This is a genomic window from Amorphus orientalis, assembly GCF_030814015.1.
Taxonomy (GTDB): domain Bacteria; phylum Pseudomonadota; class Alphaproteobacteria; order Rhizobiales; family Amorphaceae; genus Amorphus; species Amorphus orientalis.
Genome location: NZ_JAUSUL010000002.1, coordinates 689,395 through 744,225, shown reverse-complemented (window position 1 = coordinate 744,225; position 54,831 = coordinate 689,395). Strand labels below are relative to the sequence as shown.

The 54,831-nt window shown below is 66.9% G+C and carries 61 protein-coding genes (2 of these 61 cut by a window edge); 31 read left to right on the top strand and 30 right to left on the bottom strand.

The genetic code is table 11. The features are described from left to right. The 6 genes from J2S73_RS11230 to J2S73_RS11205 all read left to right on the top strand — a co-directional run. A protein-coding gene (locus J2S73_RS11230) for a CaiB/BaiF CoA transferase family protein (RefSeq protein WP_306885624.1) crosses the window boundary here: on the top strand, window positions 1–61 show its end. It extends 1,160 nt beyond the left edge of the window; the window shows 61 of its 1,221 coding nt (coding positions 1,161–1,221); its start codon lies off the left edge, out of view; the stop codon is at window positions 59–61. Between the two features lie 87 nt (window positions 62–148). Beyond that, a complete protein-coding gene (locus J2S73_RS11225; protein WP_306885623.1) occupies window positions 149–1,312 on the top strand; it encodes an acyl-CoA dehydrogenase family protein in 1,164 nt (387 codons plus the stop codon). 14 nt (window positions 1,313–1,326) lie between these two features. Next, window positions 1,327–2,343, top strand: coding sequence for an acyl-CoA dehydrogenase family protein (locus tag J2S73_RS11220; protein WP_306885622.1), 1,017 nt, complete (start codon window positions 1,327–1,329; stop codon window positions 2,341–2,343). A gap of 22 nt (window positions 2,344–2,365) precedes the next feature. Next, the gene (locus tag J2S73_RS11215; protein WP_306885621.1) at window positions 2,366–3,118 is read left to right on the top strand and encodes a carboxymuconolactone decarboxylase family protein; all 753 of its coding nucleotides are present in this window, start codon (window positions 2,366–2,368) and stop codon (window positions 3,116–3,118) included. Window positions 3,119–3,125: 7 nt separating this feature from the next. Then, window positions 3,126–3,929, top strand: coding sequence for an alpha/beta fold hydrolase (locus J2S73_RS11210; RefSeq protein ID WP_306885620.1), 804 nt, complete (start codon window positions 3,126–3,128; stop codon window positions 3,927–3,929). After that, on the top strand, window positions 3,926–5,548 hold the full coding sequence (locus J2S73_RS11205) for a GMC family oxidoreductase (protein ID WP_306885619.1): 1,623 nt from the start codon (window positions 3,926–3,928) through the stop codon (window positions 5,546–5,548). The genes J2S73_RS11210 and J2S73_RS11205 overlap by 4 nt, the downstream gene beginning before the upstream one ends. 63 nt (window positions 5,549–5,611) lie before the next feature. On the opposite strand, the gene J2S73_RS11200 is transcribed toward J2S73_RS11205, so the two are convergent. From J2S73_RS11200 to J2S73_RS11180, 5 genes are all read right to left on the bottom strand, one after another. Then, the gene (locus J2S73_RS11200; protein ID WP_306885618.1) at window positions 5,612–5,800 is read right to left on the bottom strand and encodes a hypothetical protein; all 189 of its coding nucleotides are present in this window, start codon (window positions 5,798–5,800) and stop codon (window positions 5,612–5,614) included. Continuing rightward, on the bottom strand, window positions 5,800–6,726 hold the full coding sequence (locus J2S73_RS11195) for an NAD(P)-dependent oxidoreductase (RefSeq protein WP_306885617.1): 927 nt from the start codon (window positions 6,724–6,726) through the stop codon (window positions 5,800–5,802). Before J2S73_RS11195 ends, J2S73_RS11200 begins: the two co-directional genes overlap by 1 nt. Window positions 6,727–6,750: 24 nt before the next feature. Continuing rightward, on the bottom strand, window positions 6,751–8,061 hold the full coding sequence (locus J2S73_RS11190; protein ID WP_306885616.1) for a TRAP transporter large permease: 1,311 nt from the start codon (window positions 8,059–8,061) through the stop codon (window positions 6,751–6,753). Then, on the bottom strand, window positions 8,054–8,572 hold the full coding sequence (locus tag J2S73_RS11185) for a TRAP transporter small permease subunit (protein ID WP_306885615.1): 519 nt from the start codon (window positions 8,570–8,572) through the stop codon (window positions 8,054–8,056). The genes J2S73_RS11190 and J2S73_RS11185 overlap by 8 nt, the downstream gene beginning before the upstream one ends. A gap of 177 nt (window positions 8,573–8,749) precedes the next feature. Beyond that, window positions 8,750–9,763 carry a TRAP transporter substrate-binding protein gene (locus J2S73_RS11180; protein WP_306885614.1) on the bottom strand — a complete coding sequence of 338 codons (1,014 nt, stop codon included), beginning with the start codon at window positions 9,761–9,763 and terminating at the stop codon, window positions 8,750–8,752. Between the two features lie 135 nt (window positions 9,764–9,898). Here J2S73_RS11180 and J2S73_RS11175 point away from each other — a divergent pair, with 135 nt between their 5' ends. The 4 genes from J2S73_RS11175 to J2S73_RS11160 all read left to right on the top strand — a co-directional run bounded on the left by J2S73_RS11175 (window position 9,899) and on the right by J2S73_RS11160 (window position 13,550). Further along, on the top strand, window positions 9,899–10,702 hold the full coding sequence (locus J2S73_RS11175) for an N-acyl homoserine lactonase family protein (protein WP_306885613.1): 804 nt from the start codon (window positions 9,899–9,901) through the stop codon (window positions 10,700–10,702). Between the two features lie 74 nt (window positions 10,703–10,776). Then, complete coding sequence (locus J2S73_RS11170; protein WP_306885612.1) at window positions 10,777–11,961, top strand: serine hydrolase domain-containing protein; 1,185 nt, start codon at window positions 10,777–10,779, stop codon at window positions 11,959–11,961. Then, complete coding sequence (locus tag J2S73_RS11165; protein WP_306885611.1) at window positions 11,961–12,752, top strand: SDR family NAD(P)-dependent oxidoreductase; 792 nt, start codon at window positions 11,961–11,963, stop codon at window positions 12,750–12,752. Before J2S73_RS11170 ends, J2S73_RS11165 begins: the two co-directional genes overlap by 1 nt. Window positions 12,753–12,794: 42 nt before the next feature. After that, a complete protein-coding gene (locus J2S73_RS11160; RefSeq protein WP_306885610.1) occupies window positions 12,795–13,550 on the top strand; it encodes an SDR family NAD(P)-dependent oxidoreductase in 756 nt (251 codons plus the stop codon). Between the two features lie 34 nt (window positions 13,551–13,584). Here the strand turns inward: J2S73_RS11160 and J2S73_RS11155 are convergent, their stop codons facing one another. Beyond that, entirely contained in the window at window positions 13,585–14,268 is a 684-nt protein-coding gene (locus tag J2S73_RS11155; RefSeq protein ID WP_306885609.1) for a GntR family transcriptional regulator, read from the bottom strand. 119 nt (window positions 14,269–14,387) lie between these two features. Between J2S73_RS11155 and J2S73_RS11150 the strand changes: the two genes are divergently transcribed. From J2S73_RS11150 to J2S73_RS11140, 3 genes are all read left to right on the top strand, one after another. After that, a complete protein-coding gene (locus tag J2S73_RS11150; RefSeq protein ID WP_306885608.1) occupies window positions 14,388–14,795 on the top strand; it encodes a carboxymuconolactone decarboxylase family protein in 408 nt (135 codons plus the stop codon). A 660-nt stretch (window positions 14,796–15,455) separates the two neighbouring features. After that, window positions 15,456–16,259 (top strand): CbbQ/NirQ/NorQ/GpvN family protein, encoded by an 804-nt coding sequence (locus J2S73_RS11145; RefSeq protein WP_306885607.1) that lies wholly within the window; start codon window positions 15,456–15,458, stop codon window positions 16,257–16,259. Next, window positions 16,259–18,562, top strand: coding sequence for a nitric oxide reductase activation protein NorD (locus J2S73_RS11140; protein ID WP_306885606.1), 2,304 nt, complete (start codon window positions 16,259–16,261; stop codon window positions 18,560–18,562). Before J2S73_RS11145 ends, J2S73_RS11140 begins: the two co-directional genes overlap by 1 nt. A gap of 11 nt (window positions 18,563–18,573) precedes the next feature. Here the strand turns inward: J2S73_RS11140 and J2S73_RS11135 are convergent, their stop codons facing one another. From J2S73_RS11135 to J2S73_RS11065, 15 genes are all read right to left on the bottom strand, one after another. Further along, entirely contained in the window at window positions 18,574–19,428 is an 855-nt protein-coding gene (locus J2S73_RS11135; protein WP_306885605.1) for an urease accessory protein UreD, read from the bottom strand. Beyond that, window positions 19,425–20,081 (bottom strand): urease accessory protein UreG, encoded by a 657-nt coding sequence (gene ureG / locus J2S73_RS11130; protein ID WP_306885604.1) that lies wholly within the window; start codon window positions 20,079–20,081, stop codon window positions 19,425–19,427. The genes J2S73_RS11135 and ureG overlap by 4 nt, the downstream gene beginning before the upstream one ends. A gap of 16 nt (window positions 20,082–20,097) precedes the next feature. Next, a complete protein-coding gene (gene ureC / locus J2S73_RS11125) occupies window positions 20,098–21,810 on the bottom strand; it encodes an urease subunit alpha (RefSeq protein WP_306885603.1) in 1,713 nt (570 codons plus the stop codon). A gap of 10 nt (window positions 21,811–21,820) precedes the next feature. Further along, window positions 21,821–22,510 carry an urease subunit gamma gene (locus tag J2S73_RS11120; protein WP_306885602.1) on the bottom strand — a complete coding sequence of 230 codons (690 nt, stop codon included), beginning with the start codon at window positions 22,508–22,510 and terminating at the stop codon, window positions 21,821–21,823. An 18-nt stretch (window positions 22,511–22,528) separates the two neighbouring features. Beyond that, window positions 22,529–23,113 carry an urease accessory protein UreF gene (locus tag J2S73_RS21645; RefSeq protein ID WP_370874437.1) on the bottom strand — a complete coding sequence of 195 codons (585 nt, stop codon included), beginning with the start codon at window positions 23,111–23,113 and terminating at the stop codon, window positions 22,529–22,531. An 80-nt stretch (window positions 23,114–23,193) separates the two neighbouring features. Continuing rightward, window positions 23,194–23,739: an urease accessory protein UreE gene (ureE, locus tag J2S73_RS11110; protein WP_306885599.1), complete on the bottom strand. Its 546-nt coding sequence runs from the start codon at window positions 23,737–23,739 to the stop codon at window positions 23,194–23,196. A gap of 77 nt (window positions 23,740–23,816) precedes the next feature. Then, window positions 23,817–24,854 (bottom strand): aliphatic amidase, encoded by a 1,038-nt coding sequence (locus J2S73_RS11105; protein ID WP_306885597.1) that lies wholly within the window; start codon window positions 24,852–24,854, stop codon window positions 23,817–23,819. Between the two features lie 190 nt (window positions 24,855–25,044). Continuing rightward, window positions 25,045–25,740 carry an urea ABC transporter ATP-binding subunit UrtE gene (urtE, locus tag J2S73_RS11100; protein ID WP_306885596.1) on the bottom strand — a complete coding sequence of 232 codons (696 nt, stop codon included), beginning with the start codon at window positions 25,738–25,740 and terminating at the stop codon, window positions 25,045–25,047. After that, a complete protein-coding gene (urtD, locus tag J2S73_RS11095; protein WP_306885595.1) occupies window positions 25,740–26,492 on the bottom strand; it encodes an urea ABC transporter ATP-binding protein UrtD in 753 nt (250 codons plus the stop codon). Before urtD ends, urtE begins: the two co-directional genes overlap by 1 nt. 9 nt (window positions 26,493–26,501) lie before the next feature. Next, entirely contained in the window at window positions 26,502–27,659 is a 1,158-nt protein-coding gene (gene urtC / locus J2S73_RS11090; RefSeq protein ID WP_306885594.1) for an urea ABC transporter permease subunit UrtC, read from the bottom strand. 4 nt (window positions 27,660–27,663) lie between these two features. Continuing rightward, window positions 27,664–28,557, bottom strand: a complete 894-nt coding sequence (urtB, locus tag J2S73_RS11085; RefSeq protein WP_306885593.1) for an urea ABC transporter permease subunit UrtB — start codon at window positions 28,555–28,557, stop codon at window positions 27,664–27,666. A 116-nt stretch (window positions 28,558–28,673) separates the two neighbouring features. Next, complete coding sequence (locus J2S73_RS11080; RefSeq protein WP_306885592.1) at window positions 28,674–29,927, bottom strand: transporter substrate-binding domain-containing protein; 1,254 nt, start codon at window positions 29,925–29,927, stop codon at window positions 28,674–28,676. A gap of 278 nt (window positions 29,928–30,205) precedes the next feature. Then, window positions 30,206–30,865 (bottom strand): ANTAR domain-containing response regulator, encoded by a 660-nt coding sequence (locus tag J2S73_RS11075; RefSeq protein ID WP_306885591.1) that lies wholly within the window; start codon window positions 30,863–30,865, stop codon window positions 30,206–30,208. Window positions 30,866–30,886: 21 nt separating this feature from the next. Next, window positions 30,887–32,053, bottom strand: coding sequence for a transporter substrate-binding domain-containing protein (locus J2S73_RS11070; protein ID WP_306885590.1), 1,167 nt, complete (start codon window positions 32,051–32,053; stop codon window positions 30,887–30,889). Between the two features lie 302 nt (window positions 32,054–32,355). Continuing rightward, window positions 32,356–32,970: a TetR/AcrR family transcriptional regulator gene (locus J2S73_RS11065; RefSeq protein ID WP_306885588.1), complete on the bottom strand. Its 615-nt coding sequence runs from the start codon at window positions 32,968–32,970 to the stop codon at window positions 32,356–32,358. A gap of 375 nt (window positions 32,971–33,345) precedes the next feature. On the opposite strand from J2S73_RS11065, the gene J2S73_RS11060 reads away from it, so the two are divergent. From J2S73_RS11060 to J2S73_RS11015, 10 genes are all read left to right on the top strand, one after another. Then, window positions 33,346–34,212 carry an ABC transporter ATP-binding protein gene (locus J2S73_RS11060; protein WP_306885586.1) on the top strand — a complete coding sequence of 289 codons (867 nt, stop codon included), beginning with the start codon at window positions 33,346–33,348 and terminating at the stop codon, window positions 34,210–34,212. 27 nt (window positions 34,213–34,239) lie between these two features. Continuing rightward, window positions 34,240–35,505 carry an ABC transporter substrate-binding protein gene (locus J2S73_RS11055; protein ID WP_306885585.1) on the top strand — a complete coding sequence of 422 codons (1,266 nt, stop codon included), beginning with the start codon at window positions 34,240–34,242 and terminating at the stop codon, window positions 35,503–35,505. Beyond that, window positions 35,502–36,359 carry an ABC transporter permease gene (locus J2S73_RS11050; protein WP_306885584.1) on the top strand — a complete coding sequence of 286 codons (858 nt, stop codon included), beginning with the start codon at window positions 35,502–35,504 and terminating at the stop codon, window positions 36,357–36,359. The genes J2S73_RS11055 and J2S73_RS11050 overlap by 4 nt, the downstream gene beginning before the upstream one ends. A gap of 38 nt (window positions 36,360–36,397) precedes the next feature. Beyond that, window positions 36,398–36,934, top strand: coding sequence for an OsmC family protein (locus J2S73_RS11045; RefSeq protein WP_306885583.1), 537 nt, complete (start codon window positions 36,398–36,400; stop codon window positions 36,932–36,934). Window positions 36,935–37,008: 74 nt separating this feature from the next. Next, complete coding sequence (locus J2S73_RS11040; RefSeq protein ID WP_306885582.1) at window positions 37,009–38,151, top strand: acyl-CoA dehydrogenase family protein; 1,143 nt, start codon at window positions 37,009–37,011, stop codon at window positions 38,149–38,151. A gap of 128 nt (window positions 38,152–38,279) precedes the next feature. Continuing rightward, window positions 38,280–39,155: a sulfurtransferase gene (locus J2S73_RS11035; RefSeq protein ID WP_306885581.1), complete on the top strand. Its 876-nt coding sequence runs from the start codon at window positions 38,280–38,282 to the stop codon at window positions 39,153–39,155. A gap of 10 nt (window positions 39,156–39,165) precedes the next feature. Then, window positions 39,166–39,777, top strand: a complete 612-nt coding sequence (locus J2S73_RS11030; RefSeq protein ID WP_306885580.1) for a 2-hydroxychromene-2-carboxylate isomerase — start codon at window positions 39,166–39,168, stop codon at window positions 39,775–39,777. Between the two features lie 5 nt (window positions 39,778–39,782). Next, window positions 39,783–40,976, top strand: a complete 1,194-nt coding sequence (locus J2S73_RS11025; protein ID WP_306885579.1) for an NAD(P)/FAD-dependent oxidoreductase — start codon at window positions 39,783–39,785, stop codon at window positions 40,974–40,976. 40 nt (window positions 40,977–41,016) lie between these two features. Then, window positions 41,017–41,505 (top strand): cyanase, encoded by a 489-nt coding sequence (gene cynS, locus J2S73_RS11020; protein ID WP_306885578.1) that lies wholly within the window; start codon window positions 41,017–41,019, stop codon window positions 41,503–41,505. A 352-nt stretch (window positions 41,506–41,857) separates the two neighbouring features. After that, a complete protein-coding gene (locus tag J2S73_RS11015) occupies window positions 41,858–42,700 on the top strand; it encodes a class I SAM-dependent methyltransferase (protein ID WP_306885577.1) in 843 nt (280 codons plus the stop codon). Window positions 42,701–42,722: 22 nt separating this feature from the next. Here the strand turns inward: J2S73_RS11015 and yidD are convergent, their stop codons facing one another. Then, complete coding sequence (gene yidD / locus J2S73_RS11010) at window positions 42,723–43,130, bottom strand: membrane protein insertion efficiency factor YidD (RefSeq protein WP_370874416.1); 408 nt, start codon at window positions 43,128–43,130, stop codon at window positions 42,723–42,725. Beyond that, window positions 43,127–43,576 (bottom strand): iron-sulfur cluster assembly scaffold protein, encoded by a 450-nt coding sequence (locus tag J2S73_RS11005; protein WP_306885576.1) that lies wholly within the window; start codon window positions 43,574–43,576, stop codon window positions 43,127–43,129. The genes yidD and J2S73_RS11005 overlap by 4 nt, the downstream gene beginning before the upstream one ends. Window positions 43,577–43,840: 264 nt before the next feature. Between J2S73_RS11005 and folE the strand changes: the two genes are divergently transcribed. Together folE and hisI are read left to right on the top strand one after the other, a co-directional pair. Beyond that, entirely contained in the window at window positions 43,841–44,449 is a 609-nt protein-coding gene (gene folE / locus J2S73_RS11000) for a GTP cyclohydrolase I FolE (RefSeq protein WP_306885575.1), read from the top strand. A gap of 1 nt (window position 44,450) precedes the next feature. Continuing rightward, window positions 44,451–44,891 carry a phosphoribosyl-AMP cyclohydrolase gene (gene hisI, locus J2S73_RS10995; RefSeq protein ID WP_306885574.1) on the top strand — a complete coding sequence of 147 codons (441 nt, stop codon included), beginning with the start codon at window positions 44,451–44,453 and terminating at the stop codon, window positions 44,889–44,891. A gap of 8 nt (window positions 44,892–44,899) precedes the next feature. Here the strand turns inward: hisI and J2S73_RS10990 are convergent, their stop codons facing one another. Both J2S73_RS10990 and J2S73_RS10985 read right to left on the bottom strand, forming a co-directional pair. Next, window positions 44,900–45,331, bottom strand: a complete 432-nt coding sequence (locus tag J2S73_RS10990; protein ID WP_306885573.1) for a CBS domain-containing protein — start codon at window positions 45,329–45,331, stop codon at window positions 44,900–44,902. A 167-nt stretch (window positions 45,332–45,498) separates the two neighbouring features. Next, a complete protein-coding gene (locus tag J2S73_RS10985) occupies window positions 45,499–46,323 on the bottom strand; it encodes a rhomboid family intramembrane serine protease (RefSeq protein WP_306885571.1) in 825 nt (274 codons plus the stop codon). Between the two features lie 381 nt (window positions 46,324–46,704). Here J2S73_RS10985 and J2S73_RS10980 point away from each other — a divergent pair, with 381 nt between their 5' ends. Continuing rightward, window positions 46,705–47,364, top strand: coding sequence for a transglutaminase-like cysteine peptidase (locus tag J2S73_RS10980; RefSeq protein ID WP_306885569.1), 660 nt, complete (start codon window positions 46,705–46,707; stop codon window positions 47,362–47,364). On the opposite strand, the gene J2S73_RS10975 is transcribed toward J2S73_RS10980, so the two are convergent. The 4 genes from J2S73_RS10975 to J2S73_RS10960 all read right to left on the bottom strand — a co-directional run bounded on the left by J2S73_RS10975 (window position 47,361) and on the right by J2S73_RS10960 (window position 50,048). After that, a complete protein-coding gene (locus J2S73_RS10975; protein WP_306885567.1) occupies window positions 47,361–47,888 on the bottom strand; it encodes a gamma carbonic anhydrase family protein in 528 nt (175 codons plus the stop codon). The two genes, J2S73_RS10980 and J2S73_RS10975, sit on opposite strands and share 4 nt — an antisense overlap. A gap of 6 nt (window positions 47,889–47,894) precedes the next feature. After that, the gene (locus tag J2S73_RS10970; protein ID WP_306885566.1) at window positions 47,895–48,107 is read right to left on the bottom strand and encodes a DUF3126 family protein; all 213 of its coding nucleotides are present in this window, start codon (window positions 48,105–48,107) and stop codon (window positions 47,895–47,897) included. Between the two features lie 83 nt (window positions 48,108–48,190). Next, window positions 48,191–49,024 (bottom strand): serine O-acetyltransferase, encoded by an 834-nt coding sequence (gene cysE / locus J2S73_RS10965; RefSeq protein ID WP_306885565.1) that lies wholly within the window; start codon window positions 49,022–49,024, stop codon window positions 48,191–48,193. A 253-nt stretch (window positions 49,025–49,277) separates the two neighbouring features. Beyond that, window positions 49,278–50,048 carry an alpha/beta fold hydrolase gene (locus tag J2S73_RS10960; protein ID WP_306885563.1) on the bottom strand — a complete coding sequence of 257 codons (771 nt, stop codon included), beginning with the start codon at window positions 50,046–50,048 and terminating at the stop codon, window positions 49,278–49,280. A 159-nt stretch (window positions 50,049–50,207) separates the two neighbouring features. Between J2S73_RS10960 and J2S73_RS10955 the strand changes: the two genes are divergently transcribed. The 5 genes from J2S73_RS10955 (at window position 50,208) to J2S73_RS10935 (ending at window position 53,837) form a co-directional block, all read left to right on the top strand. After that, the gene (locus J2S73_RS10955) at window positions 50,208–50,453 is read left to right on the top strand and encodes a zinc-finger domain-containing protein (RefSeq protein WP_306885562.1); all 246 of its coding nucleotides are present in this window, start codon (window positions 50,208–50,210) and stop codon (window positions 50,451–50,453) included. Window positions 50,454–50,464: 11 nt separating this feature from the next. After that, window positions 50,465–51,634 (top strand): FAD-dependent monooxygenase, encoded by a 1,170-nt coding sequence (locus J2S73_RS10950; protein ID WP_306885561.1) that lies wholly within the window; start codon window positions 50,465–50,467, stop codon window positions 51,632–51,634. A 55-nt stretch (window positions 51,635–51,689) separates the two neighbouring features. Continuing rightward, window positions 51,690–52,445: a competence/damage-inducible protein A gene (locus J2S73_RS10945; RefSeq protein WP_306885560.1), complete on the top strand. Its 756-nt coding sequence runs from the start codon at window positions 51,690–51,692 to the stop codon at window positions 52,443–52,445. 16 nt (window positions 52,446–52,461) lie between these two features. Continuing rightward, window positions 52,462–52,965 (top strand): xanthine phosphoribosyltransferase, encoded by a 504-nt coding sequence (gpt, locus tag J2S73_RS10940; protein WP_306885559.1) that lies wholly within the window; start codon window positions 52,462–52,464, stop codon window positions 52,963–52,965. 221 nt (window positions 52,966–53,186) lie between these two features. Further along, window positions 53,187–53,837, top strand: coding sequence for a hypothetical protein (locus tag J2S73_RS10935; RefSeq protein WP_306885558.1), 651 nt, complete (start codon window positions 53,187–53,189; stop codon window positions 53,835–53,837). A gap of 28 nt (window positions 53,838–53,865) precedes the next feature. Here the strand turns inward: J2S73_RS10935 and J2S73_RS10930 are convergent, their stop codons facing one another. Next, window positions 53,866–54,831 carry the 3' portion of an adenylate/guanylate cyclase domain-containing protein gene (locus J2S73_RS10930; RefSeq protein ID WP_306885557.1) on the bottom strand. It continues 267 nt past the right edge of the window, so the window shows 966 of its 1,233 coding nt (coding positions 268–1,233); its start codon lies off the right edge, out of view; it ends in the stop codon at window positions 53,866–53,868.

Sequence of the window (54,831 nt, the reverse complement as noted above, 5' to 3'; positions counted from 1 at the left end):
CGAGGTGGCTGATCTGCGTGCGCGCGGTGCGTTCGGCAAGGCCGACGCGCAACCGCGCTAGGCGCGCACGCACCAGCGCGCAGACCCTCAGGCCCGGCGCCGAGCAACCAGAGCCACCACCCGGACCGACCGGGGAGAGGACACGGCCATGGACGTTTCCTTCACCGCCGAACAGGAGGCCTTCCGACGGGATCTGCGCGCCTGGATCGCGAAGACGCTGCCGGCCGACTGGGCCGGACCGCGATTCACCGGCCCCGCCGACGAGGACGAGAACGCGCGCTTCCAGACGTGGTGGGAGCGCACGCTCTACGACGCCGGTTATCAGGGCATCCACTGGCCGACCGCCTATGGCGGCCAAGGACTCGGAATCGTCGAGCAGCTGATCGCCGCCGAGGAATTCGGGCGCGCCTCGGCGCCGGAGGGCATCAATACCATCGGCAAGGAACTGGTCGGCCCGATCGTGCTGGCGGTGGGATCGGAGGAGCAGAAGCGCGAGCTGATCCCCCGCCTGCTGCGCCTCGACGACATCTGGTGCCAGGGCTTTTCCGAACCCGAGGCGGGATCCGACCTGGCCGGGCTGCGCACCCGCGCCGTGCGCGAAGGCGACCACTGGGTGGTCAACGGCCAGAAGCTCTGGACCAGCTTCGCGCGCCACGCCAACAAGTGCATCCTCCTGGCCCGCACCGACCCCGACGCGCCGAAACACAAGGGGCTGACCCTCTTCGTCCTCGACATGCGGACTCCCGGCATCACGGTCCGGCCGGTGCGCCAGATGACGGACCGCCGGGAGTTCAACGAGGTCTTCCTGGACAACGTCCGCATTCCAGCCGGCATGCATCTCGGCGGGATCAACGAGGGCTGGCATGCCGCCGTCGGCGTACTCGGCTTCGAGCGCGCCACGGCCCGGCTCTACCGCCAGGCCCGCTTCCAGGCGGAGTTCTCCGAACTCCTGCGGCTGCTCGCGGCCCGCCCGGAGAAGGCCGGCGACGGCTGGTTCCGCCAGACGGTCGGCACGCTCGCCGCGGAACTCCGGATGTTGCGGCTCCTCAACCTGAAGACGGCAAGCCGCATCGCGACCGGCAAGGGCATCGGTTCCGAGGCGAGCATCGTGAAGCTGTTCTGGAGCGAGCTGCACCAGCGGATCACCACGTTCGCCCTGGAGGTGCTGGGCGAGGACTTCGCCGCCGGCACGCCGGGGGTGGCGCGGTTCCGCTATCTCTATCTGCAGGCGCGCGCGGAAACGCTCTACGCCGGCACCTCGGAGATCCAGCGCAGCATCATCGCCGAGCGGATGCTCGGCCTGCCCCGCTGACGGAGGGCGATCCGGTGGATTTCGACTTCTCCTTCGAGCAGCGCCTTCTGGGCGAGAGCGTCGGCCGGATGCTCGCCGGCTTTCCCGCCGCCACGGACCACCCGTTCCCCTATCCGGCGTCGGACGTCACGCGGGCGGCCGCGGACCTTGGCCTGTTCGCCAGCGACGACGGCGTCCCGATACTCGGCGCCGTCGACGCCGTGGCGGCGGCGCTGGAGATCGGCCGCGCGCTCCCCGCCGCGCCGCTCACCGAGATGCTGGCGGCGAGCCTCGCGCTGGCGGGCTCGCCTGCGATCGCCGACGTGCTCTGCGCCGGCGAGCCGGTCGGCGTGGCGGTCACCGGCGCGGTGGCACCGGATGGCGGACGCGCCCTCGTCCCCTTCGCCCACGAGGCCAGGCTCTTCGTCCTTCCGGTCGCGGCCGGTGGGCACCGCACCTGGCACGTGGTGAACCGGTCCGAGGTGACGCTCGACGCCGCCGACCTCTTCGACGTCGCCAGCTCGGCGGCCTGGGTCAGCCTGTCCGCGAAGCCCGCCGACCACAGCGCCGCATCCGTCGCCGGCCGCCTCGACGACCTGCTCGCGCTGCTCGTTCTAGCTGAAATGACCGGCGCCGCAGCGTATGCGCTCGACCTCACGGTCGGCTACGCGAAGGAGCGCCGGCAGTTCGGCCGGCCGATCGGCCAGAACCAGGCGATCAAGCACATGGCGGCTGATGCGGCCGTTGCGGTGGAGACGATGAAGGCGGCCGTGGAATACGCCGCCTGGTGCATCGACACCGCACCGGAGGAGCTGGACGAGCCGGCCGGCGAGGCGCGCCTCGCGCTGCTGTCGACCCGCTCCCATGTCGGCGGCCACGCCCGGCGCGTGGCGGAAGCCTGCGTACAGATGCACGGCGGCATCGCCTTCACCTGGGACTACGGCCTCCATCGCACTCTGAAACGCATCGTCACTCGCCAGACCACGCTCGCCGCGCCCCGCGCCAGCCGGGAGGCGCTGGCCGACGTGCTGATGGCGGCGGCGGACGCATGAGGCCTGCAGGGAGGCATCCGACATGACCGACGACGAGAAGGCGGAGCTGAAGGCCGAGATCCTGCGCACGCGGGGCTACTGGTCGCGCTTCCACGAGGTGCTGCTGGACCGTTCGCCGGCTTTCCTGAAGGCCTATCTGGCATTCCAGTCGGCACCGGCCCAGTCGGGCGAGCTGCCGCAGAAGCTCTGCGAGTTCGTCTACATCGCCATCGATATCTCGGTGAACCACATGTACGACCGCGGCGGCCGGCGGCACATGGAGTACGCGCTGAAGGCCGGTGCCACCCCTGAGGAGGTGCTGCAGGTGATCCTGCTGACGACGGCGGTCGCCGCCCAGCAGCCGCTGGCCATGGGGATGCGGATCCTCTCCGAGGAACTTGGAGAAGCGGCGGACCGCTCGCCCCTCCCGCCGGAGCTGAGCGAGGCGATCGAGGACTACCGCAAGCTCACCGGCGCCTGGCCGGAAGCCGGCGATTTCATGGCCGGCACCGCCCCGGAGATCGCCATGGCCTACATGGACTATGGCCGGGCGGCCTGGGAGGCCGGACCGCTGTCGCGCAGGCACAAGGAGCTGATCGCGCTGGCGATCTCCGCCGCGCCGACCTGCCTGTTCGAGGAGGGGGTGCGCCGCCACGTCCGCGGTGCCCGCGCCGCCGGCGCGACGCCGCGGGAGATCGCCATGGTGATCCAGCTCTCCGCGGCGCTCGCCGTCCACACCTGCACCATCGGCGTTCCGGGCTTCGACGACGTCATGAACGGCATCTACGTGGAGTGACCGGACGATGAAACCCGCCTTCGCCGTCCTGAACGGGGCCGCCTGCCGCTACGCCGTCGACCGGCGCGGCCCGCGCACCCTGGTGCTCATCCACGAGCTCGGCGGCTCGCTGGAAAGCTGGGACGATCTCGTGCAACTGCTTGCGCCGGATCTCGGTGTCGTGCGCCACGACCTGCGCGGCGCCGGCCTCTCGCAGAAGATGCGGGGCCGGCTGGACCTCGACACCCTCGCCGATGACGTCGCCGCGCTGCTGGATCATGTCGGCGAGGCCGGCGCGGTGGACGTGATGGGGGCCGCGGCCGGAGCCGCCATCGCGGTGCGGTTTGCGATCCGCCACGCCGCCCGCTGCCGGCGCCTTATCCTGCTGGCCCCGGCGCTCGGCGTGCCGGCCGAACGCCGGGACGCGGCGATGGCGACCGCCGACCTGCTCGACCGCGACGGCATGGCGGCGATCGCCGATGCGGTCCTGCCGAAGGCATTTCCCGAGGCGCTCTGGCCGGACGGGCAGACCAAGGCGCGGGCCATCGCCCGCTGGCTGGGTGCGGACCCGGAGGGCTACGCCGCCATGTACCGGGCGATCGCCGAGACCGGCGTGCTGACCGAAATCGGCGCCATCGCGCAGCCGACGCTGCTGGTCGCCGGATCGCACGACCCGTTCAATCCGCCGGAGCGGCTCCGGGAGACTGCCGCATCGATACCCGACTGCCGCTTCGAGATCGCCGAGGCGGGCCATTTCCCGGCCGTCCAGTCGCCCCAGTCTATCGCCCCCCTGCTGAGCGCCTTCCTGGGTGCGCCGGAGGCCGGGCGATGAGCAACGACGGCGAGACCTACGACTACATCGTCGTCGGGGCCGGATCGGCCGGCTGCGTGCTCGCCAACCGGCTGTCGGCGGACCCGAACATCCGCGTGCTGGTGCTGGAAGCCGGCGGCAAGGACGACTGGATCTGGTTCCACATCCCGGTCGGCTACCTCTTCGCCATCGGCAATCCGCGCTCTGACTGGTGCTTCCGTACCGCGGAGGAAAACGGCCTCAACGGGCGCGCCCTCGCCTATCCGCGCGGTAAGGTGATCGGCGGGTCGTCGGCCATCAACGCGATGATCTACATGCGCGGCCAGGCGGCGGACTACGATCACTGGCGCCAGCTTGGCCTCGAGGGCTGGGGCTGGGATGACGTGCTGCCGGTGTTCAAGCGTCACGAAGACCATTTCGCCGGTGCCTCGCCCTTCCACGGAGCCGGCGGCGAATGGCGCGTGGAAGAGCCCCGCATCTCCTGGCCGATCCTCGACGCCTTCCGCGATGCGGCCGAGGAGCTGGGGATCGCCCGGATCCCGGACTTCAATCGCGGCGACAACGAGGGCTCGTCCTATTTCCAGGTCAATCAGAAGCGCGGGGTGCGCTGGTCGGCGGCCCGCGGCTTCCTGAAGCCGGTGCTTCACCGCAAGAACCTGACGCTTCAGACCGGATGCACCGTCGACCGGCTCACGATCGAGGACGGCCGCGCCACTGCGGTCGAATGGCTGCAGGACGGTGTCCGCCGCCGCGCCGCCGCCAAGGCCGAAATCGTGCTGGCGTCCGGCTCGATCGGCTCGGTGCAGGTGCTGATGCGCTCAGGCATCGGCCCCGGCGAGAAGCTTCAGTCGCTCGGCCTGCCCGTGCTGGCGGATCGGCCCGGGGTGGGCGAGAACCTGCAGGACCATCTGCAGCTCAGGACCATCTACAAGGTCCAGGGCGCGCGCACGCTGAACCAGGACTACGCCAACCTCCTCAAGCGCGCCTGGATGGGGATCGACTACGCCCTGTTCCGCCGCGGCCCGCTGACCATGGCGCCCTCCCAGCTCGGCATCTTCGCGAAGTCCGGCCCCGACGTGGAGCGCGCCGACCTGGAGTATCATGTGCAGCCGCTCTCGCTGGACAAGTTCGGCGAGCCGCTGCACCCCTTCCCGGCCGTCACCGCCAGCGTCTGCAACCTGCGGCCCTCGAGCCGGGGTCACGTGCACATCACCTCGCCGGAGCCGGGCGCGGCACCGGAGATCGCACCGAACTATCTCGCGACCGACGACGACCGGACGACGGCAGCCAACGCCATCCGCCTGACGCGGCGGCTCGTCGGCGCGCGGGCGCTGGCGCGCTACCGGCCGCAGGAAATGCTGCCCGGCCCGGAGGTGGGCGACGACGACGAGGCGCTGGCCCGCGCGGCCGGCGACATCGGCACGACCATCTTCCACCCCGTCGGCACGGCGAAGATGGGCCTTGCCTCCGATCCGATGGCTGTCGTCGACGCCCGCCTGCGCGTCTTCGGGGTGGAGGGGCTCAGGGTCGCGGACGCCTCGGTGATGCCGACGATCCCCTCCGGCAACACCAACTCTCCCACCATCATGATCGCCGAAAAGGCTGCGGAGATGATGTTGTCCAGCCGAAAGCGGCACTAAGTCGCGACCGGTCTCTGCAGGACGCAGAAGCGCGCAGGATCGGTACAGCGCTGTGATTTCAGGTCAGCAGACGGCTTCCGCCGCCCATATGTCGACGTCCGCCGTTTCGGCCGCACCGAAGGTCTGAGCGGCGGCCTCGAAACGCGGCCTGCGTGAGGCGATGGTCACCGACGCGCCGAGCGACGCCACTTGCTCGGCGACCGACGAACCGGCGAAGACCACCAGATGCGCACCGTCCAGCCGACTGCGCATCACTTTTCGGCAGCCTCTTCGGCGGCCTTGCCGAGTTCGGTGCCCGCCAGCATTTCGCTGAACCGGGCCGCCGCGGTGTGGTCCTTGCCGGGGCCGAGATATTTCTGCGACCCGCTCCACATCTCGCGGCACAGCCCCGCGAACGGTGCGGCCGTGCCGGTCGAATGGGCGACGCCGAGCGCGATGCCAAGATCCTTGACCATCAGGTCGAGGCCGAAGCCGGCATCGAAGCTGCGCGACAGCACGTACTGCTTGAACTTCTTCTGGGTGGAATTGTTCATGCCGGTCGAGGCGTTCAGCACGTCGACCATCAGCGCCGGATCGAGCCCGAAGCGCTGGCCGATCAGCAGCGCCTCGATGCCGATCAGAAAGCCCCCGGCGCTGACCAGATTATTGAGCGCCTTCATGGCGTGGGCGCTGCCCACCGGCCCGGTGCGGATGACCGACCCCATGGTCTGAAGCACCGCCTCCGCCCTGGCGAAGCCGTCGTCCTCTCCGCCCACCATGATCGCAAGCTCGCCGGAGCGGGCGCGGGTCACGCCACCCGACACAGGCGCATCAAGAAGCGCGATGCCCCGCTCCGCGGCGTCGGCGGCAAAAGCGCGGGTCATGTCGGGCACGCCGCTCGACATCTCGAGAATGACGGCGCCTTCGGCGAGACCGGCAAGCAGGCCGGTCTCGCCGCCAAGCACCTCGCCGACGACCGCGCTGCTCGGCAGCATGGTGACGACGATGTCGCTTGCCGCCGCAAGTTCCGCCAGCGTGCCGGCCGTCGCGGCTCCGAGCCGCTCCGCGACCTCCGCCGTCCGGTCCCGATCGGCGTCGGCCACGGTGAGGGTGTAGCCCGCTTCGGCGATGCGCGCCGCCATGGGGTTGCCCATCGCGCCCAGTCCGACGAAGCCGATCCTCGGCAATTCCTGCTGCATGATCCTGAGACTTTCTTGTTCGGGTCAGAACATCTGCCTGGGCAGCCAGAGCGACAGTCCCGGAAACGCGATCAGCAGGATCAGGACGATGGCTTCCATGACGATGAAGGGGAAGATGCCGCGGTAGATGTCGGTCAGGGAGACCTTCCCTTCCGAGGCGCCGATGACGGCGAAAAGGTTCATGCCCACCGGTGGCGATAGCACCGCGAGTTCGACGAGCTTCACCATGATCACGCCGAACCAGATGCCGTCGTAACCGAGCGCGGTCACCATCGGATAGACGAACGGCAGCGTCATGACCTGCATCGCGAGCGGGTCCATGAACATGCCGAGCACCACGAAGACGACGACCAAGAGCGCTATGAACACCACCGGCTCAAGGCCGAACGACTGCAACAGGTCGGTCGCGGAGGTGACCGTTCCAGCCACCAGGAAGAAGCGGGTGAACATCAGCCCGCCGATGATGACGATGAACAGAGCGGCGGTGATGCCGGCACTGGAGCGCAGCGCTTCCGCCAGCTGTGCCCGCGACAACGAGCGCCGCGACAGCGCGATCACCAGCGCACCGATGGCACCGAGCGCCCCTGCCCCCGACGGCGTGGTGAAGCCGAGATAAATGCCGCCGATGACGACCGCGGCGAGCAGGAAGGTGGCCCACAGCGCCTTCGCGCTGATGCCGATCTCCCTGAGGGTCGCCCGCGGCTGCGGCGGCGGCGCGAGATCCTTGCGCACCCGGACGAGAAAGAACGTGCCGATCATGTAGGCGGCCCCGGTGAGCAGCCCCGGGACCACGCCCGCGATGAGCAGCTCGGCGACGGATTCGCCCGTCAGCAGCCCGTAGATCACGAAGCTGATCGACGGCGGGATCAGCGCGGCGATTGTGCCTGCCGCCGCGATGCAGCCGGCCGAGAAGGCCCGGTCGTAGCCGAGCTCGAGCATCTCAGTGAGCGCGATCCGCGTGAACAGGGCGGCGTTCACCAGCGTCGAGCCGGAAATTGCGGCGAAGCCGGCGGAGGCCAGGATCGTCGCCTGATAGAGCGCGCCGCGGGTGGAGCGCAGAATCAGATTGCTGAAACCGAACAGCTCCTGGGTGATGCCCGAGGCCGACGCGATGGCGCCCATCAGGACGAACATCGGGATCACCACGAAGCTGTAGTCCGAGGCGGTCGCGAACGGCAGGTTGGTGAGCACGTTGAGGGCAAACGCCGGCCCGCCGGTCTGCCAGAGGCCGACCACGGAGACGGCGCCCATCGCGATGCCGACAGGGACGCCGGCGATCGACAGGACCAGCATGGCCACGATCGCGATCGCGCCGATCGTCAGCGGATCAAGCATTGCGCGTCTCCCCGGTCGGCTCCAGGCCTGCGATCCGGTAGATCAGCTGACGGCCGAACTCGGCGACGGAGAGCCAGGCGCCGAAACACGCGACGGTCTTGAACGGGGCAACCGGAAAGGCGAGCGCGCCGAGCGCGGTCTCGTTGAACTTCCATGCGGAGGCGGCGAGATCGGTGGCCTTCCACGCCACCAGCGCCATGAAGGCCGTCGCCAGCGTCAGCGAGAAGATGCCGCTCAGCCGGCGGGCGGTCGGCCCCATGTTCTGGGTGGCGATGTCGATGACGATGTTCGACCCGCGCGCCTGCGCCTCGGCGAGCCCGAGGAAGACGATGACGGCGAGCAGCGCGCCGGAGAGTTCGACCATCCCCGGAATCGGCCGCAGCAGAAGATTGGTGGAAATGACGTCGGCCGCGCCAAGGAGGCCGACCACGAGGAGGAGCCCCGCGGCGGCGAGAAAGCCGAGCTGGGATGCCTTGCGCAGGACAAGGTCTATTCGAGACAGGAGCCACATGCGAACACCGTGCTGACGGGACCGGCCGGCAGGGGGTCAGCCCTCCGCCGGCGGGGTGCGGTGCGGCTGAAGCACGTCGCGGTCAACCGGGCGGGCTGACAGAGGCGGCGTGCTCCAGGACTTGGATCCGGAGACCTTTCCGTTCGCCCGGACGGGTTGCGTCCGGGCGCTCCGGAGTTAGCGGTTCTCGCGGATGTACTCGGCGATTTCCTTGGCCTGATCGCCCTTGCCGTCCTGGCTCATCCGCTCGATCCACAGGTCGAGCATGTCCGGCACGGTCTTCTTGAGTTCGTCCATCTGCTCGAACGCAACGATCTCCATCCCCGAGGCCTTGAGGTTCTCGGTGGCTTCGCTCTCGTCCTTGGCGATCAGCTCGTTGCCGTACTGCTGGGCATCGGCCGCGACCTCCTCGAACAGCTGGCGCACGTTCTCAGGCCAGGACTCCCACTTCTCCTTCGACACGAAGAGCGTGTGGGCGCTGATCACGCCGAAGCTGATGTCGGTGCCGTAGTCGGCGACCTGATCGATCTTGAACGCCTTCACGGCCGAGTTGAACATGTAGGTGCAGTCCATCGCGCCGGACTGCATCGCCTGGATCATGTCCACGGGGGTGATGTTGACCGGAATGGCGCCCAGCGCCTCGAACATCTTCGGCACGAACGACCCGTACGAGCGGATCTTCGTGTTCTTGAAGTCGTCCATCGTCTTGATCTGCTTGGTGCAGTAGATCCGGTAGTCCGGCAGATAGCGATAGAGCAGCGGGTGCAGGTTCGCCGCGTCCAGCTCCGCCTTGATCGCCGGGTTCTCGGTGAAGAGGTGCTCGGTGATCTGGTTCACCTTCGGCCCGTCGGTGAAGGTGAACGGCAGCTCGTTGGTGACCGCAGCCAGCGGCATGCGCGAACGCTGGTTGCCCATCACGATCAGGCCGAGATCGATCGCGCCCGACCCGACCAGGTCGACGATCTCGGCCTCGCCGCCGAGCGTGTTCGCCCAGAAATGCTGGATCTTGATCGCGCCCCCGCTCCGCTTCTCGATTTCGGAGGAGAAGTATTTGTCGATCTTCGACGTGTTGACGACCTCCGGAATGTTGGACGAATAGCGGAGGTTCATCTTCGGATAGTCCTGCGCCTGCGCCGGTGCGGCGACGAAGGACAACGCCACGAGGGGCGTCAAAAGGCCTAGCAGCTTCACTGGGGGATCCTCCCGGGAGACGAGTCTGGCATGCGCCATCCGGCGCTGTTCTTAACGGTGGCTTCCTTGCCACAATGGCAGTCTGTCATACAACACGACGATATGCTAATTCAACCCGGCTGGAGGGGACCCGACGTGACAACGACCTACGAGGTGCTGGCGCTGCGCTACGCCATGACCGATCCGAAGCGCAGCCGCCGTGAAAACTTCCTGCCGGGCATGGATCTGCACGACGGCCCGATGCCGCTCGACTATTATGTCTGGCTCATCCGCAACGACGCGCGCCTGATCGTGGTCGACACCGGGTTCAGCCGGGAAGTGGCCGCCGAGCGGGGCCGCTCCCTCCTCCACGACCCCGCCGACTTGCTCCGACGGATCGGCGTCGAGCCGGCCGCCGTCACGGACGTCGTGCTGACCCATCTCCACTACGATCACGCCGGCGGGCTGGGCGCGTTTCCGTCCGCGACCTTCCACCTGCAGGACACGGAGATGGCCTACGCGACCGGGCGGCACATGTGCCATGGCTGCCTCAACGCGCCGTTCGACGTGCGCGACGTGATGGCGGCGGTCGGTCTGGTCTATCGCGGGCGGATGCGCTTCCACGACGGCGAGAGCGAGCTCTGCCCCGGCGTGACGCTGCACCGGGTCGGAGGTCACAGTGGCGGCCTGCAGGTGGTCCGGGTGGCAACGGAACGCGGTCCGCTGGTGCTCGGCTCCGACGCGTTCCATTTCGCCGAGAACCGGGAGCGCCGCGCGCCCTTCCCGATCCTCTTCAACGTCGGCGAGATGCTCGAGGGGTTCCTCGTCTGCGAACGCCTGGCGGAAGGCCGCGCCGACCTCCTCATCCCCGGACACGATCCGATGGTGCGGCAGTCCTGGCCGCCCTTTCATCCCGACCTGCCCGATATCGTCCGGCTCGATCTCCCGCCCCTCGCCTGAGCCGACAGTATAGTTGACGTACTGTCATACAATCTGATATCGCCGACGGAACACGCTCGCTCCGGGAGGAAAGATTGCAGCTCGACAAGAATGTTTCCGCGCGCGGCCACGACTTCCAGCTTCACGGCTCCTACGACGAGGCCTTTGCGGGCGTCGTCGAAGCCTTTGCGGCCAACTACGTGGAAGAGGAAGAGATCGGGTCGGCGACGACCGTCTATGTCGACGGCAGGAAGGTCGTCGATGTCTGGGGCGGCTACCGCGACGCGGACCACTCCAAGCCCTGGAACGAGGACACGATCGTCTGCATGATGTCGGTGGCCAAGGGCCTCTCCGGCATGACCTTCAACACCCTGATCGACCAGGGCCTGGTCGATCCGGAGGTGCCCGTCGCCCACTACTGGCCGGAGTTCGCCCAGAACGGCAAGGAGGGCGTCCTCGTCCGCCACGTCCTCGACCACACCGCCGGCCTGCCGGTGGTGCTCGAGCCGCTCTGGAAGGGCGCGATCTACGCCAACGACGTCATCGTCGCCGCACTGGAGCGCCAGGCGCCCCTCTGGGAGCCGGGAACGACGGCCGCCTACCACATCCACACCCAGGGCAACCTTCTCGGCGAGATCGCACGTCGGGTCACCGGCCGCCGCTTCCGCGACATCCTGCAGGAGGACGTGATCCTGCCGCTCGGCGGCGACTATCGGATCGGCAACATCTTCGGCGCCGACAACGAGCGCTGTGCCGAACTCGTTCCGACCGTCGTCGGCACCCTGTTCGAGCGCAAGGATTCCGAGCCCGACAGCCTGCTTGCCAAGGGTTTCGTGCAGCATCCGGACGAGCCGATCGGACAGACGCTGAACTCGCCGGGATGGCGCATCGCCGACATCGCCAGCGCCAACGGCCACGGCACCGCCCGCACCGTCGCCCGCGTCTACGCCGCCATCGCCCGCGGCGGCTCGATCGACGGCGTGACGCTGATGCGGCCCGAGACGGTCTCCAACATGCTGGTGGAACAGCACAACCAGGTCGAGAAGATGCAGCAGCGCCCCTATCACCAGGGCCGCGGCATCCTCCTCAACACTCCGGAATCGGTCTGGATGGGCCCGCAGCCCCGCGCCTTCGGCCATCACGGCTTCGGCGGCTCGATCGGCATGGGCGATCCGGAGGCGAAGATCGGCTTCTCCTACGCCTGCAACAAGATGCACGCCCGCGGCGACAACGGCCCGCGCGCCCGGCGGATCATCGAAGCCCTTTACGAGGCGCTGTGATGGCGACCGGAAGCGAAGCCGCCCCCGTCGCCGCGATCACCGGCGGCGCCGGCGGGATCGGCGAGGCGACGGTCGCCCGCCTCGTCCGCGACGGCTGGCAGGTCGTGGTGCTCGACCGGGACGTGGACCAGGCTAAGGCCGTGGCCGAGCGCCAGGGCGTCATCGCCCACGAGATCGACCTGGCCGACACGCGCTCGATCCGCGACGCCGCCCAATGGGTGGAGCGTGAGGTCGGGCCATGCCGCGGCCTCGCGGCCGTGGCGGCGCATCTGGAAAACCCGCACATGCCGGAAGATCAGGACGCCGACGAGTGGGACGCGATCGTGCGGGTCAATCTGACCGGCACCTTCCGCACGCTGACCGAGTTCGGCCAGGGCATGCTCGCCCGCCGGGCCGGCTCCATCGTCACCATCGGCTCCATCACCGCCTTCAACTCCAGCCCGCTGCAGGCCTACGGGCCGACCAAGGCCGCGATCCTCAACATGTCGCGCAATTTCGCCGTCGCCTGGGGCCGGCGGGGCATCCGGGTGAACTGCGTCTGTCCCGGGCCGACGCGGACGCCAGCCGTCGAGGCGAGCTACGCCCGCGGCGAGCGCAGCCCGGACACGATGATCCGGGAGACCGCGCTCGGGCGCCTGGTCATGCCGGAGCAGGTGGCGAATGCAATCGGTTTCCTGCTGTCGGACGACGCCGGCGCGATCACCGGGATCGAGCTGCCGGTCGATGCGGGCGTGCTGGCGACCCAGGTCTGGGGCCTCTATGGCGGCGTTCCGCAGCCGGCCGACGACTGACCGGACGACGACGGACCATTCTTTTTCATTCGGGAGGCAACGATGTCAGGTGAACTTGCCGGCCAGGTGGTCCTGGTCACCGGCGCCGGGCGCGGAATCGGCGCCGCGGCGGCAACACTGATCGCAAAGCGGGGCGGCGCCGTGGGGGTGCTCGACATCTCCGCGGAGCTCGCCGAAGCGACCGCCGCCGCGATTACCGCCGACGGCGGCAAGGCGCTGGCGCTGGTCGCCGACGCCTCCGACCGGGATGCCGTCTTCGCCGCCGCGGCAGAGCTGCGCGCCGCCTTCGGTCCGCTGACCGGCGTCGTGAACGACGCGATCTGGATCCGTTACGAGCCGATCGCCGACGTCGCCGAGGAGACGCTCGACCGGATGCTGGCGGTCGGCGTCAAGGGCGCATTCTGGGGCGTGCAGGCACTGCTGGCCAACCGAGAGGACCGGCCGGCGGCCGTGGTCAATCTCGCCTCGCCGGTCGCCGATCTCGGCACGGCGGGCACCGCCTCCTACACCGCCGTGAAGGGGGCGATTGCCGCCCTCACCCGACAGCTGGCCGTGGAGCTCGGCGCGCAAGGAATCCGCGTGAATGCGGTTACCCCCGGCGCCGTGCCCACTCCGGGCGCCCGCTCGATCGTCGACGAGGCCGGCTACGCCAAGCGGCGCGCCCAGACGCCGCTCGGCCGGCTCGGTGCGGAGGCGGAGATCGCCGCCGGGATCGCCTTCCTGCTTGGCCCCGATGCCTCGTTCATCACCGGCGAGATCCTGCACGTCGACGGCGGCATCACCGCCAAGTCGCTCTGAGCCGATGCGTCCGTCCGCCCACGCCCCGGCAGCCTCACGCGTCCCTGGGCGCGATGGCCTTCAGCGCGGCCTCCGCTGCCGCCTCGACGTGGGCAACGCAGATCGCGAACGCACGCTCCTCGTCGCGAGCCTCCAGCGCGGCGACGAAGTCGCGCAGCTCGCCGATCGACTTGCGCGCCCGCTCCTCGCTCGCGAGCGACACCACGCGCAGCTGCGAGACGCGCGTGTGGATCCGGCGCAGCATGTCGGCCGCGACCTCGTTGCCGCCCCCCTCCAGCAGGATGTCGTAGAAGCGGGTCTTCGCCACGATGAAGGCCTCGGCCGAAAAGTCGTCATAGACCGCGGCCAACTGCTCGACGCTCTGGTGCAGCGCCGCGATCTGCTCCGCGCTCGCGTGGCGCGCAAAAAGCCGGGCCGCGAGCCCTTCCAGCGTCGCCCGGACCTCGTAGATCGACCGCGCGGTGCTCTCGCTGACCACGCTGACGCTCATGCCCTTGTTGGGCTGCAGCGTGATGAGACCGTCGGCCTGAAGCTCCCGCAGCGCCTCGCGGAGCGAGGTGCGCGACACCCCCATCATCTCGCAGAGTTCGCGCTCGATGAGCCGCGCGCCGGCCGGAAAGCGGCCGGTCGCGATCGCCATGCGAAGCCGCTCGGCAACCTGCTCGCGCAGTCCCGGCAGCGTCTGCACGCGCATCGACAGGTCTTCGTTGACGGTCATTGGATCCCTCGCCTCGGAAACACACACGTCTCCGGGAAGGCCGGACCTGGCCGGCAACCCAGGGACGTAAGTCCCCTGCCATATTGTATTTTTGTATGTCAAAGAACAAGGAGACTCTCATGACGGACCAGAACAAGACGGTCGGCGATCTCTTCGAGCAGGGGCTCGAGCTGCGCCGGCAGGTCCTCGGCGCGGACTATGTCGACAAGTCGGTGAATGCGTCGAACGACTTCATGATGGCGTTCCAGCACATCACGACGGAGTGGTGCTGGGGCTATGCCTGGGGCCGCGACACCCTCGATCTGAAGACCCGCAGCATGCTGAACCTCGCCATGCTGACCGCGCTCAACCGGGCGGCCGAGGTCAAGCTCCACGTCCGCGGCGCCATCAACAACGGCGTGACGGTGGAGGAGATCCGGGAAGTGCTGCTCCACGCCACGGTCTATTGCGGCATTCCCGCCGGCCTCGACGCCTTCAAGGCGGCGAACGAGGTGCTGTCGGAGATGAAGCCGGACGGCTGGGGTTGAGCGTCTGCCGGCCAGATCGGCCAGTTCGTCATCGGGAAATGCGCCGAACCTGAGTGTTTCCGCGATTGTCTAATCCGCCGCTCGGCGGACACCGGGGTTCTCGAACCACGAGCGATCTGTCCGCTCGCCGGTATCGGAACAAAGGAACATGGGCCCGAAGCCCAAGGTGAAGGCGTTGCCGCCCCGCAAAGCGGCACGCGCATGGAACCGGTCCAGGCTGACAACGCCGCGAGGTAGTTGCTCGCGGGCGGAATCACCCACCGCAGCAGGGCGTCCGGGTTGGGGCCGCTCCAACCCCGAGCCATAGTCGGGTCGCGACAGGCTTCAGGGCTCCGGTCGCACCTGTCAGGGGCTGCCGCACGGGTCGGCACCCCCATTTCCCCTCGGCGGGTAAGGCTCCGCCGGGCAGGACATGGTACGATACTTGCTGCTATCGTGACTGTCGCGGGCAGAGCCGCCCGCCCATCGGCCAACGAAGCCCGAGCCGCAAAACACTGTGCGGCGCTTCCATTTGCTGCGGACCTTTCTCCGCAGCTGTTGGCTGGCTGCCCGCCGAGAGCGGCGTTCGATCCACTTGCTGACAACCCGACCGAGGCGACGCGGCGGTCTGCCCGGCGTCCGCCACAGGCCCGGCCCGGGCCACCGCCGGAGACATCGACGATGACCCTCGACGCCTACCGCATCACCGACGAGCCCTACTATCGCCCCGCGGGCGAGGAAATCGCGATCTTCGAGGCCGCCTGGCGGGAACGCCTGCCGGTCATGCTCAAGGGCCCGACCGGTTGCGGCAAGACCCGCTTCATCGAGCACATGGCCTGGAAGCTGAAGGTCCCGCTGATCACCGTCGCCTGCCACGAGGACATGACGGCAAGCGACCTGGTCGGCCGCTACCTGATCGACGAGACCGGCACGGTCTGGCACGACGGACCGCTGACACTCGCCGTCCGCCACGGCGCGATCTGCTATCTCGACGAGGTGGTGGAAACGCGCCAGGACACGACCGTCGTGATCCATCCGCTGACCGACGCGCGCCGCATCCTGCCGCTGGAGAAGCACAACGAGCTGGTCCGCGCCCACCCCGACTTCCAGCTCGTGATCTCCTACAATCCCGGCTACCAGAGCGCGATCAAGGACCTGAAGGAATCCACCAAGCAGCGCTTCTGCGCGATCGGTTTCGACTACCCGTCCCACGAGGTCGAGGCGGCGATCGTGGCGCAGGAGGCCCATGTGGCACCCGAGATCGCGCGCCAGCTCGTGGCGATCGGAACCCGCAGCCGCAATCTCGAGGGCCACGGGCTCGCCGAGGGCGCGTCGACCCGGATGTTGGTCCACACCGGCCGACTGATTTCCCAGGGCTTGCCGATGGGTCAGGCGGTCGACACCGCGATCGTCATGCCGGTGACCGACGAGCCCGACGTGCGCGCCGCGCTGTCCGCAGCCGTCCAGGCCTGCATGAACCCGTAATGTCCGGCGCCGCGCATCTCACGCTGTTATCGACGCCGGAGGACAGTCCGGTCACGCTGGCCCACCGCATCATCGGCCAGCGCGAGGCGCTGCGTGTCCCGTTCCGGGAAGCCTTCGAAGTCGTGTCGCGACGAGCCGACACGGATGAACGCGACCGCTGGTGCAGCGCGGTCCTGGCCATGGCCAACGCGAACGCCGGTCCGACCGCTCTTCTGGCTGGATGGCAACTGAGCCGCGAGCAGATAAGCCGCATCGGGCCGGACCGCATATCGGCACTGCTGAACTCTGCGACTGACACCTGCAAGCGTGCCGGGGCGAAGGCCGCAGCCTCGTTGCTGCGGGAGGCACCGCTGGCGCTGCGGATCCTCGGCGACCCGGAAGCACTCCTGGCATGGGGCCGGATCGTGACGGATCTTGCCGAAGAGATGCCGGCGGCGGTTCTGCCGCTCCTGACGGAGACCGGCCGCATCCTCTCGCAAACTGACATCGAGGGGTTCCGGATCTGGGTGGAGGCGGGCCGCCGTGCCACCGAACGAGACCGGTTGAGCCAGATCGCGTTCTTTTCGCTGGAAGATCCCGGCGCCCTGCGGCTTCTGTCACGATCCGGTCGCGGTCAACCCTTCGACCGGCTGGAGAAGCGTCTTTCAACCTATGCCACGGCGCTTTATGGACGGCCCGCGGCGCTCCGTTCGTTCGAACCGTCCATCGATGCGACAGCCCCATCCCGCGCCAACATCGCCGGCGGGCTGATGCGTCTCCCGCTGCGCTTCCCGGCACCTGAGGATGACCAGGACCGGATCTTTCTCGCCGCTGTCGCCCACATCGGCGCGCACCTTGAGTTCAGTCGCATCCGGTTCGAAGTCGGCAAGCTGCGCCCGCTGCAGATCGCGCTCGTCAACCTAGCTGAGGACCACCGCGTCGAGACGCTGGCGGCGCGCAGTCTGCCGGGACTTGCCGGTCTGTGGCGCTCCTTCCACACGATCGCTGCCGACACGCCGGCGACCACGGACAACCTGCTTGCGCGCATCGCCCGGGCGCTTGCCGATCCCGGGTTCGAGGACGACGACTGGGCGGTCTCCAAGGCCCGCGCCCTCTTTGCGGAGCGGGCCGACCGGCTGGAGGATCCGCAGATCTCCCGGGAGTTCGGATCGCTGCTGGGCAACGACTTCGGCCAGCGCCGGCTCCAGTTCAACTGGAAGACCTATGCGGTCGAGCCGATCTACCGGGACGACGGGCTCGGGCTCTGGGAATTGCCCGAGGATGATGCTCCGCCCGAAACGATCGAGATGTTCACCGACGCCGCCCGTCCGGAGGAAAGCGACAACCCGCCCGAACGCGAGGACGGCCGGCCCGACCCGGATCTGGAGCCGGCCGAGCTACGTCCGATCTCGTCAGAAGACGGCCTCCCGATCGCTCGCTATCCCGAGTGGGATTACCGCGCCAACGACCTTCGGCACGAATGGGCCTGCGTGTGCGAGACGCCGGCGACGCTGGGCTCCCCCTCCGAGCTGGGACGGCTCACCGAGCCGTTCGCCTCGGTGCACGAGAAACTCGTCCGGCAGATCCGTTCGGCCCGGATCGGCCGCGCGGAGCGGTTGAAGCGTCAGCCTGATGGCGACGTTCTGGATCTTGAGGCCGCCATCGAACACACGGTGAAACGGCGGCTTGGCGAACTGGGTGACGACCGTCTCTTCGTGCGCCGCAAACGTCAGGCGCGGGACCTCTCGACCCTCGTTCTTCTCGACGTCTCCCAGTCCACGGGTGACCGACCCTCCCTCTCCACCGCAACAGTGCTGGAGCTGGAACTCGCGGCAACCGCCCTCCTCGGCCGCGCGATGGACGACATCGGGGACTGCATTGCGATTCGCAGCTTCGCGTCGAACGGACGCGACGACGTCCGTATCTCCTGCCTGAAAGATTTCGACGAGCGCTTCGACGATACCGTGGCGGCCCGGCTTGCCGGGGCGCGTTCCGGACTTTCAACGCGCCTCGGCGCCGCGATCCGTCACGCCACGGTCGAGATCGCGCCCGAACGCGCCTACCGGCGGCTGATCGCCGTGATCACGGACGGCGAGCCGTCCGACATCGACGTCACCGATTCCGACTATCTCGCCTACGATGCCCAGCACGCGGTGCGCGCGGCGCGGCGCCTCGGCGTCGACGTCGTCTGCATCGCGCTCTCCACGGCCCATCTTGCGACCGCCAAGCGCGTGTTCGGCGCGGGCCACGTCTTTCCGGTCAGCCGTATCGACACGCTGCCGACCGCGCTCTCCGCGATCATCTTCCGGCTGGCAACGCGCTGAGCGGCGCCGGCCTATTTGCGCCGGCGCGCGGGTTCGCCGCCGTAGATCAGCCGGAAGGCGGCTGCGAAGGACGCGTCAAGCGCGGCGGTCAATTCCCGGCCGGAGCCGGCCGCGATCCGCACAGTCAGGCCGCAGTCGAACGGGAGCCGGCTGACGGCAAGGCGGGCGCCGTCGATCGGTCCGAGCCCCGCCTCCACCGCCAGCGGGTCGGCGGCGGCCGCCTGCGGCCCGACGATGAGCACGCCGCCGGCCGCGATCGTTCCGCCCAGTCGCCGCGCAACCGACAGCCCGTCCACGTCCACGACCATGCGGTCGATGGCCTCAGGCACGCCGTCCGGCGTCTCGATGCGGATCTCGTTGTCGAGCCGCGCGAACGGCTGGCCCTCGCCGTCTGGATCGTGGGCAAGAAAGGCCTCCGACACGACGGCCGCCGCATCCGGCGCGCGCCGGACCGTGAGCGTGGTCAGAAGATCCGCCCCAGGCAACAGGATCAGCGGGTCCGGCATGTGGAAGACGACCGACCCGGCCTCGGCTTCGATCCGGGTGTCGGCAACTGTCGCCGTGCCCCGCGCATGATGCACGATCGTCGACGCCTGGGTGGTGACGCAGACCTCCGCGCCTGGCTCCGCGCGCACCCGCGCCAGAAGCCGCTCGCCACGATAGTAGCCCCCGGACGCCGACTGCAGGTACAGCGTCGCCAGACCCGGCGCGACCGCCGTATCGAAATGGAATGGCCGCGTGATGTGGAAGGGATAGCGCACCCGTTGCTCGCCGAGCCGGGTGCGGCCGCGCTGTCGCCGAAAGGTGAGGTCGAGCGCGCGCGAAGCCTCTTGTGTCGCGAACCGGTGCGGCGGCGCGGCCGTCATCGGTCGAACAGGACCGCGCGGCCGAGTTCGTCGGCGAGCGATGTCATCCCTTCGCCGCTGCGAGCGTTGGCCAGCAGCACCGGACGCCCCTCGCGCACGGCGACCGCCTCCTCGTGCATCGCCGCGAGATCGACACCGACATTGGGCGCCAGGTCGATCTTGTTGATGATCAGGAGATCGGCCTGGATGACGCCGGGTCCCCGCTTGCGCGGAATGTCATCTCCACCGGCAACATCGATCACGAACGCCCACCAGTCCACCAGATCGAGCGAGAAGGTGGAGGCGAGGTTGTCGCCGCCGCTCTCGATCAGGATCAACTCCGTCCCGGGAAACCGCATCTCCAGATCGTCAGCGGCCGCGATGTTCAAGGTCGGGTCTTCCCGGATCACGGTGTGCGGGCAGGCTCCCGCCTCCACTGCCGAGACACGGGCGGGATCGATGAAGCCGCCGCAACGGATGCGCTGGGCGTCCTCGTCGGTTACGAGGTCGTTGGTGATGACGCAGAGATCGGTGCCGCGCCCTGTCAGGACCGGAATCAGGGCCTCCAGGATTGCGGTCTTGCCGGATCCGACCGGCCCGCCGATACCCACTCGCGCGGCGCCGCCCACGCCGGCCGGAACCTCGAGCACATCGATGGAATGCGATCCGTGCATGGCAATATCCTCGCGGTCAGCGCAGCATGTAGAGCTGGGTGAGCGGCAGCCGTTCGGCCGGCTCGCAGGTGGCCAGTTCGCCGTCGACGAAGACGTCGAAAGTCTGCGGATCGACGCGTATCTCCGGCACCGCGTCGTTGCGGAACATGTCGGCCTTGGTGAGCGTCCGTGTGCCCCGCGCCGGCAGCAGGCGCTTCTTCAGGTCGAGTGTGTCGGCGATGCCCGCCTCGATCGCGCTGGGATGGACGAAACAGGCCGAGAGCGCCTGCTTGGCCCGTCCGAAAGCCCCCCATTGCGGGCGCATCTGGAGCGGTTCACAGGTCATCAGCGAGGCGGCGGAATCGCCCATCGCGCCCCAGGCGATGAAGCCGCTCTTGATCACCAGTTCCGGCTTGATGCCGAAGAAGCCCGGCCGCCAGACGACCACGTCGGCCATCTTGCCGTCCTCCAGCGATCCGACATGATCGGCGATCCCGAACGTGCGGGCGGCATTGATCGTGTACTTGGCGATGAAGCGCTTGATCCGCTCGTTGTCGCCGCGCGCCGTCTTCTCCTCCGGCAGGCGGCCGCGCTGGTCCTTCATCTTCGACGCGAGCTGCCAGGTCCGGCAGATCACCTCGTGGATGCGGCCCATGCCCTGGCTGTCGGAGCCCAGCATGGAGATCGCGCCGAGATCGTGCAGCACGTCCTCCGCCGCGATCGACTGCGCCCGGATGCGGCTTTCTGCAAACGCGACATCCTCGGGGATCGACGGGCTCAGGTGATGGCACACCATCGTCATATCGAGGTGTTCGTCGAAGGTGTTCACCGTGAACGGGTTGGTGGGATTGGTCGACGACGGCAGGCAGTTGGCGACGCCGGCCACGCGTATGATGTCCGGCGCGTGGCCGCCGCCCGCACCCTCGGTGTGGTACATGTGGATGGTGCGGCCGCCGATCGCCGCGAGCGTATCCTCGACGAAACCGGACTCGTTCAGCGTGTCGGTGTGGAGCTGGACCTGGAAATCGAGGTCGTCGGCGACCCGAAGGCAGGTGTCGATCACCGCCGGCATCGCACCCCAGTCCTCGTGGATCTTCAGGCCGAGGCAACCGGCGGCGAGTTGCTCGGGAAGCGACTCCGGCTTGTGGGTGTTGCCCCGCCCGAGAAAGCCGAAATTGATCGGCCAGGCCTCGGCCGCCTGCAGCATCTTACCGACATTGAACGGCCCGCCGCAGTCGATGCCGACGGTGATCGGCCCGAGCGAGCCGCCGATCATCGTGGTCACGCCTGCGGCGATCGCATGTTCGCACAACTGGGCGGAATCGAAATGGACGTGCACGTCGATCCCGCCGGGCGTCGCGATCATGCCCTCGCAGTCGCGCACGGTGGTTGCCGTCGAGACGATCAAGCGCGGATCCACCCCGTCCATGACCGCCGGATTGCCGGCCTTGCCGATGCCGACGATGTTGCCGTCCTTGATGCCGAGATCGCCCTTCACGATGCCGAGTACGGGGTCGATGACGAGGACGTTCACCAGCAGCATGTCCAGCGCGCCGTCCGCGCTCGTGGCACCCGCCACGAGGCCCATCCCGTCGCGCAGCGTCTTGCCGCCGCCGTGCAGGCATTCATCGCCGTAAGCGGCGTAGTCCCTCTCCACCTCGGCAAGGAGACTGGTGTCGCCGAGCCGGACCACATCGCCCGTGGTCGGGCCGTACATTGCGGCATAGTCGGCGCGTGAAATCGTTGCCATGGCCCTGCTCCTATGCGCCCCTGAACCCGCGGTCGCGCGCCCGCTGCAGGGCGGCAGCCTTATCCTCGTCCGTCGTCGGTCCGTCGTTCAGGGCGTTGAGGCCCGAGATCTCCTGCTGCCCGCCGAACGGCACCAGCGACACCTCTTTCGACTGGCCGGGCTCGAAGCGGACCGCCGTGCCGGCGGGAATGTCGAGCCGGCACCGGTAGGAAGCCGCGCGATCGAAATCGAGCGCCTTGTTGGTGTCGAAGAAGTGGTAGTGGCTGCCGACCTGGATCGGCCGGTCGCCCGTGTTGACCACCTGGAGAACGACGCGGTCGCGGCCCGGATTGAGCTCGATCTCGCCGGCGCCAGCCAGGATCTCGCCCGGCGGGTCGAGGCCCTCCGGCGGCTCACCCAGCCGGATCGGGTCGTGCACCGTGACGAGCTTGGTGCCGTCTGGAAAAACACCCTCCACCTGCAGCATCGGCAACAGATCGGCGACCCCCGGCATCACGTCGTCGTAGGTCAGGATCCGGCTGCCCCAGGAGATCAGGTCGGCGACGGACCGCCCTTCCCGTGCGCCTTCGAGGATCTCGTCGGTCAGGATCGCGACGGTCTCGGGATAGTTGAGCTTCAGCCCCTTCGCCCGCCGCTTCCGGGCAAGCTCGGCGGCGGTGAAGATCGTCAGCCGTTCCAGTTCGGTCGGTGTAAGAAGCACCCTGATTCTCCCTGAACGTCAGGACGCGAAAAGCCGCCCACGGTGACGGGCATGGCCGATGGCGGCGATATCGGACAATGGCGTGAAGCTGGCCGGGGCAGCATCGCCGACCGGTTCGTCGGCAATCGCCTCGAGGTCGGCAAGGGCGTCGGCGATGACCCGCTGGGCGTCTATCGCACCGATCCGGCCGAGCCGGAGTGCGGCCTGAGCCATGCCCATGACGAGGCCGTAGCCTGCGACCCGAACCGCTTCGCCTTCGCCAAGCCCCAACCCGCCGAACACCAGACCCTGGACGACGGGCAGATGTCCGAAGGCGCGCTGCACCCGGATCCGCCGCTGATAAGAGACGGCGCCAGCCGTTCCCAGGCGCACGTGGGCGGCAAGCAGAGCCGCCCCGTTTCTAAGGGATGCAGTGCGATGGGGTTCGATCGGAGATGCGGCGTGAAACGCACGATCGACGGCGGCGAGCGCGTCCTCGTCGTCGGCAAGCTCGAGAGCCCGGACCAGCGCGACCCGGTCCGCGGTCAGGAACCGCAATCGGAGCTGTTCGCGTATGAAGCCGAGGACGGCGTCTGCGCCCGCAGCGCGATCTTCCGCAAGCATCGGCTCCAGGCCCTGCGAGAACGCAAACGCGCCGCTCGGAAAGGCGCTGTCGGCAAGACGGATCGCGGTCAGGAGCGCGGTCATGCCGTCTCCTCCGACGGATGAGAGTGTCCCGCCTGCCCGTCATGGTGATGATGAGCGTGACCATGGGACGCCGGCTCCGCTCCGGCCACGTTCACGGCCGGATTCCCAACCCGGATCCGCTCCTGGGACACGAACGGCTTGAGCCGCGCGAGATAGGTATCGACCGGGCCCTCCAGGCCGACGAAAAGCGTCGAGCCCGAGAACCGCACCCGCCAGTGCAGGTTGCCTGCGTGATATCCGAGCTCAACGGCACTTGCCGCATCGATCGGCTCCAGCGGCAGCCACTCGATCTCGTCGACACGCACGACGATTGCCCGGTCGTCATCGCAGACCAGCACCGCCCCATCTTGGAGCCGCTGGGTTCGCGGCAAAGCGATCGCAATGTCGGTCCCCTTGTCGGTGACGACCCGGAGCTTGCGACGTGCGACATCGCCTTCCGGAAGCCGGACGGTCTCCACCGCATCCCGATGGGCGAGATCGTGCAGACGGCCAGCGAAAGCTTCGCCGGTTGCACTGCCCAGGATCGTCTCGATGCGCAACATGACACGGGTCTCCGGACCAAAGGGGCGGATACGGAAAGGGCCTGCCGGCCCGCTGGACAACGGGCCGGCAGGACAGATCAGCGGTGCGAGGTGGCTTCGTTCGGAATGCCTTCGATCGGGCATTCTTCGGTGCCGACGGTCGTGCGGGTCATGCCCTCGACCATCTCCCGCGTGCCGTCGGGATCGGTGACCCAGTTCTTGTAGAACTCGAACGGACAGATCGCGTGGCCGCGGATGTCGTCGCCGGAGTTGATCGTGCCGGTGTAGCCCCGGTGCAGAAGCTTGAAGAGATGGTTCTGCGACTGCATGTTTTTGCGGGCGTCGCGCAGCAGTGACAGCGACAGCTGGGCATACTGGATGCCCATGTCCTCCTCACCGCACTCGCCGAGGGTGCGGCCGTCGAAGCCGACGATCGCCGAATGGCCGAAATAGGAATAGACGCCGTCGAAACCGGCGGCGTTGGCCACCGCCACATAGGTGTTGTTCGCCCAGGCCATCGCCTTGGCCATCACCACCTGCTGTTCCTTTGCCGGGTACATGTAGCCCTGACAGCGGACGATCAGCTCGGCGCCGCGCATGGCACAGTCGCGCCAGATCTCCGGATAGTTGCCGTCGTCGCAGATGATCAGGCTGATCTTCATGCCCTTCGGACCTTCAGACACGAAGGTGCATTCGCCCGGATACCATCCCTCGATCGGCACCCAGGGCATGATCTTGCGGTACTTCTGTACGATCTCGCCCTGATCGTTCATCAGGATGAGAGTGTTGTAGGGGGCCTTGTTCGGGTGTTCCTCGTGGCGCTCGCCCGTGAGCGAGAACACACCCCAGACCTTTGCCTTACGGCAAGCTTCCGCGAAGATTTCGGTTTCGTCGCCGGGGATGCTCGACGCCGTTTCGTACATTTCCTTCTGGTCGTACATGATCCCGTGGGTCGAATATTCCGGGAAGATCACGAGATCCATGCCCGGCAGGCCCTGCTTCATGCCGACCAGCATGTCGGCAATGTTCTGCGCGTTGGCCAGAACCTCGGCCTTGGTGTGAAGCCGCGGCATCTTGTAGTTCACGACGGCCACGCCGACCGTGTCGTGGCTGCTGGAGATGTCACCGTGCAACATGTCGGTTTCCCTCTTTGATTTCGGTGTCGTCGATCCTCCCCGCGGCGACGCTGGCGCGGGACATCCGTCCCGGTTCGAGGGGCCCACGCTCTGGCGCACACTCGATCCCGGCATCCAGGACAGCGGGCGATCCGGCTTCATCGCCGGGCCGCCGTCCCCATCGCCCACCCGACCGGGCAGGCGTTTCGCCTCACACGGCCATGTGCTTCTGCACGAGGTCGTCGGTGAGTTCCGCGGTCGGCCCCGCCTCCGCCACACGGCCCTTCTCGATCAGGACGAAGCCCTGGGCGGCCTGGCGGGCGAAACCGACATTCTGTTCGACGAGGACCACCGTCAGCCCGACTTCCTTGTTCAGGCGGACAATAATCGCTTCGATTTCTTCGACGATGTTCGGCTGGATTCCTTCTGTCGGCTCGTCGAGCAGCAGAACCCGGGGATCGGCGGCCAGCGCCCGGGCGATCGCAAGCTGCTGCTGCTGACCGCCGGAGAGCACGCCGCCCGGCCGGTTCAGATTGTCCGCGAGATAGGGAAACAGCTCCATCGCGAGCTCCGGCACCGCGCGCTTACCGTCCTTTCGCGCGAAGCAGCCCATCAGGATGTTCTGGCGGATGGTGAAGTCCGGGATGATCTCCCTGCCCTGCGGCACATAGGCAATGCCGCTGCGCGCCCTCTGATGGGTCTGCATCTCCGAGATCGACGCCCCGTCGACCTCGATCGCCCCGGTATGGGACGAGGTTAGCCCCATGATGGTCTTCAGCAGTGTGGTCTTGCCGACGCCGTTGCGGCCGAGCACCGCCAGGATCTCGCCCGACTTCGCCTCCAGTCCGACCTGGTGGAGCACGTGGCTGGAGCCGTAAAAGCTGTCGACGTCCCTGAGCGCCAGCATCAGTGAATGCCCCCGGATCCGAGATAGGCCTCGCGCACGGCCTCGTTGGTCTCGATGTCCTCGATGCGCCCCTCCGCCAGCACCTTGCCGAGATGCATGACGGTGATCCGCTCGGCGATCTGACGGACGAAGGCCATGTCGTGTTCCACGACGACCAGCGTGTGCCGTCCCTTCAGCCTGTTGATGATCTGCGACGTCTTCAGGGTTTCCGCCTGGGTCATGCCGGCAGTCGGTTCGTCGAGCAGCAGGATCTGCGGCTCCTGGATCAACAGCATGCCGAGCTCGAGCCATTGCGTCTGACCATGGGAGAGCGCGCCGGCGGTCTCATTGGCGACGTCGACGAGGCCCATCTCATCGAGGATCGACTCCACCCGCTCCCGCTGGGAGGAGGAGAAGCGAAGACCCAGATTGGCGAGCACGCCCGGTCTCTTGATGCTGGACACTTCGAGATTCTGCCGGACGGTCAGTTCGCGAAACACGCTGGGGATCTGGAATTTGCGGCCGATACCGGCGCGCGCGATCCGGTGCTCTTCGGCATTGGTGATCTCCGTATCGCCCACGAAGACACGCCCGCCGGTGCTCTTGGTCTTGCCGCTGATCAGGTCCATCAGCGTCGTCTTGCCGGCGCCGTTGGCACCGAGAAGCACGCGCAGTTCGCCATCCTCGACGACCATCGAGACGCCGTCGACCGCTTTGAAGCCGGAGAAATCGACTTCCAGCGCGTCGATGGTCAGGGCTGACTTGTTCGCCATTGCCCCCTCCTATTCCGCGGCCTGATTGCGGGTTTGGCCGACGGCCGACGCCGGACTTCCCTCGCCGCGATTAAGCCTGCCGACGACCCAGGCGCTGGCGTCCTGGGCGAAGCCGGCAAGGCCGCGCGGCAGGAACAGCACGACGAGGACAAAGATCAGGCCGATGATCGCCTTCCATGCCTCGACGAACATCTCCGTCTCGCTGATGGAGGCCTCGATCGTGTTGATGAGGATCGCGCCGATGCAGGCGCCGAGCAGCGAGTTGCGGCCGCCGACCGCCGCCCACACCACCATGGTGATGGAGAAGGTGAGGTCCATGAAGGTCGGCGAGGCGAACTCGGCGACGATCACGTAAAGCATGCCGGCGAGACCGGCGATGCCGGCGGAGACCGCGAAGAAGAAGGTCTGGTATTTCGGCACGTCGAAGCCGAGATAGCGGGCCCTGTTGGAATCGTCGCGGATCGCCTGAAGCACGAGGCCGGCCCGGGTCGCGACCAGAAGCCGAGCCCCGATCAGCACGGCAATGAGGATGCCGGCGATCAGGTAGTAGGTGGCCAGCAGATAGGGATCGAACTCGAAGCCCCCGATCGTCAGCCAGGCCAGGTCCGTCAGTCCGTTGAAGCCGTTGGTGATCGGCTGCAGATCGATGACCAGAAGCCGGACCAGCAGCACGGTCGCCAGTGTGATGATGGCGACGAACACGCCGGAGATCCGCTGGCGGAAGATGACCGTGCCGATGGTGAAGGCCAGCAGCACGGGAAGCGCGATCCCCATGAAGGCGCCGAAGCCGACCCACTGGAACGGCATCCAGAGCCAGGAGCCGCCGGTGATGCAGCACAGGTCCGTCGGCGCACCCGGTTCCGCATTCCACAGCATGAAGTCCGGAACCGGAGTGTCCGACCCCTGGGCCAGACTGGTCGGGCTCGCGAGCTTCAGCGACATGGCCAGCATGTAGGCGCCGGCACCGAAGAACAGCCCCTGCCCAAGGTTGAGGATGCCGGAGTAACCCCACGACATGGCAATGGCGATGCCGAGCATGCCGTAGACGAGATACTTGGCGAAGCGGTTCAGCCAGAAGATGTCGGCGAAGGCCGGCAGGATCAGGATCACCGCAATGAACGTCGCGTAGGCGAGAATCTCAAGGCGGCGCTGAAGGGTCTCGGACATGATCTCAGCGCCCCTTGAAGGAAAACAGGCCGGCCGGCTTCAGGATCAGGATCAGAATGACCGTGGCGAAGACGACGGCGCGCGCGAGAATGTCGTTGGTGACGGACGCGAACACGCCGTTGATCTCGCCCAGGAGCCCTGCGGCGGCCACGGTGCCGAGCAGGCTGCCGACGCCGCCCACGACCACCACAAGGAAGCCGTCCACGACCATCGGGGTCCCCATATCGGGAAAGACGGTCTTGAAGCCCGACATCATCACGCCGGCGACCCCGGCAAGTCCCGAGCCGTAGGCGAACGTCATGGCGTTCACGCGCTTGACGTCGATACCGCACGCTGCCGCCATCTGCGGATTGCGGATGATGGCGCGGACCTGTGTGCCGATCGGCGTGCGGTAGAGGATCCACCACGTCAGAACCGTCAGCACGATCGTCACGAAGATGATGAAGGTCCGGTACGCGTTCACTTCTTCGCCGAAGATGGCGACGGTGCCGGACAGGATCTCCGGAACGCTTACGTTCTGGAGCCCCGGGCCGAGGCCCGGAATCTGGATGCCGAAGAAGGTCAGGCCCAGCTCGAGGCGTACGGCCTGCTGGATCAGGATCGCCACGCCCCAGGTGGCCAGAAGCGTATCGAGCAGACGTCCGTAGAGCCTGCGCACGACCACCGCCTCGATCAGCCAACCCAGAAGCGCGGTTGCGACAAAAGCCAGAGGCATCGCGACGAAGATGTTGGCCCCGAGATAGATGCCTGCGAGCACCGCCGTGTAGGCGCCGATCATGACCAGTTCGCCATGAGCCATGTTGATGACCCCCATCGCCCCGTAGGTGATGGATAGGCCAAGCGCGATCAGCAGCAGGATCGAGCCCAGACTCAGCCCGATAAACAGAATATCGACCATGATCGTCCTTCTTGCGTGGCGGAGAGGCCCGCCCGGCGCCGCGGCGCCGGACGATCACACGCAGTGCAGCAATCCCGGCGCGCTACGACGCGCCGAAAAGTGGGCACTCAGACGCGCTACTGGTTGAGCTTGCTCGTATCGAGGCCCTGGGCCGTACAGAACAGATTGTCCTGGGTCTCGCCGTAGGCCACGTAGGGCAGCGGGAAGACCGGGTGATCGTAGGCTTCCACGATCTCGCCCTGTCCGTCCGCCTTCCATTGGGCAATACGCGGCGTCATGGCGGTGTGCAGGTTTGCCGCCTCCACCGTGACCTTGCCGTCGGGCGCATCGAACGACTGGCCGCCGACGTTGGCGACGATCGCCTCCGGGGTCGCCTCTCCGGCCTTCTCCACCGCCTGCTTCCACAGGAAGACCTGGAAGTAGGACGAGGCCATCGCGTGATGGGTCACGGCCTTCGGATCGTTGACGAATTTCCTGTAGCGCTCGACGAAGGCATGGTTGGCTGGCGTATCGATCGCCTGGAAATAGGGGAACGACGTGTAGCTGCCGGCTGCGTATTCGGCGCCCATGGCTGCGATCTCGACCTCCGACGTCACCGTCGCGCAGATCGGCAGGTCCGCCTGGCTGATACCCTGGTTCTTGTACTCGCGGTAGAAGGCGACAACGGAATCACCGACGACGTTCGACAGCACCACATCGCAGCCCGACGACTTGATCTTGTTGACCATCGCCCCCCATTCGGAGTGGCCGAGTTCCAGATACTCGTCGGCGATCCACTCCCCGCCGTTCTGCTCGATGAGGATTTTGGACACCTTCGCCATCTCGCGCGGATAGATGTAGTTCGAGCCGACGATGAAGAACTTCTTCTTGCCGAGCGTGTTGATGATCCAGGGGATGAAATTCGAGAGCTGCTGGTTCGGAACGGCGCCCGTGTAGACCACGTTCTTGGAGCACTCGAACCCTTCGTAGTAGGTCGGATAGAAGAGCAGGTTCCGGCGCTTTTCGAACACGGGCAGCACCGCCTTGCGGCTGGCGGACGTGTAGCAGCCGAATACGGTCGGCACCCGATCGCGGATGATCAGCTTCGACGCCTTCTCGTTGAAGGTCTTGGGATCGGACGCCCCGTCCTCCACGAGCGGCTTGATCTGCTTCCCGAGCACGCCGCCGGCCGAGTTGATCTCGTCGATCGCCATCAGCGTGGCATCGGACAAGGACTTCTCGATGATCGACAAGCCCCCGGTTTGAGAGAAGAGAACGCCGACCTCGATTTCATCGGCGGCCATTGCGGCACGATGGAAAATGCCCGGGGTCGCGAGCGCACCGGCGGCGAGCGCGCTGCTCTTCAAGAACGAACGGCGATTAAACGACATCAGCAAGTCCCCTCTGCGTGTCAAAAGTCCGAGCTCCGGCGTGGGTCCGCCGCTTCCCCACGGCGATCCGGATGGCGACCGAAGTCGCGGACCAAAAATCAGTTGTCACAGGCGAACCGACATCCTTGTCGGCACTCGCTACGCGGCGGAAACAAAAAAGCCCCGCGAAGACCTGTCAGGTCTTCCGGGGCCACTGTGCCGCGCGGGCCGACATCCTTGTCGGCGCCTCAATGGGCGGAGGAACGCACGGCTGTGCAATTCCTCCGCATGCTCACAGTTTAAGCATCGTCCTCCGCGGGACGCAAGCGGGTTTTCGATCGAGCGGGCTTGTCCAGCCCATTCACACCGCCGAGCACGTCGTTCGCATTGATGATCGCAGCCGCCAGATCCTCCATCGCCATCCGCTTGGCCATGGCCTGCTTGCGGAGCATGCCGTAAGCCTCGTCTTCGGTGATGCCCTGGCTGTTCATCAGGATCGACTTGGCCTTCTGGACCTGCTGCATGCCGGAGAGCCTGCGCTCCAGCTTGCGGGCGCGCTTTTCAGCCTCCATGCGCTGCAGCCAGAGGCTTCGCGCCACGGTGAGGTTCGACAAGAGACCGAACGGCCGGATCGGACGCTCCACGATGGCCAGCGCTCCGCTTTCCAGCACGATCTGGAGCGTGCTTGGATCCTCGTAACCGACGATGGCGATGATGGTCGGCTGGATCTGCCCGCCGCGGTGCTTCGTCAGTTTCCGGATCTGATCCCGTGCCTCGTACTCGATCGCCAGCACGGCGACGTCCGCCGTCGGCGAAAAATCGTCCGGAACGGGCCATTGAGTTTCGGTCAGACACCCGATCCGGTGAAACTGTTCGACAAGGCCCTGCCCCTCCGCGTCAGGCGGATGAATGACCTGCACCCGCAGGCCGCGCAGATCGCGGAGTACCTCGATCGCCACCTCGCCTCCCCCTCGGCTTCCTCAGGCGCGCCTGCCTTCGAAAGGCAGATGCGACCAGTCATCGATGCTCGGCGACAGGAAATAGGGATCCGGCTTGACCCGGATCCTCGGGGACCAGACCACTTCGAACCCGCGGTTCTCCGTAATGCGCCCGATCTTCGGCCAGAGATATGTGTGGTTGTTGTCGGAATCGATCCGGACGCGGCCCTGGGGGGCGTCGTGCTCCAGACCCTTCAGCGCCCGCACCAGCGCGTCCGGCGCATCGCTCCCTGCCGAGCGAAGCGCCTCGGCGAACAGATGCACCTGAAAATAGGCCGCCTCCGCTCCGGCCGGGATCGGCGCGTCCTGCCCGTACTTCAGTCGGAAGGCGGAAACAAAGGACCGGGCCGAGGATGTGTTCAGGCTGTCGAAGAACGGAGCGGCCGTTATGTGACCGGCCGCATCCTCCGGCTCCATCAGGGCAACTTCCGCTTCGCTGGTGGTGAGGCTCGCGATCGGCATCTTCGCAGGATCGAAACCCGCCTCCCGATAGGCCCGGTACAGCATCGGCGTACCGGCCCCCACCACGGTCGAGAAGATCACATCGGGCCCGTGCTTGCGGATCTCCCGGATCACCTTGTCAAAGTCCTCCGCCTTCGGCTCCAGCGGAATGTAGATCTCGTTCAGCACATTGCCCTTCGCGCTCGCGATGAGGTCCGCCATCACGCGGTTCGACTCGTACGGGAAAACATAGTTTGAGCCGACAAACAGAAAACGATCACCATAAGTATCAAGCAAATACTTCAGAAGGGGCAATGAATTCTGATTGGGCGCAGCCCCTGTATAGATACAGTGGGACGAGTACTCGAACCCTTCGTAGAGCGTCGGATAGAAGAGCAATCCGTCACGGGCCTCAAGCACGGGAAGCAGAGCTTTGCGGGTGCTCGACATATAGCAGCCGAAGACCACCCGGACCCGTGAATCCTCCATAAGCCTCTCGCCCAGCTCACGGAATTTTTTGGGATTTGACTGTGGATCATGAGCCACGGCCTCGATCGGCCGGCCGGCCACACCACCGGCTGAATTGATCTCGTCGATCGCCAGGAGCGTCGCGTTCAACTGGGTGCGTTCGATCGCAGCAGTCACGCCGCTCTGAGAGAACAGGACGCCGACGCGCCATGGGGCGTTCGATTTCGCCTCTTCTTCCACGACATCCTCCAAAAAAAAAGCCCTCGGGTCCCTGGCGAGAGACGCGAGAGCTTCGTTGCTCCGTCACACGGATCGACGCTGATCCAGACAATTACATTAGGTCACTCGCGTCTTGGAACGCAATTCGCTTCGACAACAAAATGGCATCGCCGGCTCGGTACGGAACCGAAGGGGTGACCGCCGGCTCAGACCAAGGCCGAGCCGCCCTGCGCCCTGTATCGACGGCGACGATCGCTGCCGCGGCTGACAGACCCTGAACGTCAACATCGGACACGGGTCCAGGGCGCCAATCCAACGCCCCGTCAGGCGGCTTCCTTGGCTTCATTGCCGAGCGCGTCGTCAAGAATGGTGCCGAACGCCTGGCCTGCGATCCTGGCTACCTTGGCATCCTTGGTGATCATGGCGGTCACGATGGCCCCATCGATCAGCATGGCGGCCTGGTGGGTGAGCCGTTTCGGATCGGAAGCGCCCGCCTCCCTGGACAGGCTCTCGATCTCGGCCAGGATCACCGTCTTGTGGGCAATCGCCAGCTCGCGCATCCGGTCGTCGGCCTTCGAGGACTCGCCCACGGCATTGATGAACGGACAGCCATAGAAGCGGTGGGCGCTGAACCAGGTCTCCAGGACCTTGAAGATGCGCTGTAGCTTCTTGCGCGGCCCGCCACGGGCGCGGTGCACCTCGCTCAGGAACCATGTGCGCCAGGCGTGCCCCTCCGCCTCCAGCACCGCCTCGACCAGTCCCTCCTTGGAGCCGAAGCACTTGTAAAGCGTCGTTTTGGCAGTGCCGGCGAGTTCGACCACCTTGTCGACCCCGGTGGCGCTGATGCCGTCGCGGCAGAACAGAACCGAAGCCGCTTCCAGCAGCTTGTCGCGCGGTGAATCGCCGAAGGTCGGCTCGAAGCCGTGCTTCTCGGTCATGCGTGCTCCTTTCGACATCAAGCATGCCATCCGGCAGCGAGCCCGTCCCCCGGACCGGCGCTGGATACCAACCGTTCTGTATCCAATACGCCCGCCCCCGCAACCCGGCAACTCCGCGCGAACCCGGTCCCAGGGGTTTTTCACGGCACCGTCCGCGCCTCCCCAGGACATACCGCGATGCACAATTACGCGAAAGCCCATTGATTGCGCACAAGACGGAAGGCCAATTTGGCCAAATCGGCCACTGCGCGCAAGTTTTTCCAATTTAAAATCAGAGGTTTGTATCATTGCTGAGCAGAGGGCACAATTTTTGGTTCTTGCCAAAAGAATACAGACCGGTTTGTTTTTTATGATCGCAATCTTGGGATTTCGGGCATGGCTTTTCGCGGCGCACATATCCAGGTCGACCACGTCAGCCACGCCTATCGGCGCGGTGGCGCCCTCGCCATCCGCGACATCGAATTTCAGGTCTCTCCCGGCGAGGCGCTCGTCCTCGTCGGCCGCTCCGGCTGCGGAAAATCGACCCTGCTTCAGATTCTGTGCGGCCTTCTCAATCCCGCCCGGGGCCGTGTCCTGATCGACGGCCATGTGATCGACGCGCCGTCGCCCGACTGGGTGATGATGTTTCAGGCGCCGAGCCTCTATCCCTGGATGACGGTGGAACAGAACGTGGCGCTCGGCCTGCGGTTTTCCGGCCGATCGCGCGAGATCGCGACCCGCGTCCCGGAAATGCTGGAGCTGGTGGAGCTTTCCGCCTTCGCCAAGCGTAACGTGCAGGATCTCTCCGGCGGCCAGCAGCAGCGCGTCGCGCTCGCCCGCTCCCTGGCGCCCAATCCGCACGTGCTGCTGCTCGACGAGCCGCTGTCCGCCCTCGATGCCTTCACCCGACATGCCCTGCAGCGCGACATCCGCCGGATCGCCGCGGAGATGGGCATCACCCTGGTTCTGGTGAGCCACGACATCCAGGAAGCCGTGATGATGGCCGACAGGGCGCTCGTGCTGAGCGCCAACCCGGGCGAGATCTTCGCGGAGATCGAGATCCCGATCCCCGGCGAGCGGCTCCCGAACACGCCGGAATTCACCGCCGCCCGGCAGGATCTGGTCCGTGCCTATGAGGCGGCCGCCGGCCTGGCGATGGCCGACGTCGACCGTCTCGATGGGGCGCCCGAAACCGCGTCGGCCATTCCGTCCACAGACAAGAACCAGCCTTCCAAGACCGCCTCGGCCTCCGCCGGGCGCTGACGCAGCTCCTCCACGAAAGGGAAGCCGATGTCCGACCGCAAAGATCCGAAAGCCAGTGCCGGCAACGACTGGGACGACGATTACTTTGCCAGCGATTTCACCCGCCGGCAGACGCTCGACATGTTCGCCGCCGGCGGCCTAATGGCCATGCTGGGCCCGTTGATCGGCTCCATGAGCAGCCCCGCTTTCGCCGCCGCGGACGACGAGGTGGTCCGCATCGGATACCTGCCGATCACCGATGCGACCGCCCTGCTCGTCGCCCACGGCATGGGCTATTTCGAGGAGGAAGGCCTGAAGGCAGAACGGCCGACGCTGATCCGGGGCTGGTCGCCTCTGGTGGAGGGCTTCGTCGCCGGCAAGTTCAACCTGGTGCACTTCCTGAAGCCCATCCCGGTGTGGATGCGCTACAACAACAACATCCCGGTCAAGCTGATGGCCTGGGCCCACACCAACGGGTCCGGCCTCGTGGTCGGCGGTCACACCGACATCACCGATTTCAGCCAGCTCGGCGGCAAGCAGGTCGCGGTGCCGTTCTGGTACTCGATGCACAACATCGTGCTGCAATACGCGCTGCGCCAGTCGGGGGTGGTACCGGTCATCAAGGCCCAGGGCGAGCCGCTCGCCGACAACGAGTGCAACCTGCAGATCCTGGCACCGCCCGAGATGCCGGCCGCGCTCGCCTCCCGGAAGATCGACGCCTACATCGTCGCCGAACCCTTCAATGCGCTCGGAGAACTCAAAGCCGGTGCACGCATGCTCCGCTTCACCGGCGACATCTGGAAGAACCATCCGTGCTGCGTGATCTGCATGCACGAGCAGGTCACCACCGAAAAGCAGGAATGGACCCAGAAGGTCATGAACGCGGTGGTGCGGGCCCAGATCTACGCTTCCCAGAACAAGAAGGAAGCGGCCCGGCTCATGTCGAAGGACGGCGAAGGCTATCTGCCGATGCCGGCCGCCGTCGTCGAACGCGCCATGACGCTTTACGCCGACGACGAGGAATATCTGGAGACCGGGGCGATCCAGCACGCTGCCGAGTGGGGCAACGGCCGCATCGACTTCCAGCCCTGGCCGTATCCCTCCGCCACGAAACTGATCGTGGAGGAGATGAACCAGACCCTGGTCGGGGGTGACACCACCTTCCTGCAGGGGCTCGACCCCGAGTTCGTCGCCCAGGATCTGGTCAACTACGACTACGTGAAGGCAGCTCTGGAGAAGTACCCGGACTGGAAGAACGACCCGTCGGTCAACCCGAGCGATCCGTTCAACCGGCAGGAGGTGCTGGAGCTGTGACGGCATCCGGCGACATCGCGGAGCGCGAGACCGGGGAGCCGGTCTCGCTTGCCCTGCGGCCTCCCGCAGGGTCGGCGGAACGCGTCGGCAAGACCGTCGAGGGGCTTGCCTACGCCGCCCTCGGCATCGCGCTCCTGCTGGCGCTGTGGTGGCTCGGCGCCTGGGCGGTGCGCAACAATCCGCGGCTGTTCGCCTTCTCCGACTTCGCGCCCGCGCCGGCACTCGCCGCCTTGTGGGACATGGTCGTCACCGGCGAGGCGTGGGACATGAGCGGGCCGAGCCTCTACCGGGTCGGCGGCGGTCTCCTGTGGGCGGTCTGTCTGGGCGTGCCGATGGGGCTCGTGATCGGCTGGTTCGAGACCGCCCGCAAGATCACCAACGTCCCGTTCCAGTTCCTGCGCATGATCAGCCCGCTGTCGTGGATGCCGATCGCGGTGATGGTCTACGCGACCTGGGACGCGGCCATCATCTTCCTGATCGCGGTCGCCGCCGTCTGGCCCGTGCTGTTCTCGACGGCGGCCGGCCTCAAGCGGATCGACCCCGCCTGGTTCAAGGTTGCCCGCAACCTGGGCGCCCGGCCCTGGCACATGCTGTTCGTGATCATCCTGCCGGCGATCTCGCAGGACATCCTCACCGGCATGCGCCTGGCCCTCGGCGTCGCCTGGATCGTGCTGGTGCCGGCCGAATATCTCGGCGTCACCTCCGGCCTCGGCTACGCCATCAACGATGCCCGCGACACGCTCTCCTACGACCGGCTCGCGGCCACCGTCCTCATCATCGGTTTCATCGGCTTCACGCTCGACAGCCTGCTTCAGCTCGCCATCCGCCGGCTGAACTGGGTGCGCGAGCGCTGAACGGACGCTTCGTCCATACGTCAAAGAAGGAGACGACAATGTCGGAACCCGCAACGGCCCTCACAGGCTGCCTGGCCCCGATCGATAAAGCGGGTCTGGAGGACCTCATCGCCAAGGGCAAGGCTGACCCGAAGGCGGTCAAGACGCTCAAGTGCAAGACAGTGGCTGAAGGCCGCTTCCGGCACGCCAACTATATCCGCGATCTCGAGCCCTACATCGTGGACGAGCCGCCCGGCCTGCTCGGCGACGACACCGCGCCGAACCCGTCGGAGGCCTCGCTGGCCGCGCTCGGGTCCTGCATCGCCGTCGGCCTGCACGCCAACGCCATTCATCGCGGCATCACCATCGAGAGCCTCGAGCTGGAGCTTGAGGGCGATCTCAACATCACCGCGGTTTGGGGCACGGGCGACGTCACCGAGAAGCCGGTCGGGTTCACCGACGTGCGCATCAAGGTGCACCTGAAGGCCGACTGTCCGCAGCAGGAGATCGACGCGCTCATCGAGCACGTCTGCCAGTGGTCGCCGGTGTTCAACACCTTCAAGCGCCCGGTGAACATGGTCGCCACCGCCGCCTGAGCGCGCGCCGACAGGGCCGTGCCGGCAGCGCCGCCGGCACGGTCGCCACCAGGCCCCACCAGATGGACACCGCCATGACCCCTGAGCTCACACTTCCCGAGGCTGCCCAGAGCCCCGCCGTGCTGGCCGGTCCGGCCGGCATTCTCTCCTCCGTCAGGGAGATTGCCACCAGGGAGCTCGCTCCGCAGGTGCAGGCGATCGACCATGACGGCCTTTACCCGGAAGAGACCATCCGCGCTTTCGGCGAAGCCGGCGCCTATCGCAGCCACCTGCCCGGCCTCGACGGCCAGGTCCCGGATCTCGTCACCTCCATCGAGGCCATGGCGATCGCCGGCGAGCACTGCCTGTCGACCTCGTTCTGCATGTGGTGCCAGGACGCGCTCGGCTGGTACATCTTCAATTCCGAGAACACGGCGCTCAGGGACGAGCTCGGACCGGGCGTCGCGGTCGGCGAGATCCTCGGCGGTACCGGCCTGTCGAACCCGATGAAGAGCTTCTACGGGATCGAGAAGCTGAAGCTGAAGGCAGAGCGGGTCGAGGGCGGCTACGCGGTGACCGGCGTCCTGCCCTGGGTCTCCAATCTCGGCGACGACCACTATCTGGGCATCGTGTTTGCCGTGCCGGGCGACGGTGACAAGAAAGTCATGGCGGTCGCGGACTGCTCCGGCGAAGGCGTGCGCATCGTCCAGAACGAGCACTTCGTGGCGCTGGAAGGCACCCGCACATTCGCCGTGCAGTTCCGCAAGGCCTTCATCCCCGACAGTCGCGTGCTGGCCGATCCGATCGACGACTACCTGCCGAAGATCCGCGCGGGCTTCATCCTGCTCCAGGCGGGCATGACCACCGGCATGATCCGCGGCTGCATCGACCTGATGATGCAGATGCGCCAGCCGCTCGGTCATGTGAACTGCTACCTGCCCGACCAGCCCGAAGCCTTCTCCGAGACGCTGGCGGAGATGCAGGAGACGGTCGCGAAGCTCGCCGCCACCCCCTTTGAGCCCGGCAAGGACTATCTCGTCGAGGTGATCCGGGCCCGGCTCGCCGCCGGCGAGGTCGCCGTCCAGGCCGCCCACAACGCGATGCTTCACTGTGGCGCGCGCGGCTACGTCTCCGAGGGCGCGGCCCAGCGCCGTCTGCGCGAGGCCTATTTCTGCGCGATCGTGACGCCCGCCACCAAGCAGCTCCGCAAGATGCTGGCCGATCTCGGCGCGGCCTGACCCTGCGTCCGGCCTGCCTGCCGCCAACGAGCTGCCGTTGATTGCCGGGCGCCGCCGTTGCGGCGTCCCAAAAAGGGCGAACGCCCCTCTGCCTCCCAGACCTCAACGCACCTCACAGGGGAACTTGGATGACCAAGACGCTTGTTTCTCCAAAAGATCTCGAAGCCATGATGGCGGCCGGCAACGTCGTCGTGATCGACACCCGAAGCCCGGAGGCCTACGCCGCCGGCCATATTCCCGGGGCGGTCAATCTGCACGACATCTTCACCTATCTCGCCACCTCCACGGCGGAAGGCATGAAGGAGCTGACCGAAAAATTCGCGGCCGAATTCGGCGGTGCCGGCCTCTCCGGCAAGGAGACCGCCGTTCTGTGCGAACAGTCGATGGCGAGCGGCTTCGGCCAGTCCTGCCGCGGCTATTTCCTGCTGAAGTATCTGGGCTATCCGGACGCCGCGATCCTGCACGGCGGTGTCTCCGCGTGGGAGGCCGAAGGCCTGCCCATGTCGACGGAAACGCCGAGCCCGACCCCTGCCACCTTCCCGGTCGATCCGGCGAGCGCCTCCCTGATCGCCGACATGGCCGACGTGAAGGCCGCCCTCGGCGATCCGGCGGTCACCCTTCTCGACGTCCGCGACGTCGATGAATGGATCGGCGAGTCCTCCTCCCCCTACGGCAAGGATTTCTGCCCGCGCAAGGGACGACTCCCGGGTGCCGTCTGGATCGAGTGGTACCGGGTGATGAAGCCGTCGCCCGCCGGCCAGGTTTTCAAGACGCCGGACGAGTTGAAGGCGGAGTTCGCCACGGTCGGCATCAAGCCTGGCGACAAGGTGATCGTCTACTGCTTCAAGGGCGCGCGGGCCTCCAACACCTTCGTGGCGCTTGCCGAAGCCGGGATCACCGACGTCTCGATCTATTTCGGATCCTGGAACGAGTGGTCGCGCGATCCGGAGCTTCCCATCGAGGAAGGCCTGCCGTTCGCCAAGACGCTCGAGCCGGCGGAGTAGCGTCCCCGTCATGACCGCCGCAATCGACTACTTCTATACGCCGATCTCCGGCTACGCCTATCTGGGCGAGCCGCGGCTGATGGAGATCGCCCGGACAGCGGGGGCTCGCGTCCGCTTCCGGCCGATGGACATCGCGGCGGTCTTCAAGGCGAGCGGGACGACGCCGCCGGCGGCCCAGTCGCCGGCCCGCCTTGCCTATCGATTGGCCGACCTGGCCCGCGAAGCGAAGCGCGCGGGTCTTCCGATCACCCCGAAGCCGAAACACTGGCCGGTGCCGTCCGCGCCGGCCGGACAGCTCATCCTCGCCGCCGAGGCGGACGGGATCGATCCGCATCGGGTGTCGTTCGCGCTCCTTAAGGCGATCTACGCAGAGGAGCGCGACATCTCCGACCGCACGACCCTGGCCGCGATCCTGACCGACCTCGGCCTCGACGCGGACCGGCTGATCGCCCGCTCCGAAACGCCGGAGATCGAGGCGGCCTTCGCGGCAAACACCGAAGCGGCGATCGCGGCCGGTGTATTCGGATCGCCGACCTACGTGGTCGGCGAGGAGATGTTCTTCGGACAGGACCGGCTCGACGCACTGGCCTGGCACCTCTCCCAATCGACCATGGCGGCCTGAAACAGATGACTGATGCTCCCATCCTCGTGGTTGGCGCCGGCCAATGCGGTCTGAAGGCCGTGGAGACCCTGCGCGCCTCCGGCTATGACGGCGACCTGGTGTTCATCGGGGCCGAGCCCCACGCGCCCTATCAGCGGCCGCCACTGTCCAAGGCCTTCCTCAAGGGCGAAATGACCCGCGACCGGCTGATGCTGAAGCCGGACCGCTTCTTCCAGGAGCAGCGGATCGAGACCCGCTTCGGCGAAGCGGTCGCGACGATCGCGCCCGACCGGCACCAGGTCACGCTCGCGGGAGGCGACCGGCTTGCCTACTCGAAGCTGCTTCTGGCGACCGGGACGCGCGCCCGGCGGATCCCGCTGGAAGGAGCCGACCTTGCCGGTGTGTTCCATCTGCGCGACCTCGCGGACGTGGAATGGATTGCGGCGAATCTCGATCCGTCGATGCGGCTTGCGATCGTGGGCGCCGGCTATATCGGCCTGGAGGTCGCCGCCGCCCTGCGCGTCGCCGGCTACGAGGTCACCGTGCTGGAGGGCGCCGAACGCATCCTGCGCCGGGTGGTCTGTCCTGAGATATCGGCCTTCTTTGACGGCCTGCACCGCGACCACGGCGTGGACATCCGCACCTCCACCCTGCCCGTCCGCATCGTTGGCGCTGAGCGGGTCGAGGCGGTCGAGCTTGCCGACGGCACCAGCCTTGCCTGCGACGCCGTGCTGCTTGCGGTCGGCGCGGAGCCGGTCACCGATCTGGCCGGGGCCGCCAGGATCGCCTGCGACAACGGCATCCTGGTCGACACCGCCTGTCGCACCTCCGCGCCCGACGTTTTCGCCGCCGGCGACTGCGCTGCCTTCCCGTCGGCCCGATACGGACGGACGATCCGGCTGGAGAGCGTCCAGAATGCGATCGACCAGGGTAAGGCCGCCGCCCAGGCGATGCTCGGCACGCCCGTCGCCTACGATCCGCTCCCCTGGTTCTGGTCGGACCAGTACCACGTGAAGCTCCAGATCGTCGGATTGTCGGAGGGCCATAGCGAGGCCGTTATCGACGGCGTCCCCTCAGATTCCGGCTTCTCCGTCACGTACCTGAAGAACGGCGCACCGATCGCCGTCGACGCCGTCAACCAGCCGCGCGCCCACATGCTGGCGCGCCGCTCGCTCGCCGCGCCCGTCGACGAAACCGCGATGGCGGCGAAGACCGCCTGACGCGACTTCCCCCTCCCTGCCAAGCGAAGAGGACTGTCCCATGAAACGTTCCGAGCTCACCGAAAAGATCCTCGACTACAAGCGCGACAACGACCTCTCCTGGAAAGAGATCGCCGACGGGATCGGCGGCTACACCCAGCTCTTCATCATGACCGCACTGCTCGGCAACATGAAGCTGCCGAAGCCCCAGGCAGCGAAGGCCGCCAAGCTGTTCGGGCTCTCCAAGTCGGAGGAAAAGCTTCTCAACGAAGTCCCGATGCGCTGCGAGGGCGCCCAGACGCCGCCGACCGACCCGACCCTCTACCGCTTCTACGAGGCGATGCTGGTGTTCGGCCCGACCATGAAGGAGTTCATCCACGAGGAGTTCGGTGACGGCATCATGTCGGCCATCGATTTCGACCTGGAAGTCGAGCGCCAGCCCGACCCCAAGGGCGACCGGGTGCGCGTGGTCATGTCGGGCAAGTTCCTGCCCTACAAGTATCACGGCGCCCAGGAAGGCCAGATGGCGTACGGGCTGAAGGAAGAGTAGGGTCCTTGTCCGCGCGGGCCGGCTTCCGGTGGACGCACCGCCGAAACCGGCCGCCCGTCCCGGTTTTCAAGGCGGCAAAAGACCCGGCCTTGAAGCGATGCGGCCTCATCCGAGGCCGTATTCGTTTGGGTCGGGCTGCGATGAGTTGCTCGTCGCGCTGAGCATAAGCATTCCGCTGTTTCGGCAGACGGGATGGTGCCGATAGGCTTTAGCAGCGTGGGATTGCTGAACCAATCGACCCCGGTCGGCGTCGCGAACCGTTGTCCTCGAAGGAGCGCCACCGCCCGCAGCTCATGCGTTACCGTCGCCCCGCGCGATCGCTCCGCATTCCAGGGACTTCGGGAGACGGCCAATGCACCCCTCGCTTTCCAGTCAAACCGCCCTGTGGGCTGCAACCTACCGGTCGGATCACCAGATCCTGGAGCAGGGCCTGATCTTCAAGGACCCATTTGCGCGGCGGCTGATCGGGCTTGCCGACACCGACCCGCCGAGCGCGGACCACGACCGACCCCCGAACCGCCGCATGCGGCTCTTCATGGCCGCCCGCAGCCGCTTCGCGGAAGACCGTCTCGCCGAGGCCTTTGAGCGCGGCGTGCGCCAGCTGGTTCTACTCGGTGCCGGCCTGGATACCTTCTCGCTCCGCAATCCGATGGCAATGGGCGGCCTCCGGGTCTTCGAGGTGGACCACCCGGCGACCCAGGCCTGGAAGCGCGAGCGCCTCGGCGCTGCCGGCCTTGCACCGTCTTCCGGCACGAACTTCGTGGCCGTCGATTTCGAACGCGACGACGTGCTGGCGAATCTTTCGGACGGCGGCTTCAACCCGGAAGCCCCGAGCTTTTTCATATGGCTCGGCGTGGTGCCCTACCTGGTGCGCGCGACGGTCACCGCAACTCTCGCCGCGATCGCCAGGCTGCCGAGGCCGGAAATCGTTCTCGACTACACCGAACCGTTCGAGGCCGCCGATACCGATACCCGGGCGTTCCTCGCCGAACACGCGGAGACGGTCAGAGCATTCGGCGAGCCGTGGATCACCTTCTTCGGGACCGACGAGATCGCTTCGACCCTTCACGGGCTCGGCTTCGATGCAATTACCGACTTCCGCGCAGCCGCGGCCGTGGCGCATTATCTGAACCGGCCGCCCCCTGCCGGACGCACCGGCGGGGGCCATGCGCTGCACGCCCGCGTTACGCGCTGACGGCTCGGGGGCGGATCCCGTCCTACCGGTCGAGCCGGGTTTTGGGGTCGATGTGGCGCCCGGTCCAGCGACCGTAGCGCCACGGCCGCCACCACCGCCCCCCCGATCCGTCGGCATCGCCGGGGACCGGGTCGAACCCGGACGCCCCGAACGGGTGACAGCGGCACAGCCGGGCGAGCGTCATCCATCCCCCCGCCCAGAAACCGTGTCTCGCGATCGCTTCGTCGGCATAGTGCGAACAGGTCGGCAGATAGCGGCAGTTGCGCCCGACCAGCGGCGACAGGGTCAGCTGATAGAGGCGGATGGCCCCGCGGCCGGCAAGCACGCCGATACCCCTCCGCCGGGGCGCCGGCTGCGTTCCTTCTGCCGGTCCGTCACCGATGGTCGGGCCCGGATCCTGACGCGGTTCGCTGGACACGGCCGGCCTCATGCATCCGCACCGGCCCGCGCTTTTGCCTCGATCTGGTCCACCGCGTCGACGACCGCATCGAAGGTCAGCATGGTCGATGCATGCCGCGCCTTGTGGTCGCGCACCGGCTCGAGATAGCGCAGATCCGCCCATCGGCCGTTCGGCGGCGGGCCGTTTTCCTTCAGCATCTTCCGCATGGTGTCGCGCACCTGGCGGAGTTCGTCCGGGCTCGATCCGATCACCGTGCGCGCCATGATCGACGAAGAGGCCTGCCCGAGAGCGCATGCCTTCACGTCGTGGGCGAAATCGCTGACGACGCCGTCGGCCAGCTTGAGGTCCACGGTCACCGTCGACCCGCACAGGCGCGAATGGGCTTTCGCCGTCGCGTCGGGCTCGTCGAGCCGGCCGAGCCGCGGTATGTTGCCAGCGAACTCGAGGATCTTGTCGTTGTAGAGGTCGTCGATCATGACGCCGTCCTCATAAGGGGAACGGCTGGGACACCGCCCTTGGCCGGGTGTCCGAACCGCCGCGACTGAACTGTCCGGAGCCCGGCTGCGTATCGATGGCAGCTCTGCTCCGCGGCGCATGGCTGCACCGGTTTCGTCTCTTATATGGTCTGGCAACCGGATTCGCCAAAGATGGGGTCGGGGTTGCGCCCTGCCCGATCGATCTGATCTATCCCACGGACCTGCCGCATCGTTTGGCCGGCTGAGGAAAGAGACGTCTCGAAGATGGATGCGATAGCCGAAAACTCTGCAGCACCCGATGCCGACACCCGCCCGACCCGCTCGGAGGCGGAGGAGGCCGTGCGCACCCTGATCGCCTGGGCCGGCGACGATCCGCGCCGCGAAGGCCTGATCGACACCCCGAAACGGGTGACCAAGGCGTTCGAGGAGCTGTTCGCCGGCTACGCCGAAGACCCCGCCCTCATTCTCGATCGGGTCTTCGAGGAGGTCGGCGGCTACGACGACGTGGTGCTGGTCAAGGACATCCCGTTTCATTCCCATTGCGAGCATCACATGCTGCCCTTCTTCGGCAAGGCGCACGTCGCCTATTTTCCGCAGGAGGGTGTGGTCGGCCTGTCCAAGATCGCCCGCCTTATCGATGTCTATGCCCGTCGCCTGCAGACCCAGGAAACCATGACCGCCCAGATCGCGGAGGCCATGGACACGGCGCTCCAGGCGCGCGGGGTTGCGGTGATGATGGAGGCGGAGCATCTGTGCATGTCGATGCGCGGCATCGCCAAGCCGGGCGCCACGACGATCACCACCCGCTTCACCGGTCTGTTCGACAAGAACCCGGCCGAACAGGCCCGCTTCTTCTCAATGGTTCGCAACTGACATGACAGACACCGCAGCGTTCGAGCCGCCGCTCGAGAAGGCCGCTCAGGACGAGACGGATCAGTTCCGTCCGAAATTCGACGCCAACGGGTTGGTGACATGCGTCGTCACCGATGCCGCGACCGGCACGCTCCTGATGGTGGCGCACATGAACGCCGAAGCCCTGCGGAAGACCGTCGAGACCAGGATCGCGCACTATTTCAGCCGCTCGCGCAACGCCCTCTGGCGCAAGGGCGACACGTCCGGCACGGTGCAGACCGTTGAGGAAATGCACGTCGACTGTGATCAGGATGCGGTCTGGATCAAAGTTCGCGTCGCCGGATCCGGTGCGAGTTGTCACACCGGACGGACGTCGTGCTTCTACCGGTCGGTCCCTCTCGGCGACGGGGCCGGGTCGTCCGGGCTCGTCTTCGACGACGCGCCCGCGTCCGGCGAAAACTAGCCGGCGGCTCAGGCGGTCGCGATATAGGACCGCATCTCCTCCGCTTCGCGCTCGGCCTCGGCGATGCGATGCTTCACCACGTCGCCGATGGAGATCACCCCCACCAGCTTGTCGCCCTGAACGACGGGCATGTGGCGGAAGCGGCCGGACGTCATCCGTTCCATGACGGTTGCGATATTGTCGTCCGGGGAAACCGTGATCACCGACCGGGTCATCAGTTCGGCTACCGTCTTGTGGAGCGCCTCCGCACCGTGCGCCGCACAGGAGCGGACGATGTCGCGTTCGGACAGGATGCCGACGATGGAGCCGGCGTCGTCCGTCACGATGATCGCACCGATCTTGCGCTCGGCCAGCGTCTCGCAGATTTCGGTGATGGATGCGGTCTCGCGGGCGGTAACGATGTCACGGCCCTTGTCGGACAGGATCGTGGCGACGGTCATGAGCGCCTCCCTTGGCACGCCTCCTCCCTCGGCGCGGCCGTTCATCCGGCCGGTCCCCGGCACCTGCGGGCGTGTGCGCAGTCCAGATCGCCGATGATGCCATCCTGATTGCCGCACACAAGTTGGAATTGATTGTGGCAGGGCGCTGCGCGCTCCCGGCGCGGCAATCAGGCTGCCCGGTCGCCAGGGCCCCCGCCGAATCCGCCTCCCCCGCCGGACCGCACCGGACCGCGCGGCGTCACCGGGTCGAACAGCGGAAACAGGAACAGACCGGCAAGGAAGCCGCCGACGTGGGCTTCCCAGGCGATGCTGGCACCGGATCCGAGAACCGTTCCGGAGCCGAGCCCTACCAGGAGGTTGATACCGAACCAGACAGCCAGGAAGATGAGGGCCCGTCGGTTGCGGATCGTCTCCGCGAGGCTGTCGGCCGGAATACGGTAGGCCCGTTCGTCGCCGATCCTGAGCACACCGAGCGGGCCGCCAAGCTGGAAGACGAATCGCGAGGCGCCGGCCATCAGCCCGGAAATGGCGGCGGATGCGCCCACGACCGGCACCATGTCGCCGAAATAGATCGCGAGGTGCAGCGCCGCGCCGGCCACGGCGCAGACTGCGGAGAAAATCAGGAACCGGGCCGCCCCGAACCGCCGCGCCAGAGCGCTGCCGAACGCCACCAGCCACAGCGCGTTGACCAGCAGATGCGTCACGCTTCCGTGCAGGAGCGCGTAGGTCAGGAAGCTCCAGACCGCCGCACCGGTATTCAGCACCGACCAGAGAGCACCTTCGGGTCCCGTCGGAAGCACATAGAACGCGAACACGTCGCCGGCGTATCGGGCCGGAATGAAGGCGAACAGCACCAGGACGCCGGCGTCCTGCATCGGCGTCAGCAAAGCCGACCGCAGCAATTGGATCGCCACCAGCACGCCCGTCAGAGCAACGACCACCGTCGGGATCGTGAACATGGGTTCGCCGCGCGGGCGCTCGGGAACTGTCATGGCGGAGAAAATCCTGACCTGGAACTACGTCATGTCGCTTCGGTGTCGGTCGAAGGGTCCCGCGCCGAGTGCGCCCGCCCTTCGATCCTGATCGCAAGCTTCCGGTGCCCTGCGGCCCGGGCCGTCATCCCCTGAGGCGCCGGGTCGAGAGGCGGGCGGAAGTCTCTGTCATCGTTACTCAATCGTAGCCATTCTCGGCCGGGATCTAATCAATTTCGAGCCGTCCGTTTCATCGCGTGGCAAGACGGCCCGTGCCATGGTCCGTGTCGTGGTGGACAGGCCGGCCGACGAAGGTGACCTCCATTCTGAGGCTGGCCGTCCACTCTCCAGATCGATTGAAGCCGCTTCCGACTGCGTTCAAGACAGGCCTTGGATCCACCGATGACAGCAGCCCTTCGCATCGTCCGGCTCGCGCGCGCCACCGTGGTGGCCTGCACTGCATTCCTGCCGGTCGGTCTGGAGGCCGCCGCCGGCCCATCCGACGTTTCCGGCTTCATGCCGCTGGCGGAACTGACCGAGGCCCCGGAAGGGTTCGTCGAATTCTGCACGCGCTTTCCGACCGATTGCCAGGCAGGGACCACGACGCCCCGGGCGGTTATCCTCAGCGACGACCGCTGGATGGAACTGATCCAGACCAATCGCTCCGTCAACTCCGCCGTCGCGCCCGTGACCGACCTGAACCATTACGGCCGGGCCGAATTCTGGACCTATCCGATCGATGTCGGCGACTGCGAGGACTATGTCCTGATGAAGCGGCGCCTCCTGATGGGCAAGGGCTGGCCGGCGAGCGTCCTTCTCATCACCGTCGTGCGTGACGAGAACGGCGATGGTCACGCCGTCCTGACCGTCGGTACCGACCGCGGCGATCTCATCCTCGACAACCGTACCGACCTTATTCTGCCCTGGGCCCACACGCCCTACCATTATGTCAAACGCCAGGAAATCGACGAGCCGCGCGACTGGGTCCGGATCCGCGACCGGCGGTCCACGCCGGCGGTGGGATCGATCCGGCGCCTCGATGCACCGGCAACCACGGATTAGGCACCCGCCAGGCCGCTCGCATAGCGCTTCCAGTTGGCGACGTAGTGGGCGGCGCTCTTCGTCAGCCCCTCCACTTCCGCGTCGCTGAGGGTGCGCACGACCTTCCCCGGCATGCCGACGACCAGCGAGTTGTCCGGGATTTCCTTGCCCTCCGGGATCAGCGCGTTCGCACCGATGATGCAATTGCGGCCGATGCGGGCGTGGTTGAGGACCGTGGCTCCCATCCCGATCAGGGAATTGTCTGCCACGGTGCAACCGTGCAGAATCACCTTGTGACCGATCGTGCAGTCCGCACCGATGGTCAGCGGCGCGTCCATGTCGGTATGAAACACCGACCCGTCCTGGACGTTGGAGCGCTCGCCGATCTCGATCCATTCGTTGTCGCCGCGCAGCACCGCCCCCCACCAGACGCTCGCATCCGCCTTCAGGCGCACCCGCCCGATCACGTCCGCGCTCGGCGCGATCCAGTAGCGTCCGTCCTCCGGCAGGTCCGGCCCGGCGCCTTCGAGCGTGTAGAGCGGCATGTCGGTCTATTCCTCGACGTCGATCTCGAGGATCGACATGGTGAAGGTCCACGACAGGTCCTCGTCCTCGTCGTCGCGGAACAGAACACCGATGAACTCGTCACCCAGATAGACCTCGGCCGAATCGTCCTTCTTCGGGCGGGCGCGCACCGACAGCGATGGGTTGGCGAATTTGCGCTGAAGGTAGCTGTTCAGCTTCGCGATTTCGGCTTTGTCCAAAATATCCTCCTGGTGACTGCTGAAACAAATAGGCGCCCCGAGACGGGGCGCCATGGGCAAACTCTGTCCGACACCCGCAGACGTCAAGCGCGCTCGTCGAAATCGGCGAGGATCTGGTCCATGGAGCGGGCGGGCTCGGCGCAGCCGGCCGTTCCAACGACCCGGGCGGGCACGCCGGCCACGGTTGATTTCGGCGGTACCGGCTTCAGAACGACCGAGCCGGCGGCGACACGCGCGCAGTTGCCGACCTCGATGTTGCCGAGGATCGCCGCATGGGCGCCGACGAGGACGCCGTGGCGGATCTTCGGATGACGGTCCCCGTCCTCCTTGCCCGTTCCGCCGAGTGTCACGCCCTGGAGGATGGACACGTCGTCCTCGATGACGGCGGTCTCGCCGACAATCACACCGGTCGCGTGATCGATGAAGATACCCCGCCCCATGGGGACGGCGGGATGAATGTCGACCTGGAATTCGGACGACGACCGGCTCTGCAGATAGTAGGCGAAGTCGCGCCGCCCCTCGTGCCAGAGATAGTTGGCGAGCCGGTGCGTCTGGATGGCGTGGAAGCCCTTGAAGTAGAGCACCGGATCGATCAGCCGGTGGCAGGCCGGATCGCGGTCGTAGACGGTCACGACATCGACACGCAGGATTTCCGAAAGTTCCGGGCGCGCCTCGAAGGCCTGGCGGAACGCGTGGCGGATGTGGGTCGGCCCGACCGAGGCGTCGCCGAGCCGGTGCGCCACCCGCTGACTGATGGCCGATTCCAGGTCCGGCTGATCGAGGATCGTGGCGTGGATAAACCCCGCCAGGGCCGGCTCGGACTGCGCGATCCTGCTCGCGTCTTCGCGGATCCGTTCCCAGACCGGATCGTGAATGGCAAGCGGCGTGACGGTGTCATGCTCGTAAGCGTGAGACATGGCCGCAGTTCCTCTGCTCGATTGTCCCGCTTTCCTCGTCGGCATGCGCGCCGTCCCGAAAGCGATCGTTCCATCCAACCTGGCGCGGGTGGGACGATCGTGCGTCCCGGCCCCTCCAGTCTCGTCCGCATCGCTGCCGGAAGCCCCCGGATCCGACGACCCGACCAGCCGGGAACGGCAGGGCGCGGCCCCACTTACATTCAACATAATGCCTCGGTCCGCTCGCGCAACGCACGTCCGGACCTGGGGCCGCTCAGGGCCGTTCCCGCAGGAATGCGAGAACACCCTCCCGATACGCCTTGTCCCCGACCGCAAGCATATGATCGCGGCCGGGAATCGGCAGAACCTTCGAACCCGGGATGATCTCCGCGAGCTCTTCCGCCGAGCCGGCGATATCGTCGGTCGTTCCGACGGCGATCAGCACCGGCGGTTCGATCGTGGCCGCCACCTCCGGCTCGATCTTGTTGCTGGACGCGCGGATGCACGCGGCGAGCGCAGCACGGTCGCTCCGGGTCTGGTCGGCAAATTTGCGGAAGCGGCGGCCGACATCGGTCTGAACGTCCGCAAGCGAGGGCGCCTCGAGGGCCGTCGCGATCTCTTCCTGGCCGCCGATGCCGCGGACCATCCCGATCCCGAGGCCGCCGAAGACCACGCTGCGCACCCGGTCGGGATGCGCCAGCGACAGGAACGCCGAGATCCGCGCGCCCATCGAGTAGCCCATGACGTCGGCGCGGGGAATGTCGAGATGCTGGAGCAGCCGGAACGCGTCCTCCGCCATCACGTCCGCGGGATAGGCCGCCGAATCATGTGGCTTTCCGCTTTCGCCGTGCCCCCGATTGTCCAGTGCGATCACGCGCCGGCCGTCCGCCAGGAGCGCCTCGACCCAGCCCGGCCCGACCCAGTTCATGTCCTTGTTGGACGCGAAGCCGTGGATCAGGAGGATCGGATCGCCCTCCCCTTCGTCGATGAAGGCGATTTCGATTCCGTCGGACGAAAAGGTTTGCGTCTGATAGGGAGAAGCCACGGGACACCCGACTTTCGTTGCGTGTTGCGCGGTTCTATAGCTGCTCGACGGCGAGCGCGGAACCCGTGCGGACGGTTTCGCCGCCCCCTGTTCTTTCGCCTCGTGCCGGGCTATCGTCCCGGCCGATCCGACAATCGAGCGTGTTTTGGAGCGCCCGCCATGGCGGAAAACGTCATTCCTCACTTTCAGAACGATCCCGGCGTCGACAGCATTCGCATCGGCGCCAAAGAGTTCATGTGCGTCGGGGCAAAGCCGCCCTTCGATCACCCGCACGTCTTCCTCGACATGGGCGACGAAGGCGAGATCGTCTGCCCGTACTGCTCGACCCACTACGTGTTCGACGCCGAACTTGATCCGCACGACGCCTCCCCGGCCGAATGCGAGTTCAAGGAAGCGGCCGCCTGAGCAACCTTCCCTTGAAGGACGATGCGCGGCGGATCGCGATCGCCGGCGCCGGCATCGCCGGCCTGACGACCGCGCTTCTGCTGGCCCGATACGGATTTTCCGTCGAGATCTTCGAGAAGGCCCCCGCTTTGAGCGAAGTGGGCGCCGGCATCCAGATCTCGCCGAACGCGGCGCGCGTGCTCTCCGCCCTCGATCTCGACACCGCCCTCGACGCGACGGCCGTTCGTCCGCGTGAGGTCACCATGCGCTCGGGACGCGACAACGGCGTCATCGCCCGCGTTCCGCTCGGAGACCGGCTGGCAGCCCGCCAGGGGGCGCCCTACCGCGTCATCCACCGGGCCGACCTTCAGGCCGTGCTCCTGTCCGCCGTCCGGGCCTCAGACGCCATAACGCTCCATCTCGGCGCCCCGATCCTGGAATCCCGCACTTCGGGGGAGCACGTGGCTCTCCGCACTGCCCGGGTGACGACCCGCGCCGGCGTCCTCATCGGCGCCGACGGGGTCTGGTCGGCCCTGCGCCGGCAGATCGGCGGTCCCGCCGCCTCTCCAACGGGCCAGACGGCCTGGCGGACCCTGGTTCCGGCCGAAGACGGCAGCGCAGCCACCCAGGTCGATCTCTGGCTGGCCCGGGACGCCCACGTCGTCTGCTATCCGGTCTCCGCCGGACGTCTGACGAACATCGTCGCAGTCACGGCCGATCGTTCGACCGATATCGACACCGAGGCGGCGACCGCCCTTCCCGAAGCGCCCTTCAGAGGCCTGTGCGGCGAACTCCGCACTCTTCTGGCCCGGGCGGAAAGCTGGACGCGCTGGCCGCTCTGCGGCGTCTCTCCCGATGCGCCGTGGACCAAGGGCCGAATCGCTCTTGTCGGCGACGCGGCCCATGCGATGCTGCCGTTCGTGGCCCAGGGCGGCGCGATGGCGATCGAGGATGCCGCGGAACTCGCCGCAGCCCTGGCGAGCGAGGGAGCGGAGCCGGCAGCGCTTGCGACCTACGAACGGCGCCGCAAGCCACGGGTGGATCCGGTGTGGCGCGAGGCGCGCCGGCTCGCCTGGGTCTATCACCTGCCCCGTCCCGCCTCGCTGGCGCGCGACGCGGCCCTGCGCGCGCTCGGTCCCGACCGCCTGATGGCGCGCATGGACCCGATCTACGGCTGGCGCGCATCCGCGCTGCCGACTTGAGGACGGGGTCGGCTCGGGTTAGACGAGCGCACCCTTTGCGAGTGGACCACGCGTCATGACCGACACCGGCTCGACATCACCCCAGGCTGTAACCGCCGGCATCGTCGTCATCGGCGACGAAATTCTGTCCGGGCGCACGAAAGACACCAACACCGGCTATATCTGCGAATACCTAACCCAGATTGGCGTGGAGGCGCGCGAAGTCCGCGTGGTGCCCGACGTGACCGCGATGATCGTCGAGGCGATCGACACCCTGCGCGGGCGCTACACCTACGTCTTCACCACCGGCGGCATCGGTCCGACCCACGACGACATCACCGCCGACGCGGTCGCCTCGGCCTACGGGGTCGGCATCGACGTCGACCCGCGCGCCGTCGAGATGCTGCGCCGACGCTATCCCGACGCCGAGCTCACGCCGGCTCGTCTCAGGATGGCGCGCATTCCGCACGGCGCGGACCTGATCGAGAACGCCGTCTCCGGCGCCCCGGGCTTCCGCATCGACAACGTGTTCGTGATGGCCGGCGTGCCGCGGGTCATGCAGTCCATGATGGACACGATCGGGCCGACGCTGAAGACCGGCAGCCGGATCTGGAGCGAAACGGTCGACACCGGCATGCCCGAAGGCCGGATCGCCGAGCCGCTCGGCCGCATCGCGCAGGCCCATCCCGACGTTCAGATCGGCTCCTATCCCCACTATGACGGCAAGGGCTTCAACACCCAGATCGTGCTTCGGGGCCGCGATGCCGAAAAGCTTCAGGCAGCCAAGAGCGACGTTGTGGCGGCCGTCGAAGAGCTCGCCCAGTCAGAATAGAGAAGGATCCCCAGCCATGGCGTCCGTGCCTCCGCCGGAAAAAGCCTTTCCCGTTTCGTGGGACCAGTTTCACCGGGACGCCCGGGCGCTTGCCTGGCGGCTGGCCGGTCAGGGGGATTTTCAGGGCATCGCCTGCATCACCCGGGGCGGCCTCGTCCCGGCCGCCATCGTCGCGCGCGAGATCGGCATCCGCCTGATCGACACGTTCTGCGTCGCCTCCTATCACGACAAGCAGCAGGGGAAACTCCAGGTGCTCAAGGGCGTGAGCGACGCGCTCACCGAGGCCGGCGGAAGCGCCGGCGAGAACGTTCTGATCGTCGACGATCTCGTCGATACCGGTGCAACCGCCCGGGTCGTCAGGAGTTACCTTCCGAAGGCACACTTCGCGACGGTGTACGCCAAACCCCAGGGGCGCCCTCTTGTCGACACGTTCGTTACCGAAGTTTCCCAGGATACGTGGATCTATTTCCCCTGGGACACCGGGCTGGCCTTCCAGCCGCCGATCTCCGGAAGAGACTGACGCGGCGCCGCTCGGAAAAGGCGGGCCAAGCCGTCAGCTCCGCAACGTGACAAAACGATAACTTGGAGCCCTCCCGGTCTTCGGGGAAAAGATCACACGACTTTGTGGGGAGTCGGACGATTGCCGGGGCAGAACCGGCATGCAAAACTTGTGAACTGGATTGAAGCACAAGCAAAGGTGGTCGGGCGCGCCGTGCTTGCGACTTGAGAGGTTGTCGTCACATGCCGTTTCTGGAGGTCGTATCGGAGGATTTCGTCGGCATCGCGGGGTTTATGGATCTGCTCGGTCCGGATCTGGTCGGGCTCCTGCGCGACGGACCCGCCGAGGAGCGCCTCGATCCGATTCTCACCGCCGAGCTCGCCCAACTGCTCGGTCCGATCTCGGTGCGCCTGCGCGGCGATCGCGAGCGGCCTTTCGAAACCCTCGAGCTGGAGCGTGCCGAATACACCGAGACAGGGATCTCCCTGGAGTTCAGGTCCGAGGACTGCCTGGCCGAGGTCGTGCTCGAGATGGATCTGGTATCGGGGAGCCTTAAGACGGATGTCGCCCACGGATTCGAGCGCCAGGACAGCGGCACGTTCCGCTCCGCGGCGCTGATGGCGAGCCGCAACCTGTTCGTCCGCAAGCTGATCATGGGCGGCGTCGTCGAAGTCCACACCGCCGAGGGTCGTCTTCTGGGACGCGGCGCCCCGTTGCAGTTGAAACACGTCGATCCCGAGCGGGTCGGCGAGACCTATCGCGCCTTCGCCCGCAGCTGGACCAACATCGCCGCCGAGCGCCTGCTGCGCAAACCCGGCGACCCGATCAGCACGGCGGTGCCGCTGCTCGACACCACGTCGCTTTCGCGCTTCGAGTATCCGGCCCTGCCGTAGAGCCTTTTCGCCCAGCCAGTCTCGCGTCTCAGCTGGCGGCCGCACGATCCGCTTGCGCGTCGATCGTGAACAGCTCCTGCGGCCGCGCCACGCCTCTCAGGGCATAGCGCCCCACCGAGACGAGGCCGGCCTGCTCGCGCGGCGAAGCGGCGGCGCGAAACGCGGTGGACACGAGAACGTCGCGCTCCGCCGACCGGCACATCGCCGCGATCCGGCTCGTTTCGTTCACGGCAGGACCGACCACGGTGAAGTCGAGCCGTTCCTCGCTTCCGACATTGCCGTAGAACACTTCGCCGATGTGAAGGCCCACATAAGGGCTCGTCACCGGAAGCCTGACCTTCCGGCGCTCTTCCGACAGGCCCGGAACAGTCTCTTTCAGCGTTGCATAGGCCGCGAGCGCGCGGGCGCAGCCCGATGCCGGATCCCGAGCGTCGAAGATCGCCAGCGTCCCGTCGCCGATCAACTTGAGAACTTCGCCTCCGGCCCCGTGAATGGCGGTGATCACGGCATCCGAGTAGTCGTTGAGAAACGGAATGATCGCGTCCGGATCGCAGGTTTCCGTGGTTCGGGTGAACCCGCGCAGGTCGCTGAACCACAAGACCGCGGAGATCTTCTCCGTGACGCCGCGGGCGATCTTCCCGGCGAGCACCCGTCGTCCGGTGTCGCGTCCGAGATAGGTCTCGACCAGGGTGCGGGTGATCCGGGTCTGGGACGCCGATTTCAGCGCTGCCGCCAATGACGGACCGAGCTCGCTCATCATCGACACCTGCTCTTCGGAAAAGCCTCCGGGACGATCGGTGATCCACGAGGAGTAGATGCAGTCCATTTCGCCGATGGTCCCTTCGGCACCGAAGCGGTGCACGAAGGCGAGATACTCGCTCATTCCGCGCTCGGCGAAGTCCCGGTGGACCGGGAATTCCTGGCCCGCACCTGCTTCGAGCCCCCGGCGCAACATCGTCTCCCCGGTCTCCAGAAGACGGAAGAATGGGCTGGT

Bases quoted from the DNA above. Each gene is read 5' to 3' on its own strand.
- J2S73_RS11225 (WP_306885623.1), top strand. From the start codon at position 149: ATGGACGTTTCCTTCACCGCCGAACAGGAGGCCTTCCGACGGGATCTG.
- J2S73_RS11215 (WP_306885621.1), top strand. From the start codon at position 2,366: ATGACCGACGACGAGAAGGCGGAGCTGAAGGCCGAGATCCTGCGCACG.
- J2S73_RS11210 (WP_306885620.1), top strand. From the start codon at position 3,126: ATGAAACCCGCCTTCGCCGTCCTGAACGGGGCCGCCTGCCGCTACGCC.
- J2S73_RS11205 (WP_306885619.1), top strand. From the start codon at position 3,926: ATGAGCAACGACGGCGAGACCTACGACTACATCGTCGTCGGGGCCGGA.
- J2S73_RS11200 (WP_306885618.1), bottom strand. From the start codon at position 5,800: ATGCGCAGTCGGCTGGACGGTGCGCATCTGGTGGTCTTCGCCGGTTCG.
- J2S73_RS11195 (WP_306885617.1), bottom strand. From the start codon at position 6,726: ATGCAGCAGGAATTGCCGAGGATCGGCTTCGTCGGACTGGGCGCGATG.
- J2S73_RS11190 (WP_306885616.1), bottom strand. From the start codon at position 8,061: ATGCTTGATCCGCTGACGATCGGCGCGATCGCGATCGTGGCCATGCTG.
- J2S73_RS11185 (WP_306885615.1), bottom strand. From the start codon at position 8,572: ATGTGGCTCCTGTCTCGAATAGACCTTGTCCTGCGCAAGGCATCCCAG.
- J2S73_RS11165 (WP_306885611.1), top strand. From the start codon at position 11,961: ATGGCGACCGGAAGCGAAGCCGCCCCCGTCGCCGCGATCACCGGCGGC.
- J2S73_RS11160 (WP_306885610.1), top strand. From the start codon at position 12,795: ATGTCAGGTGAACTTGCCGGCCAGGTGGTCCTGGTCACCGGCGCCGGG.
- J2S73_RS11155 (WP_306885609.1), bottom strand. From the start codon at position 14,268: ATGACCGTCAACGAAGACCTGTCGATGCGCGTGCAGACGCTGCCGGGA.
- J2S73_RS11150 (WP_306885608.1), top strand. From the start codon at position 14,388: ATGACGGACCAGAACAAGACGGTCGGCGATCTCTTCGAGCAGGGGCTC.
- J2S73_RS11145 (WP_306885607.1), top strand. From the start codon at position 15,456: ATGACCCTCGACGCCTACCGCATCACCGACGAGCCCTACTATCGCCCC.
- J2S73_RS11140 (WP_306885606.1), top strand. From the start codon at position 16,259: ATGTCCGGCGCCGCGCATCTCACGCTGTTATCGACGCCGGAGGACAGT.
- J2S73_RS11135 (WP_306885605.1), bottom strand. From the start codon at position 19,428: ATGACGGCCGCGCCGCCGCACCGGTTCGCGACACAAGAGGCTTCGCGC.
- ureG (WP_306885604.1), bottom strand. From the start codon at position 20,081: ATGCACGGATCGCATTCCATCGATGTGCTCGAGGTTCCGGCCGGCGTG.
- ureC (WP_306885603.1), bottom strand. From the start codon at position 21,810: ATGGCAACGATTTCACGCGCCGACTATGCCGCAATGTACGGCCCGACC.
- J2S73_RS21645 (WP_370874437.1), bottom strand. From the start codon at position 23,113: ATGCTTGCGGAAGATCGCGCTGCGGGCGCAGACGCCGTCCTCGGCTTC.
- ureE (WP_306885599.1), bottom strand. From the start codon at position 23,739: ATGTTGCGCATCGAGACGATCCTGGGCAGTGCAACCGGCGAAGCTTTC.
- J2S73_RS11105 (WP_306885597.1), bottom strand. From the start codon at position 24,854: ATGTTGCACGGTGACATCTCCAGCAGCCACGACACGGTCGGCGTGGCC.
- urtE (WP_306885596.1), bottom strand. From the start codon at position 25,740: ATGCTGGCGCTCAGGGACGTCGACAGCTTTTACGGCTCCAGCCACGTG.
- urtD (WP_306885595.1), bottom strand. From the start codon at position 26,492: ATGGCGAACAAGTCAGCCCTGACCATCGACGCGCTGGAAGTCGATTTC.
- urtC (WP_306885594.1), bottom strand. From the start codon at position 27,659: ATGTCCGAGACCCTTCAGCGCCGCCTTGAGATTCTCGCCTACGCGACG.
- urtB (WP_306885593.1), bottom strand. From the start codon at position 28,557: ATGGTCGATATTCTGTTTATCGGGCTGAGTCTGGGCTCGATCCTGCTG.
- J2S73_RS11080 (WP_306885592.1), bottom strand. From the start codon at position 29,927: ATGTCGTTTAATCGCCGTTCGTTCTTGAAGAGCAGCGCGCTCGCCGCC.
- J2S73_RS11065 (WP_306885588.1), bottom strand. From the start codon at position 32,970: ATGACCGAGAAGCACGGCTTCGAGCCGACCTTCGGCGATTCACCGCGC.
- J2S73_RS11060 (WP_306885586.1), top strand. From the start codon at position 33,346: ATGGCTTTTCGCGGCGCACATATCCAGGTCGACCACGTCAGCCACGCC.
- J2S73_RS11055 (WP_306885585.1), top strand. From the start codon at position 34,240: ATGTCCGACCGCAAAGATCCGAAAGCCAGTGCCGGCAACGACTGGGAC.
- J2S73_RS11045 (WP_306885583.1), top strand. From the start codon at position 36,398: ATGTCGGAACCCGCAACGGCCCTCACAGGCTGCCTGGCCCCGATCGAT.
- J2S73_RS11040 (WP_306885582.1), top strand. From the start codon at position 37,009: ATGACCCCTGAGCTCACACTTCCCGAGGCTGCCCAGAGCCCCGCCGTG.
- J2S73_RS11035 (WP_306885581.1), top strand. From the start codon at position 38,280: ATGACCAAGACGCTTGTTTCTCCAAAAGATCTCGAAGCCATGATGGCG.
- J2S73_RS11030 (WP_306885580.1), top strand. From the start codon at position 39,166: ATGACCGCCGCAATCGACTACTTCTATACGCCGATCTCCGGCTACGCC.
- J2S73_RS11025 (WP_306885579.1), top strand. From the start codon at position 39,783: ATGACTGATGCTCCCATCCTCGTGGTTGGCGCCGGCCAATGCGGTCTG.
- cynS (WP_306885578.1), top strand. From the start codon at position 41,017: ATGAAACGTTCCGAGCTCACCGAAAAGATCCTCGACTACAAGCGCGAC.
- J2S73_RS11015 (WP_306885577.1), top strand. From the start codon at position 41,858: ATGCACCCCTCGCTTTCCAGTCAAACCGCCCTGTGGGCTGCAACCTAC.
- yidD (WP_370874416.1), bottom strand. From the start codon at position 43,130: ATGAGGCCGGCCGTGTCCAGCGAACCGCGTCAGGATCCGGGCCCGACC.
- J2S73_RS11005 (WP_306885576.1), bottom strand. From the start codon at position 43,576: ATGATCGACGACCTCTACAACGACAAGATCCTCGAGTTCGCTGGCAAC.
- folE (WP_306885575.1), top strand. From the start codon at position 43,841: ATGGATGCGATAGCCGAAAACTCTGCAGCACCCGATGCCGACACCCGC.
- hisI (WP_306885574.1), top strand. From the start codon at position 44,451: ATGACAGACACCGCAGCGTTCGAGCCGCCGCTCGAGAAGGCCGCTCAG.
- J2S73_RS10990 (WP_306885573.1), bottom strand. From the start codon at position 45,331: ATGACCGTCGCCACGATCCTGTCCGACAAGGGCCGTGACATCGTTACC.
- J2S73_RS10985 (WP_306885571.1), bottom strand. From the start codon at position 46,323: ATGACAGTTCCCGAGCGCCCGCGCGGCGAACCCATGTTCACGATCCCG.
- J2S73_RS10980 (WP_306885569.1), top strand. From the start codon at position 46,705: ATGACAGCAGCCCTTCGCATCGTCCGGCTCGCGCGCGCCACCGTGGTG.
- J2S73_RS10975 (WP_306885567.1), bottom strand. From the start codon at position 47,888: ATGCCGCTCTACACGCTCGAAGGCGCCGGGCCGGACCTGCCGGAGGAC.
- cysE (WP_306885565.1), bottom strand. From the start codon at position 49,024: ATGTCTCACGCTTACGAGCATGACACCGTCACGCCGCTTGCCATTCAC.
- J2S73_RS10955 (WP_306885562.1), top strand. From the start codon at position 50,208: ATGGCGGAAAACGTCATTCCTCACTTTCAGAACGATCCCGGCGTCGAC.
- J2S73_RS10945 (WP_306885560.1), top strand. From the start codon at position 51,690: ATGACCGACACCGGCTCGACATCACCCCAGGCTGTAACCGCCGGCATC.
- gpt (WP_306885559.1), top strand. From the start codon at position 52,462: ATGGCGTCCGTGCCTCCGCCGGAAAAAGCCTTTCCCGTTTCGTGGGAC.
- J2S73_RS10935 (WP_306885558.1), top strand. From the start codon at position 53,187: ATGCCGTTTCTGGAGGTCGTATCGGAGGATTTCGTCGGCATCGCGGGG.